Origin of the sequence: Streptomyces sp. B3I8 (assembly GCF_030816915.1) — a bacterium.
Taxonomy (GTDB): Bacteria; Actinomycetota; Actinomycetes; order Streptomycetales; family Streptomycetaceae; genus Streptomyces.
In genome coordinates this window covers 6,922,467-6,979,111 of sequence record NZ_JAUSYN010000002.1, presented here as the reverse complement: position 1 = coordinate 6,979,111, position 56,645 = coordinate 6,922,467, and the positions used below count along the sequence as shown (strand labels likewise).

Sequence of the window (56,645 nt, the reverse complement as noted above, 5' to 3'; positions counted from 1 at the left end):
CGTCTTCTGTACGAGGTAGAGGCCGGTCGGATCGCCCTTCGCCTGCGCGGCCGACTTGACGGCGCCGGTACCGCCGGTGGTGGCACCGCGGCTGCGGGAACTGCCGTAGCGGACGTTGCCGCCGAGCAGCAGCCGCAGGTTGAACTTCCCCTCGCGCAGCCCGAACCACTGGAACGAGGGGCCGACCGCGCCGCCGATCTCGGTGTTCCTCGAGTGCGCCACGTTGCGTTCGTTGCGGACCGTGGTCTGCATGATGTCGCGCAGTTCCGCCGCCTTGGTCTCGCTGATGAGGACGGCGTCGCCCGACTCGACCCGGACGGAGAAGACACCGAGCGGGTCGCGGCCCGAGTCGTCGCGGAACAGCGGGGGCGTGGTGGTCCGGCCCGCGTTGAGGACACCGCCGGCGCGCTGGAAGGAGTCGGAGGAGAAGAAGTCGCCCAGCTGCGTGCCCGCCATGGTGCCCGATTTGACCCCGGCCCGGTGCAGCACCCAGTCGCGTACGTGCGACATCGGACCGTAGGTCTCGGTGGCGACCGAGCGGTAGGCGGGCCGGCCGCCCAGGTCGATCCGTGCGGGCAGCCGTTCGGCGGGCGGAGTGTCGTGGGTGAGGCTGTCGGCCAGCCGCACCAGCAGTCCGTCGCGGACGGCGAATCCGAAGCCGATCCCGCGCGTGCCGCGCCCGGTCACCGGCTTGCCCCTGCCGTCGACGGGGCGGCCCCTGCGGTCGGTGACCGCGACCTCGTACCAGACGTCGTCCAGGTGGGCGTGCGAGCCGTCGGTGGTGCGGGTCTCGACCTGGTTCATGACCTGGTTCTGCTGCCCGTACTGGACCCGCTTGCCCCAGGACTTCCGGAAGAAGACCCGCCCCCAGACGTGGTAGGTGTGCTTGGCGGGGCCGAGCGGCACCGCCGGCAGCAGCGAGGTGGAGGTGCTGTTGACGGCGGTGCGGCCGGTCGTGGTGGTGGTCCGCTGCATGGTGTCCACCTTGACCGGATTGGCGTAGCCGAAGGTGAAGCGTTCCCACTGCCCGTACGGACGCGCGGTCACGGTGGCCACCCGGGTACGGCCGCTCCTGGTGCGGTAGGTGAACTGCTGACCGTCGCCGAAGAAGCCGTGCGGGTTGCGGTCCAACCGCTGCCGCACGTCGTCGAGGAGGGTCCGCGGGGGTGTGCCGCGGCGCTTCGACACCGGAGCCGGGGCCAGGTCCCAGGTGGCGCCGAGACGGTCGCCGATCTCCCGGACCACGCCCTCGCCGCCGCGCAGCACGCGGTCGCCCTGGCCCAGCCGGTAGGAGCGGCTCAGCACACTGCGGGGCAGCCCGGGCAGCAGGGCACCGACCCCGCCCATGTACGCGGGCAGCCGGGAGCGGTCGGTGAACGACACGGGTCCACCGCCGCTGACGGGGGCGGGCGGCAGGTCGCGGTCGAGGCGCGGGGGGCGCCGCTCGTCGATGTCGTCACCGACCCCGGCGAGCCGGGGCACGCCCGGGATCCGTGCGGGGACGGGCGGCACCGGGGGGGCGGGGGCGCCCTCGGGGATGCTGGGCAGCGCGGCCGGGCGGTTCCGGCGCGGTGGCCGGGTGGCCGACGCGCGGGGGCGCCCCGTTTTGCCGACGGTTTCCAGGGAGGTGGGGGTATCGGTTTTCCGGGGGGCGGGGGTGTCGGATGTGGAGGGTACAGGGGCGGGGGTGCCGGATGTGGAGGGGACAGGGGCGGGGGTGTCGGACTCACCGGACCGGGACGAGACGGGCTGGGGCCGGGGCGGGGTCTCCGCCGGGGGCTGCTGGGCCTTCAGGCGCACTTCCAACGGGTGCATTCTGATCCACTCGGCGGCGAACGAGGTGCCGTCCGTGGCGGAGGTGCCGACCAGTGAGACCGGCCCTGTGCCCACGGAGCGGTCGAGCCCGGTGGTGCCCCTGGACTCCCAGACGGCCCGGCCGGTGGCGTGGACGACGGCGAGCCCCAGGGAGGGGGGCGCGGTGGGCTGAGGAGCAGTGGGTTGCGGCGCGGTGGGCTGCGGGACGTTCGGCTGAGCGGCGTCCGGCTGTGGCACGCTCGGCTGCGGCGCGCCGGCGCCGGGCCTGGAGAGAGCCAGTACGACGTCCGTCCCCAACTGGGTGCGGCTGATGAGTTCGGCGTCGCGGGCGAGGAGTTCGGCGGCCTCCGCGTGCGGTACGGCGATCCGTCGCCCGCCGGGCAGCGTGATCCGGACCATGCCCGTCCCCGTGTCCTCGGCCACCACGACGTACGCCGGGTCACTCCACGGGGACGCCCAGCGCGCCGCCTCCTGGCCGGTGCGGAGGTAGGAGCCGTCGGGCTGCTGGGTGAGGATGCCGAGGACGGAGGCGTCCAGGTGCGTGCCCGGTGACATCGGGGACCCCCAGTTGCGGCCGTTGGGCCGGCCGTGAGCGTCGTGGGTCAGTGTCCCGGTGTCGAGAGCTCCCAGTTCCTCCAGGTGGAAGGCGGCGAGTTCGACGATGTCGTTCGGGTCCCGTCCGGCGGCGATCGCCCTGGCGGCCAACTGCCTCAGCTCGGAACGTTGCGACGGATCGGGCGCGGGCAGGTGCAGCGCCGCGACGGCGACCGCGTTCGCGTCGGGCAGCGAGTCGAGCCATTCGGTCGCCTTCACCTCTGCCCAGTAGAACCGGGAGATCTCCGCCGGGCCGACCGTGGCCGAGGCATCCAGCCGCAGCACCTGCGCGGCGGTCGTCCGCGGGTCCTCGATGCGCTGGATCCGGTCGGCGATCTGGGTAAGGAGCGGTACCCGGACGAAGTCGCTGAACCGGGTGCCCGGGGGTGCCCCGGCCGCCCGCCCGAGCAGCTGGCGGTAGGCGTCGGCATCCAGGGGGCGCACGCCGCCGCCGTGGTCCCGCAGGTCGGCGCGGACCGCCTGCCGCAACAGTTCCAGGGTGAACGGGCCCATGGAGTCCAGTTGCGGGTCGTTCTGTCGCATCGCTTCCAGGGCGCCGATGCCGCGCAGGAGATCGTTGTAGGAAGGGTCCTGGCCGATGCCGGGGCCGATGCCGGGGCCGAAGGTCTGCCGCAGGGCGCGCACCAGCCGCAGCGTCCGGTCCAGGGTGTCCCCGGGCACGGGCTCGGGACCGGTGTGCAGGCCGGCGGTGCGAGCCAGGTCCGCCAGTTCCGCTTCGAGCGGTTCGGGCCAGAACTCCAGGAGATGGCCGGGGCGCCCCTTTGGGTCGGAGTACACGGTGAACCAGATGGGCGAGTCGGAAGTCGGCCGGCCAGGCGGGTGGGAGTAGCCGATGGGGCGGTCGCCGGCCCGGACACGCTTTCGGGTGCCGTTGGCGACCACCTGGGCGATGGGGATGTCGGCGAGCGGGTCGGGGGCCGGGGGGAGGGAGGCGGCCTCGTTGGAGAACACGTCCGCGTTCCCGCCGTAGACGCCGCCGGTCCAGCAGGCGTCCAGGTAGATCCAGTCCTGAGCCCGCAGGCGGCGCACGCTCGGCCGCCGGTTGAGCCAGTTGGTCAGTTCCTGGCCGGAGGCGGGATACACGGTGCCGTCCGCCTGCGGCATGGCGACGCGGCTCGGAGAGCCGTGGAGGTTGAGGCGGTGCACCCGCTCGCCGGGCTTGGCGCCCACGGTGATCGGCGCTCCTTCCGCCTCCATCCGGGAACCGGGGAGTATGTACCCGACGGTGGTGGCCCGATGCAGCTGGCGGCCCTGCGCCTCCGAGAGCCCGGCGAACTCGGCCGGGTGGAACGCGGCCCGCCCGATCTGCCGGGTGCCGTCCCCGTCCGCCACGAGGGTGTAACTGACCAGATTGCGCTCCCACTCGGGAGTGTCCGAGGTCTGCGTGGTGGGTGTGGACAGGGTGGCCTGTAGGGCGGCGGGGGTCAGTACCTCGCCGGGTTCACTGCGGATCCAGTCGCCGCGGGGTACACGCCGTTGCTGATCCAGGGAGATCCTGGCCGGTGTCCCGTCGTGAGAGGACCGCACGATGGGATCACCGCTGGTGGACCACACCTGGCGGCCGAGCCGGTCGGCCAGGGCACGCGGCAGCTCCAGTTGCCGGGCCCCTGCCTGGGGAATGGTCAGCAGAACCGGCACGTCCTTCGGCAGCCGGGACAGCACCGGGTCCATGGCGAGCAGTTCGACGAACACGTCACTCGGCACTGTGATGTCCATGCCGTTACTCAGGCTGACGACGACCCTCTCGTGGTCGCCGGCGGCCACGACGACGAACGGCTGCGGCCGCCCCGGGGCCGGGCGCCACGGCGCCGGCCGGGGATCCGTCACCTCGGACATCCCGTACGACTGCTCGGTGGCCTCCCACACGTTGTCCAGATCCATGGCCAGCCGGTGACCTCTTCCGGGAGGATCGGCCCAGTCACGTCCGTACGCGGTGCCGTCGGGGGCGGTCATCGCATACGGGTCGGACAGCGCCCCGCGCAGGGAGAGTCCGAACGCGGTCAGGGTCGCCAGGCCGGGCGCGTGCTCCATGGCCGGATGGAGGGCGAGGCGCAACAGATCCACGTGCCAGGCCTTGTCGACCGGCGTCGCCGGGGGCAGGAACAACATCACCCTGCGCGTGATGGCATCCAGGTCGAACGGCCCGTCACGGAGCGAACCGGAGGGGTCGTTCCTCCGCAGGGTGTCCAACCGGCTCATGGCGTCCCGCAGTTGCGGATACGCCTGGTGCGACGTGATGTCGGCGCCGAAGACATGGACCAGGAGCCCGAGGTACGGGTCCTGAGCCGGGGGCTGTGGTCGGGGACCGGGCGGGCCGGTCTCGGGCGTCGTGGCGTGCACGGTGGAGGCGCCTGTGCCGACCGCGTCCGTGCCGGATGTGACGGGGTCGTCCCCGTCCGACGCCGGGTCCTTCGGGGTGACGCGCGGCGGCACCGCCTCGCCGGCGGACTTCGGGGGCGCGGGGAGGGTGGCGGTGTCGGCGGGGGTGGGCGCGGCCGTGGTGCCGGTCGACGGGGTGGACCGGGTGCCGGTCGCGGTGTCGGTCGCGGAGCTCGAGGGCAAGGGGTCGGGCGAGGACGTGTTGGGCCGGGGCAGGGTCGTCGGGGTCTGCTGCGCGGTCGGGTGCAGGGAGGCCGGGTGCGTGCGGGTCCAGTCGGCCGCGGCCGGGGTGCCGGGCGTGGCGGGAACGCCGGCCAGGGAGACCGGCCCGGTGTTGTGGGAGCCGCCCGAGTGACCGAGCCCGGTCGTGCCCCGGGGCGCCCACACGGTCCGGCCGGTGGCACGGACGACGGCGGTCCGCAGGGACGAGGCCGGAGCGGGCTGCGGGACGCCGGACTGCGGGGCGCCGGACTGCGAGGTGCCGGGCTGCGGCGGGTTCGGCTGTGCCGTGCTGTCGCCGCCGGCTCCGGAGACGGCGAGGACGACGTCCGTGTCCCACACGTCCCGGGCGATGAGTTCGGGGTCGCGTGCGACGAGTTCGGCGACCTCGGCATGTGGCACGGCGACCCGTCGACCGCCGGTCAGCGAGACCCAGGCCCTCCCCGTCCCGTACTCCTCCGTCGCCACGACATACGCCGGCCGCTTGCCCGTGGTCACCCAGGGCGCCGCCTCCTGGCCGGCACGACGGTAGGACCCGTCGGGCCGTTGGGCCAGTGTGCCGACGACGTAGGTGTCCACCTGCGTGCCCGCTGCCACCGGGGTGCCCCAGTTGCGGCCGTTGGGCCGGCCGACCGCGTCGTGCGTCAGTGACTGGGGGTCGAAGGCGCCCTCTTCCTCCAGGTGGTAGGCGGCGAGTTCGACGGAGTTGGACGGGTTGCGGCCGGCTGCGATCGCCCTGGTGGCCAGCCAGCCCAGTGCGGCACGTTTCGACGGATCGGGCGCCGGCAGGTGCAGCGCCACCATGGCGGCGGTTCCCACGTCGGGCAGCGAGGAGAGGTACTCGTACGACTTCACCTGCGCCCAGTAGAGCCGGGAGATCTCCGCCGGGCCGACCGTGGCCGAGGCGTCGAGCCGCAGGACCCGTGCGGCGGTTGCCGCAAGGTCGGTGAAGCCCCGCATCTGTTGGGCGATCCCGGCCAGCAGCGGCACCCGGACGAAGTCGGTGAGCCGGGTGCCCGGGGGCGCGGTGGCCGCCCGCGCGAGCACGGCGCGGTAGGCACCGTGGTCGAGGAGTCGGGCGCCGTCGCCGTGGTCCCGTCGGTCGGCGAAGGCCGCCCGCTGGAACAGCTCCAGGGTGAAGGGCCCCATACCGTTCAGGTGCGGGTCGTTCTGCCGCATCGACTCCAGGGCACCGATGCCGCGCAGCAGGTCGTCGTAGGCCGGGTGTTGGCTCATACCGGAGCCGATGCCGGGGCCGATGCCGGGGCCGAAGGTCTGCCGCAGGGCGCGCACCAGCCGCAGGGTCCGGTCCAGGGTGTCCCCGGACACGGGACCGGGGCCGGTGTGCAGTCCGGCGGTGCGGGCCAGGTCGGCCAGCTCCGCGTCGCGGGGCTCGGGCCAGAACTCCCGCACGTGGCCGAAGCGCCCCTGCGCGTCGGTGTACGAGTCCAGCCAGAAACGCGGGTTGGGACCCCCCGAGGACCCGTAGCCGACGGCGCGGTCGCCGGCCCGGACACGCTTGCGGGTGCCGTTGGCCACGACCTGGGCGATGGGGATGTCGGCGAGCGGGTCCGGGGACGGAGGGAGGGAGGCGGCCACGTTGGAGTAGGCGTCCGTGTCCCCGCCGTAGACGCCGCCGGTCCAGCAGGAGTCGAGGTAGATCCAGTCCTGGTCGCGCAGGCGGCGCACGCTCGGCCGGCGGTTGAGCCATCGGGTGAGTTCCGGGCCGGAGGCGCGGTAGGTGGAGCCGTCCTCCTGCGGCATGTCGACGTGGCGCGGGCTGCCGTGCATGGAGACGTGGTGCACCTGCTCGCCGGGCTTGGCGCCCACGGTCAGCGGCTTGTCGACCGTGGCCCGTCGGGTACCGGAATGCCGGTGCGCGAAGGTGGTCGCCCGGTGCACCTGGCGGTGGGTCGCCTCCCGGCCCCCGGCGAAATCGTCCGGGCGGAACGCGGCCCGTCCGGTCTGCCGGGTGCCGTCCCCGCCCGCGACCAGGGTGAAGCTGACCAGATTGCGCTCCCACTCGGGGATGTCGGCGGTCTGCGTGGTGGCTGTCGTGGCCTGGGAGGGCGTGTCCCTCAGCACCTCGCCGGGGCTGCTGCGGATCCAGTCGCCGCGGGGCACGTCCTGCTGCCGGTCCAGGAGGATCCTGGGCGGTGTCCCGTCGTCCTGGATCTCCACGATGGGGTTGCCGCTGGTGGACCACACCTGCCGGCCGAGCCGGTCGGCCAGGGTTCGGGGCAGCTCCAACTGCCGTCCCCCGGCGTAGGGAACGACCAACAGCACCGGCACGTCGCCCGGGAGTGCGGACAACACCGGGTCGAGGGCGAGCAGTTCGGCGAATTCGTCGATCGACAGCGCGTACTCCGTGCCGTCGCTCGTCGTGACGGCGACCTGGTGGGGGGTGCCGCCGGCCACGACGACGAACGGCCGCGGTCCGCCCGGTGCCGGACGCCACGGCGCCGGACCGGGATCGGTCGACTGGGGCTGCCCGTCCGGCTGCCCGTTGTGCTCCCACGTGTGGTCCAGGTCCAGGTCGAGCCCGTGGCTGTCCCCCGGGACACTGCCCCAGTCACGTCCGTACGCGGTGCCGTCGGGGGCGGTCATGGCATACGGGTGGGACAGCGCCCCGCGCAGGGAGAGCCCGAACGCGGCGAGGGTGGCGAGGCCGGGGGCGTGCTCCATGGCCGGGTCGAGGGCGATACGGAACAGGTCGCCGTACTCGTTGTTGCCGACCGGCGTCGTCGGGTCCAGGAACAGCACCCGGCGGGCGACGGCGTCCAGGTCGAGCGCCCCGTCCCGCACCGAGGGGTCCGTGTCGAGCCCCCGCAGGGTGTCCAGCCGCTGTATGGCGTCGTGGAGTTGCGGGTACAGCCGGTTGCCGGTGATGCCGTCGCCGAAGGCGTGGACGAGGGGCGCGCGGTACGGGTCTCCGGGCGGGGACGGGTGGGAACCGCCCTGGGGTACGGGGCTCCCGGGTGCGGGGCTCCCGGGGCTGGGTGAGTCGATGTCCATGGCCGTCGAACCGAGGGAACCGGTCGGCGACGGCGGGCCGGCCTGGGGGGTGCCCGACAGGGGTGCGAAGTGGGTGTCGGTGTAGAGATCGGAGACGAAGGAGTCGAGGTCAGGGACGGACGAGTGGGAATCGGGCACGACGAAGTCGAGATCGGGGGCGGGGTGGCTCCGCGGCTGGGGCACGGTGGAGGCGTCCGTGTCCGGTGTCGGGACTGGTGAGGCGGACGACGCGGACGACGCGGACGAGGTGGATGTGGTGGTGAACAGGTCGGGGAGATCCGTGCTGCTCGACGTCACGACGGACGGGGCGGTGACCTCCGTGACCACCGTGGGGTCGGACGCGGTGGGAGAGCCGTTCTCGGGCGTCGGGGCGGGGGCGACCGGAATGAAGGGGGGTTCCGTGCGGGGAGTGTCCGAGGTGCGAGTGTCCGTGGTGTCCGTGGTGCGGGTGTCCGTGCCGGGGGTGTGCGTGTCGCGCGCGGTGGGGTCGGCCCCGGTCGGTGCCGGGTCCTCCGTGTCCCCCACGTCCGCCGTGTCCGTCACATCCGCCGTGTTCGTCACATCCGCCGTGTCCGTCGGGTCCGGGAGACTCGACGAGGTGGGGACCTGCCGCGGGTCATCCGTCGTGGCCGTCGCCCCGGGGCCGCCGCCCCGGACGCGGGCCGGTAGTCCCAGGTCGTCGCGGAGGCGGTCGGCCAGTCCGACGGCCGCGGGCCGGCCGCCGCCGTTCACCAGCGTGTCGGCGACCTGCCGCACGGCATCCCGGTACACGTCCACCGCGTGCTGGGGGTCCGCGAGCACGAGGTGCGGTTCCACCGGCAGGACCAGATCCGCCGCCGAGTCCCAGGCCTGCCGTACGGTGCCCGGATCCAGGTCCGGCACCGACTGGGCGAAGTCGTCGTAGGAACCCTGCCACAGCCGCTGCGAGGCATGGGCGGCCACGGTCTCCAGGCCCTCCGGCCACGGACCCGGCCGCATCATCAGCGCCTTGACCTGGTCCACGGGGGGCAGTCCGCTGTCGGCCAGGGACACCCTGCCGTCACCGCCCAGTTCGGCCTGTGCCCGCAGATCGGGGCTCAGGGACACCCCTGCGGCGGCGAGGTCCCGCACGGTCACCGTCGTGTCGGTGTCCGGACCGCCCGGCAGCCCGTCCGCCGGGAGGTCGTCGGCGGTCACCTGCGAGGCGATCCACTGCCGCTGGGCCCCGTCCCGGTGCACGGCGGGGGCGGGGGCGGGGGCCGGGGTGGGGACGGATCCGGTGGTGGGGTGGGCGGAGCCGTCCGGGGCGGTGGAGTCCACGTCGGGGTCGCGCGGCCGGTCCGCGGTCCCCTCGGGCTGCTGCTGCCGGGCCTGCCCCGCCCGCTGGTCGTGGTCGTTCCGGTCCGCCTGGTGGGGAGCGGCGAGGTCCCGGCCGCTTCCCGCTCCGCTCTCCTCCCGGGGCCGAATCCGCCCGACCTCGTTCGTCGGGTCGGTGGGCTTCCGTACAGGGTCGACGTGCTGCGCGTGCGCATCGGTGACGTCGGCGTGATTCCCGGTGTCCGTGCCGGTGTCGGCCTCGTCGTCGGCCGGTGTCGCCCGCCCCTCGCCCTGCCCCCGCCCCTCGCCCTGCCCCCGCCCCTCGCCCTGTCCCTGTCCCTCGCCCTGCCCCCGCCCCTCGCCCTGTCCCTCGCCCTGCCCCCGCCCCTCGCCCTGCCCCTGGCCTTGTCCCTGTCCCTGTCCCTTGCCTGTCGTCGGAGTGGGGACGGGAGTGTCGTGGCGGTCTGCCTCCCCGTCGCTGCCGTAGCCGCTGTCCGCGTCGTCGCCCGTCTGCGTACGGGTGATGCCGTTTCCGTCCACACCGTCGAAGCCGCCGTCGCTGCCGTAGCCGCTGTCCGCGCCGTCGTCCGTCTGCGTACGGGTGACGCCACTCCCCTGGGCGCCACCGAAGCCACCGAAGTCGCCGTCGCCGCCGAAGCCACTGTCGGTGTCACCACTCAGGCCGGTGTCGCCGCTCCCGTGCGTGTCGCCGCTTCCGTCGGCGTCGCCGCCCCGGTTCGTGCCGCCGCCACCGGCCCCTGCCCCTGCCCCGCCCGAGAAGGTCGGCAGGTTCTTCAGCCAGTTCGCCGTGTTGGTGATTCCGGACTCCGCGCCCGCCTCGAACCGTTCGCTCAGGCCCGCTCCGACGAAGGTCTGCCAACTCGGCATCCAGTTGCCGTAGAACGCGCCCATGATGATCGACTCGGCCAGCGTCTCGGAGGCGCCGTCGGCGACGAACTGACCGCCCTGGTGCACGGAATTGACACCGAGCCCGTCACCGCCCTTGGGAGTGGGGGTGGGCGTAGGGGTGTAGTGGGGCGGGTTGAAATCGAGCGACGAGCCGGACGGGTGCGGGTTCGGGTTCGGGGTGGTGGTCTCCGGGCCGAAGTCGCGGTGGTCGTTCCTCGTGGTCGGGTTGGGCCGCGGATCCGGGTGCGGCAGGTCGTCGGCCTTGTTCTTGGCGTTCCGGAAGAGATCGTCGTCGAACTTGCCGACGATGTCGTCGATGTTCTTCTTGAAGGGGTTCACCAGATTGTCGGTGAAGTTCTTCGCGAACTTGGCGAACACCGGCGCGAAGGCGCCGGCGAGCCCGCCGAAGGCGCCGCTCACACCGACGTCCTTCCAGTCGATCGAGCGCGGCCGCTGTCCGTCGGGGGCGAGCGTCATCATCGCCAGCCGGACGGCGAGCGTCATGAACGCCTCTTCCACGGCCTCCGTCAGGCTGGGCAACAGGTGGGTGCGGTGGGAGAGTTCGTACAGTGTCTCCAGGATGAACAGACGGCTGCGCGCCCGGGCGACCGCCGCCTGGGTGGCGCTCGCCCCGCCCGTGAAGAAGGACAGCACGGCGAGGACGGCGAGTTCGATGGCCAGCCGGATCAGTTCGGCGATGATGTTCCACTTCGCCTCCCTGATCTGCATGGAGACGTTGACCTGGCCGGACTCGACCTGGTCCAGGTCCTTCTCGAACTTGTCGAGGTAGGGCAGTACTTCGTTGATGGCGGCGACGAACTGCTGGGCCACGCCCGGCGGGAAGCCCTGGCTCACCGCCGCCACCGCCGCGTGGGCCTGCTCCTTGAGCTGGCCGACGTCCCGCTTGATCGCCCGGTACGACTTGCTCGTGTCGTACGCGGTGTCTTCGTTCGCTTCGAGGAAGGTCTCCCCGATGAGGATGAAGAAGAGCCAGTTGAGCTTGGGCGAGACGGTGATGGCCACGTTACGAACGGCCCCCGCGGGCCTGCTGGACGATGCTCTCCATGGCGCCGCGCTGGGTGCCGAGGATGGTGCCCAGATTGTCGATCGTGCCGTCGCCGATGGCGGTCACGCCCTCCGCGACCGCGTCGAGAGTCCCGAGGACGGACTCCCGGGTCTGGATGTACTTGGCCCGGAGCTGGTGCCCGTAGTCGTCGTTGCCCGTCCAGTTCGTGTCGGCGAGCGCGTAGTGCGCGGAGGTGGCCAGGGCTTTCGTGGCCCTGCCGAGTTCATGGATGGCCCGGCTTCCGGCCATGATGCGGTCGGAGTCGGCGGTGAAGGCGGGTCCGGTCATCGCTGGGGTCCTTCCGTGTCGCTGTCGCTGTCGCCGTCCTCGTGGATCTCGTCCCGCAGCCGGGAGCCAGGGGTCGGCCGGGGAGGGGCGGCGCGTCCCCGGCCGTCGTCGTGGCGGTCGAGGAAGCGCTCCCAGTCGACGTCGAGGCCGGACAGTTCGGGGATCTGCTCGGTGGTACCGGCGAGCGGCTGGAACACCTGTACGGCCTCCCGGGCCGCACGGTCGCGACCCTGTCGTACGGCCTCCACGACGGCCGCGCCGAGTTCGAGGCCGGTCATGTCGCGGTACTTGCCGTCGAGGAAGCGCAGACCGGTGAGTTCACCCTGGGAGCCGACGGTGGCCTCGACGGCGCCGTCCTCGGACCGCGCGACCGCCGAGAAGTCGTGCAGACGCCCCTCGGCGTCCCGCACGGCGGCCTCGACCGCCTCCACCTCGGCCCTGGCCTCGGCGACGCGCCGCCACAGCGCGTCGTCCGGGCCTAACCTCCCTGCCCGTTCCGGTTCCTGACCGCTCATCACCGAGTCTCTCCGCTCCGTCGTCCCCACGCCGACGGAGTGATCGTCGACGGCTTCGGTGACGATCACGCGAACACGACCTTCCCGGTCGGCAAACCGGAAGCACTCTTCATCCCACGTTCACCTGCCGGTACGGCCCTCCCGGCAGGCCGCGGAACACCTGCGGACCGTCACCGGACCGTCTCCCACGCCTCCTTCACCTCCCCCATCTGCGACTTCACATTTTCCGCACCCATCCGTCACTTTGCCTTCATCCGGCGTGTAGGCTCCATCCGCTTCATCCGCATCACCGAGGGGGGAAACCTCATGCGCAAGCGTCATGCCCTGATCGTGGCCGCCACCGCCGGCAGCCTCGCCGCCGTCATAGCCACCCCGGCCCAGGCCGCCGAGTACTCGTCGGCGCTGAAGATCCGCGGTGTCCAGTACGACGCGCCGGGCCGGGACTCCAACAGCTGCACGTCGGGCAACACCGAGCAGGAGTACCTGACGGTCAAGAACTACTCGAGGACCGCGACGATCAACCTGAAGAACTACGTCGTGAAGGACGCGACCGGGAACCGGTTCACGTTCACCGCGAACCACTACCTCCAGCCCGGCGACTACGTGCGACTGCGCGGCGGCCACGGCAACGACTCCGACGCCGGCAACGTCGACTACCGCGACAACTGCAACTTCCTCTGGAACAACGACAAGGACACGATCTACCTGTACAAGCCGTCGGGCAGCCGCTCCGACGTGCACGCGTACACCAAGTCCCACGACGACCGCGACAACAACGGGTACATCTCCTTCCACAGCTGAACCGCACCGGCGACGCGGGTCCGTCCGTGAGGGCAAGATCCCCCGTTCGCCCTGTTTGGACGGGAAAGGGCGGGGCAGTCGGCTCCGGTGCGAGTCCCTCCCTTTTCCGCGCCCGGGGCCTCCCCGGCCGGGTCCTCCGCTCCCGGGCGACACGACGCACGGGCGGCCGCCGTACCGGCCCGAGCCGGGGACGGACGGCGGCTGCTGATCCTGAGCGCGAGCATGGGCGCCGGGCACGACACGGTGGCCGCCGAACTCGCCCGCCGGGCCCGCGACCTGGGCCACGAGGCCGAGATCCTCGACGTCCTCGAACTGCTGCCCTACCGCCTGGGCACCGGACTGCGCGGTTTCTACCAGTCCTCGGTGCGGCACTACCCGTGGGCGTACGCCGGTCTGTACCGGCTGTTCCTGCGCCGCGGGGCAGGCAGCCGGCCCAGCGGGGTGCCGTTGGCCCGGCTGGCCGGGGACCGGCTGGCCGAGCGGGTGGAACGGTTCCGCCCGGACGTGGTGGTGCCGGTCTTCCACCTCGCCGCACAGCTGACCGGCCATCTGCGCGCACGGGGCGCGCTGCGGGTGCCGAGCGCGGTGTACGTCGTCGACTTCGCCGTGCACCGGCAGTGGCTGCACCCGGGCAACGACCTCTACCTGTGTCTCACCGGCCAGGCCACCGCGGAGGTCCGCGAGGACATCCGCCGGCCCGCCCTGACCACCGGCCCGTGCGTGTCCCCCGACTTCACCGCCGACTCCCCCTCCGGCCCACCCGGCGAGTCCTCGTCCGGCTCCCCCGGCGCGGACGCCTGGCGGTCGCTCCTCGCGCGGTACGGTCCCGGCCGGACGCCCGTCGTGCTGTCCTGCGGCGCCTGGGGTGCCGCGACCGGGCTCGCCGCGACGGCCGGGCTGCTCACCGATCGCGGATATCTGCCGGTGGCGGTCTGCGGCCGCAACGACCGGCTCCGCCGGGCCCTGTCCCAGGTCCCCGGGGTCCTCGCACCCGGCTGGGTGCGCGACATGCCCGGCCTGCTGCACGCGGCGCGCGCCCTGGTGGACAACGCGGCCGGGCAGACCGCCGTGCAGTCGCTCGCCGCCGGACTCCCGGTGGTCGGCTACCGGCCGATCCCCGGCCACGGCGAGGAGGGCGTACGGCGGATGGCCGCCCTGGGGCTGACGGAGTCGGCGGGCGACGAACAGGAGTTGTGCGACGCGCTGGACCGTCTCACCGTCGACGGCGAGGCGCGGCGGAGCCGCATCGCACGCGGCCTGACGCTGTTCCGGGACGGCGACCCCCTGTCCCGGCTGCTGGCGCTCACGGAGCGGGCGGAGGCGGGGTGACCGCCGTGCCGGACGGCACGCGGCCGGGATGCGGCCGGGCGCGCGTGCTCAGTCCACCGTGGGCGTGAGTTCCGCGAGCAGCAGTGTGCGGTCGTCCGCGCTGCCGACCTCCGCCGCCTCCCTCAGCAGCCCCTCGCACAGTTCGCGCAACCCGTCCGGCCCCGTGACGTCGGCCGCACCGGCGAGGCCGTCCCCCGTCGCCGTCGTGGACGCGTCCGTGTCCAGGGCCCTGACCAGCCGGGCGATGCCCTGGTCGATGTCGGTGTGGCGCGACTCCACCAGGCCGTCGCTGTACAGCACGAGGAGCGTCGGCCCGGACACCTCCAGCACCGTGGGTTCGTAGGTCCCCGAGCCCAGCCCCAGCGGCAGCCCGGGGCTGGTGAGGGTGAGCGGCCCCGCGGTCCGGTCGGGGCCGCGGATCAGCGGCGGGGGGTGCCCGGCCGCGACGACCGTACAGGTGTGCCGTCGCGCGTCCCACTCCGCGTACATGCAGGTCGCGAAGGACGCCCCCGGTGTGTCGCACGCGAGCGCGTCGAGCCGTTGCATCAGCTCGGCCGGCGCGATGTCGAAACCGGCCAGCGTCCGGACGGCCGTGCGGAGCTGGATCATGGCGACCGCCGACTCCGGTCCGTGCCCCATCGCGTCCCCGACGATGAGGCTGACCCGGTGACCGGGCCGCGGCAGCACGTCGAACCAGTCACCGCCGATGACCGTGTCCTGTCCCGCCGGGAGGTAGCCGTGGGCGATGCGGCAGCCCTCGAACTCCGGTGCGGTCGCGGGCAGCAGGCTGGTGCGGATGGCGAGGGCGGTGCGCCGCTCGTGCTCGTACCGGCGGGCGTTGTCCAGCGCGACGCACGCCCGCCCGGCCAGCGTCTCCACATGCGCGGCGTCCTCGGCGACGAAGGGCGGCCGGCCCGGACCGCGCACGCAGACGATGACCCCGACGGCCGCGTCGCGCAGCCGCAGCGGGACGACGAGGAGGGAGACCGACCGCAGCGCCTCTCGCAGACCTCCCGGGTCGCCGCCCCGGGAGGCGGTGATCCGGTCGGAGGTGTGGTCGTCCATCGCGTCGAGCAGCTGGGGCCGCCCGGTGGCGAGCGCGCGGGCGTACGGGGTCTCGCGGGGGAAGACCACCACCTCGCCGAGCGGCAGCCGGCTCTCCCACTCGGAGGCGCTCCGGAAGCCCGCTCCCAGCGCCAGCCGACGTGCCTCGATCTGCGGCGGGTCGGCGGTGAGGTAGGCGTTCTCCTGCTGCAGCCACCGTTCCAGCAGGTACACCGAGGACGCGTCGCAGAACTCCGGCATCAGGGAGTGCACGACATGGCCGCCGGTGAGCCGGAGGTCGAGTGCCGACCCGATCAGACCGGCCATGTCCGGACCGGTGGCGGGCGGGCCGTCCGTGGGCGGGATGTCCGTGGACGGGCCGGCCGGCCGGTGCTGCGTGGTGGGCGGAGCGGCGGGGGCCGGCTCGGGCTGGGCCCATGCTTCGTTGCGCAGGATCGTGCCTTTCCGGGTGGGGGCCGGGGGCCGGTCGCGCGGCATGAACGGCACCTCCCCGCGCGACGTCGGCAACTATATGATGTTGCGTCAAGGATGCTCGCCGCCAGAGGAGTTGATGTGCCCATCGGCGAAGGTCTCCCTCAGGGAGTAGACACCGAAAAGGCGAGCGTCGCGCGTATGTACGACGCGATGCTCGGCGGCCAGCACAACTTCGCCATCGACCGCGAGGCCGTCGCGGCCTTCACGGCCATCGATCCCCAGGTGCGCACCCTGGCCCGGGCGAACCGTTCCTTCTTGGGCCGTGCCGTGCGTTTCCTGGTCGAGTCGGGGGTGCGGCAGTTCATCGACCTGGGCTCCGGCATCCCCACCCAGGGCAATGTCCACGAGGTGGCGCAGGCGGCCTCCCCGGGCGCCCGGGTCGTGTACGTCGACAACGACCCGGTGGCGGTCGCGCACAGCAGCTCACTGCTCGCCGACAACCCGGACGCGGCCATCGTGAACGCCGACATCCGCCGCCCCGCCGACATACTCGACTCCGCCCCGCTGCGCGAACTGATCGACCTCGACCGGCCCGTGGCCGTGCTGATGATCACGATTCTGCACTTCGTCACCGAGGAGGAGGATCCGGCGGGCATAGTCGCCGCGTTCCGCGACGCGTTACCCGCGGGCAGTTGGCTGGCGATGACCCACGCGACCAACCAGGACCGTCCCGACACGGCCGCCGCCGTGGGGAAGTTGTACCGCTCCCGGGCCAGCTCGCCCGTCACCGCCCGCTCGCGGGCGGAGATCCTCGGCCTCCTCGACGGCTTCGAACTCGTCGAGCCGGGTCTGGTCCACGTACCGCTGTGGCGCCCCGGGCCGGACGACGACGTTCCGGACAACCCGTCGGAATACTGGGTGCTGGCGGGGGTCGGCCGCAGGACCGGGTGAGTGACACCGTTCCCCGACGCACGCCATCGGCCCGGTCCGGAACAAGGGCCGGCCCCGCCGCGAAGGGGGGGTGCGGCGGGGCCGGGAGGCTCGGTCCGCCAGGGGGGGTAGGCATGTTGCCGAGCCTTTCGTAACTGCTGGTGCCCCCTCGGCGCGCATATATGCGCGCCGATCTCAGATCTTTTTCTCGGCCGGTCCGTCCGGCTCGTCCGGCAGCCGGAAGCAGGCGATCACCGTCTTGCCGTCCGGGCAGGGCAGGGTCTGCAGGGTGTCGGCCAGCGCGTCGACCAGGAACATGCCGCGCCCGCCGAGGCGTTCGGCGCTCGGCGGCTGGGCCACGGGGAGTTCCCGTGAGGAGTCGTGCACCGCGACGTGCAGGCACCGGGTGTCCCAGGTGAGCACCAGTTGCGCGCTGCTGCGGGCGTGCACATGGGCGTTGGTGACCAGCTCCGAGACGGTCAGCAGCACCGCGTCGGCCGTGGCCGGCGCTTCGGTGGTCCAGCCGAGCGTGTTCAGGTGCCGTCGGGTCCAGTCGCGGGCGGTCTTCGCCCCGGTACTCATCGGCAGGGAGCGCGCCCAGCCCACCGCTCGCAGTGATTCGTTCACCGTTGTCCTCCCCGGGTGCCGTCCACGGTTCCGGGTACCCGCGCCGGACGCCCGCATGACTGCGGGTGCCCTGCCGGGACGACCGCGGCTTCGTCTCCGGGGTCCGTTCCGGGGGTTTCGAGGCCCGTCGGAGCGCGTACGGCGTATCGGGACCCCCCGGCCCCGGGCGGGCCGCCGCCGGCCGGGACAAGCTGGAAACGCAGGACGACGACGCAGGACATGCCGGGCCGGCCTCGTGGCGGCGGACCGGCGGAAGGAAGCGAGGCACCATGTCCGACCAGCACCGGCCGCCGTCCGGCCGCGACCAGACCCCCTCCGGTCCCGGAGAACCGCCCGACGCTCCCCCCACCCCGGAGCACGCGGGCGCCGGCGATCTCGGGCGCCGACTGGCGCACCGGCGCCGGGAGCTCGGACTGACCCGGGAGGACGCGGCGGCCCGGGCGGGCATGGCACCGGACTACCTCCGCTATCTGGAGGAGAGTCCCGGGGCCTCCCCCGGTACGAACGTGCTGCTGCGCCTGGCGGACGTGCTGCGGACCACGGTCACGGAGTTCACCGGCGCCTCTGCCGGACGGCCGCCCGGACGCGGGGAGGCGGCCGCGCACCCCGCGTTCAGGGAGCTGAGCGTCCGGGAGTGCCGGGCGCTGCTCGCCTCGCACGGGGTGGGGCGGCTGGCGGTGAGCACGGTGTCGGGGCCGGTGGTGGTACCGGTCAACTACAGCGTCGTGGACGGCGCGCTCGTGTTCCGCACCGCGCCCGGGACGACGCCTGCGCTGGCGGTGGGCAACCGGGTCGCGTTCGAGGTCGACCGGGTGGACGAGGCGCTGAGCGAGGGGTGGAGCGTGCTGGTACGAGGGCACGCGCGGGCGGTGACCGACCCGGGGTCGGTACGCAGGCTCGGCGAGCGGGCGCGGAGCGGCCCGTGGGCGGGCGGGGAGCGGGAGATGTGGGTGCGGGTGGATCCGGTGGAGATCACGGGGCGCCGCATCACGGTGTGAGCGCGTCGGGCACCCCCCGCCGGGGGTGGACCGTCGAGGGGACGCCCGGGTGACGAGCCCCGCGACGCCGTCCCGGTTACGTCGGTGGGGCCGCCGCGCCGGTGGGCTCACGGCCGTTCGGTGAGCGACTCGAAGAACTCCTCGATCGCGGGCCGGACCCGGCTGCCGCCGGACAGTCCGCGCCACTCCCGCCGTACGACGGCGACCACGCGGAAGCAGTCGTCGATCGGGGTGATCCAGTGGTGGCTCATGCCCCGGGTTGTGTTGACCAGCAGGGCCTCGACGTCGGGCAGCATCCCGGCCAGCTCGGGATGCCGGTCCACCACGGCCCGCCAGGCGTCGGCGTCGGGCTCCCAGCGGGTGGCGCCGGCCGGGCTCGGGTAGTGGGCGGTCACCGTGTCGTCCGGGCGCCGTACGAAGAACGCGAGGCCGACCGGGACGCCCAGGGCACCGGTGTCCACGGGCGGCAGCCGCAGCCGCCGTTCCGGCACCAGCCGGTAGCGGCCACCGGCCGTCCCGCCCTCGGCGAAGAGCAGGGCGCAGGGGCGGCAGCCGCAGTGCAGTCGCTGCCGCTCGGTGTCGTACAGGTGCTGGTGGTCGGCCGGTACCGGGGCGCCGCACAGGTCGCAGCGTTCGGCGTCCGCGGCCCGCCGGTCGGCGGCGCCGCGGATCACCCGGGCCAGCGCGCCGGCCGTCACGGCGACCCCTGCGGTTCGGCGGGCCGGAGGGTGAGGGTGTCGAGCGGGACGAAGGCGGCGTCCCGCTCGGGGTCGCGCACCCGTTCGACGCCGGACAGTTCCGGTGCGGCGGCGAGCAGGGCCTCGCGCACGGCGGTCTCCAGAACGGCGGTGGTGGAGCCGCAGCCCTTGACGTCGAGCCGGACGCGGGCGACGCCGTCGTCGATGCCGGTCAGTTCGATCTCGCCGCCGCTCTCGCGCACGATGGTGCGCAGTCCGTCGACGGCGCGTTCGGCCCGGCGCTCGACGGGGTCGGGGTGAATGTCGTGCAGCACCATCAGATGGCCGAGGAGCTGGTCCTCGGCGAACCGGGCGACGAGCGCCTCGTCGGCGAGGTCGAGAATCCGGGCGAGCCCTTCGCCGTACACCTCGGTGAGCGCGCCCACGGCCTCGACGGCGGCCTGCGCCATGGGTCCGGGCGCCTCCTCGACCCGGCCGAGGAGATCGTCGATGCGGGTGAGGCGGTCCTCGACGGCCGAGTCGTCGAGCCGGTCTCCGCCGGGGCCGTACGCGGCCGTGGTGTGTTCAGCCATGGTCGGCTCCGCGGGTCCGCGAGGGGTGCCGTTCGGGTTTCCGGGCGGCGGCGGTGCCGACGATGCCGCGCAGCCGCCGGATGACCGCCCCATAGGGCCTGATCAGGGCGGACGGCGGAGTGTCGCCGGTGGAGTCGTCCCTCAGCGGGAGGAACGCGTCGGGGAAGCCGGGCACCGTGCAGCCGATGCAGACGTCGCCGGCCTGGGGGCAGCCGCCGGAACCGTCCGTACCGCCGTGCTCGGGCACGGCGCAGTCGACCACCGGGGCCGAACAGCCGAGCTTCACCTGGCACGTGGGCGAGGGACGGTCGGGTGGTCCGGGGACCGGTTCGAGGTTTTCGGGTGCCCGGCTCACCTCGGTGACGACGGTTGCGGTGGTCATGTGCTCGGCTCCCTCGGAGACGGTCGCGGAGTCGGTCGTGGGCCGCGGTCATCGGGGCGTCCCCTGTCGCCGTCGCCTCCTGCTGCCGCGAGGCGACCGTTCGTCCTGCGCCCACGCCCGCCCTCACGCTGCCACCGGGACCCCGGTCCCGCGCGCTGTCGGGGGCATTGGGGTGAGGGGGTGGAAGGCCGGCGCCGCCGTTGCGGGAGAATGCCGCCAGGGGTGCCCTGACCTGGGGCGTCGTGGGGTGGTCCGGGCGGCGCGGGTGGTGGACGGCGCGGCACGACGGATCGACGGGGAACGACGGGGAACGACGGAATGACGGGGAACGAGGGGAAGGGTCCCATGCCCGGGAGCGAGAGGCCGGACGGCGGTGCCGTGCCGGTGGGCGACGTGGGGTCGGCGGGAGAGGTGGACGACGTGGCGCGTGCGGTGCTGACGGCCTCACGGCTGCTGGTCGCGGTGTCGGCCCGTTCCCTGGACGAGGTGGAGGACCGGATCACGCTGCCGCAGTTCCGGATGCTGGTGGTCCTCTCCACCCGGGGCGAGACCAAGCTGGTGGTCCTCGCGGAGCTGCTCCAGGTCGCCCCGTCGACCGCGATGCGCATGGTGGACCGGCTCATCGCGGCGGGCCTCGCGGACCGGCGGGTCAATCCGGACAACCGCCGCGAGACCCTGCTGACCCTCACCGAGGAGGGCCGTCAGGTGGTGGACCGGGTGATGGCACGGCGCCGACAGGAGGTCACCAAGATCGTACGGCGGCTCGCGCCCGTACAGCGGGCCTCCCTGATCGAGGCGCTCACGGCGTTCGGCGAGGCGGGCGGCGAACCGCCCGCGCTGACGCCAAAGGAGACACCGGTGCGGCCGACGGGGGCGGCGGACCTGCCGGTGTAGGAGCCCGCCGCCGTCCGGGCCGTGGGCGTCCGAGACGCGTCCCGCGGCGGGGGCGGGTCAGACGTCGCGGGTGAGGCCGGGCTCGCCCCAGCCGAGGGCCTGCGCCTGCGCGTCGTCGGGCACCGGGAACGAGGGTTCCCCGCCCGCCTCGTTGAACGCCGCGAGCGCCTCGACGAGCGCGGTCCGGTGCGCGGGGTCCAGCCGTTCGACGATGGACGCGATGGCGGCGCGGCGCCGGGCGACGACGCCTGCGACGGTGCGCCGGCCCTCGTCCGTGAGGGTCAGCAGGGTCTCGCGCCGGCTCTCCGGGTTGACCTCGCGCGCGGCGAGGCCCGCGGCGATCAGCCGGTCGACCATGCGCATCGCCGTGGACGGTGCCACCTGGAGCAGTTCCGCCAGTGTGACCAGCTTGGTGGCGCCCCGGGTGGAGAGCACGACCAGCATGCGGAACTGGGGCAGTGTCACCCCGTCCTCGACGGCGGCGAGCGAGCGGGCGGAGACCGCCATCAGCAACCGGGAGGCGGCGAGAACCGCCCGGGTCACCCCCTCGACGTCGTCCGTGACCTCGACGTCGTCCGTGTCAGTGTCGCGCTGCGCCATGGGCCCTTTCTATCGCGAGGCGGGGCCTGGGCACCGGCCGGGCCGGGGGCTCTGGGACCTGTTCCCGTGATCCGGCGGGGCGCCGGGTCGCGCCCCGCGGACGCGGTTGCCGCCGAGTGGAAAGCCGGTGGGAGGGTTCAAGAGCGCGAGGCGGGATAGTCCGTACGAATGAGTGCGATTTCGACCAGAGAACCCGCGGATGTCGAGCGCCGTCCGGGCCCGATCGGTAGGGTGCCGGGGCCCGGCGCGAAGGAACTGCACGACGTGCCGCTGAGCATGCTGATGATGCTGGCCGGCCTGTGGCTGTTCATCTGCATGTGGGCGCTGGGGTATCCGGACACCCTCGGCAACGATCCCCACCTCGTGGAGATGGGCGCCGGGGTCATCGTCTTCCTCACGGGCCTGGCCCGGATCTCCCGGGCCCGCGGCAGGGCGACCGATCTGCTGGTGCTGGCGGTCGGGGTGGGCCTGATCCTCTCCGGCTTCTTCGGCGGCTTCGGCGCGGACGTCATCCGCTGGAACCAGGTGACGACCGGCTGCGTGCTGGCCCTCCTCGGCCTCGTCGGTGTCATGCTCGCGGAGCGCGCGCACGGGGCGGGCGAACGGGGCGGCCCCGCGACACGTGCCGGCTCCCCGAAGCGGCGAGCGGCCCGGCGCACGTCGTAGCGCAGCACACCCGCCGCATCGGACCCGCTCGGGCCCGGAACCCGCCCGCGCCACCGCGGAACCGCCCGCGCACGCGGGCGCACCCCCCGCACCCGCGCACAGGGGCCGCACCTCGCACGCCCCATACGTGCGGAGATGCGTACGTTTCAGAACTCGGCCGGGCGGATACTCCAACACCGCTCGCTCCGTCGGCACGCCCGCACGCCCGCACGTCGCGGGTCCGCACGTCGCCGTCCGCGTCGTCACCGCCGTCCGCCCGTCCGCGCACCGCTTCCGGCCGCCGGCCGGTTCACCCGGTGCTCGCCGTCCCGCAGAGGTCGCACCATGGCTCATGCCTACTCCCGCGCCCCCTCGTACGCCCGTGACGCCTCATCCGTCGCCGAGGTGCCGGTGGGCGGGCCGGGCGCGGAGCCCCGGATGGTGCGGAGGCCGGCCGCCGGGGAGCGGGTCTGCCCCGGAACGGCCCTGGTCACGGGCGCTTCCTCCGGCATCGGCGCCGCCGTGGCGCGGCGCCTGGCGGCCGACGGCTGGCATCTCGTGCTGAACGGGCGCGATCCCCAGCGGCTCGCGCAGGTGGCCGACGCGACGTCGGCGGCGCTCTTCCCCGCCGACCTCTCCCGCCCCGGCGCCGAAGGCCGGCTCGCCGACTTCGCCCTGGACGCGGCAGGGGGCCGGGTGGACCTCCTGGTCGCCGGGGCGGGCGTCGGCTGGGCGGGCGACTTCGCCACCATGCCCCCGGGCTCCATCGACACGCTGTTCGACGTGGACGTCCTGCCCGCGATGCACCTGGTACGGCGGCTGCTGCCGGGCATGGTGGAGGCCGGCGCGGGGCGCGTCGTCCTGATCGGATCGGTGGCCGGGATGCTCGCCGTACGCCAGGAGGCGGTCTACTCGGCCGCCAAGGCGGCGCTCGCCGCGTTCGCGGACGCGCTGCGCTACGAGCTGTACGGCACCGGCGTCGGCGTCAGCCACGTCGTACCCGCCGTGGTGGACACGCCGTTCTTCGACCGGCGGGGTATGCCCTACGTACGGTCGCACCCGCGGCCGGTGCCGGCGGAGAAGGTGGCCGAAGCGGTCAGCGCCGCGGTCACCCGGGGCCGCGACGAGATCTACGTCCCCGGCTGGCTGCGGCTGCCGGTCCGGATCCGGGGCGCGGCCCCCGCCGTCTACCGACGGCTCGCCGCCCGCTTCGGGTGAGCCGTGGAAGCCGGCGGAGTCGTCGAGGAGTCGCGGGGTGAACGCGCCCACCGTCGTCCTGGCCCTGCTCGCGGCCCTCGCCAACGCCGCGGCCTCGGTGCTGCAACGGCGTGCCGCGGCCGACGAGGCGGATGCCGGCGCCGGTGTGCGGCACGCCGCGCACTGGATGGCTCATGTGCTGCGCCGCCCGTTCTGGCTGGCCGGTTCGGCGCTGCTCGCGGTCTCCACCGTGCTGCAGGCCGCCGCGCTCACCGTGGGCAGCCTCTCGCTCGTCCAGCCCCTGCTCGCCGCCGAGCTGCTGTTCACCCTGGCCGTGGGCAGCCTCGTCTTCCACCACACACCGGACCGGCGCACCTGGCTGGCCTTCGTGGCCCTCGCCCTCGGGCTGGCCTTCTTCCTCGGCGCGGCGGCGCCGACCGAGGGACGCGCCGACGCCACCCCGGGCCGCTGGCTGCTGGCCGGGGCGGCCGCGCTCGCCGCGGTGGTCACCCTCGTCCTCGTCTCCCGGCTGACCAGGGGCTCCCCCCGCGCCGCCCTGCTCGCACTGGCCTCGGCGGTCTCCTTCGCCACCACCGCCGCGCTGATGAAGGAGGTCACCGGGCGGATCGGTGACGTGGGCGCCGGCATCTTCGCGACCTGGCCGCTGTACGCCCTGGCGGTGGCCGGGCTGACCGCTTTCGTCCTTCTCCAGGGCGCCTTCCGGGCCGGCAGCCTGACCGCCTCGCAGCCGGCGCTCACCCTCGGCGACGCGCTGACCAGCGTGGCTCTGGGCTGGGCGCTGTTCGACGAGCACATCGGCCTGGGGCTGCGGCTCGTGCCCGAGATCCTCGGGATCGCGCTCATCGGCGCGGGCACCGTGGGCCTGGCCCACGCGGCCTCGCAGCAGGAGACGTGGGACACGGGGACGGGCGGCACCGGGAACAGCACCGGCACCGGCACCGCGGGCGCCACCGCCTCCCGGGCCGCCGCCCGCGCGCGCTCGCGCCGCGGCTCCTGAACCCACGACAGCGCACCGGACAGAGAGGTAGCCACAAGCATGAGCCGCGAGACCGCCCCCGCACCCGTCCCCGTCTCCACGTCCGCCCCCGTCCCCGTCTCCGTACCCGCACCCGTCCCCGTCTCCGTCCCCGTCTCCACGTCCGCCTCCGCCCCCACGTCCGGTCGGCGCCCGACGATCGCGCCGCCGCCCTTCCGGCGTACGGCGGCGCCGGCCGCCGCGGCTCTCGCGGTCACCGCCGTGGCCGGCGCGCACATCGTTCCGGCCGCCACCTGGCTACCGGGGCTGCGGCGCCGCTTCTTCCCGCGGCTGGCGGGCACCGGGCACCCCGGCCATGTCGCCCTCACCTTCGACGACGGCCCCGACCCGGTCTCCACCCCGCTCTTCCTGGACGCGCTGGACGCGCTGAGGGTGCGCGCCACGTTCTTCGTCCTCGGCGAGAGCGTCCTACGCCATCCCGAGGTGGCCCGCGAGACGGCCCGCCGGGGGCACGAGCTGGCCGTGCACGGCTGGACGCACGACAGGCCGTGGCTGCCCGCGCCCGCGCGGGACGCGCGCGAGGTGGCGCGGGCGGCCGAGGCGGTGGCCGGCGTGAGCGGACTACGGCCGCGCTGGTACCGGCCGCCGTACGGCATCCTCACCTCCGGGCGCTGGGCGGCGGCCCGGCGGGCGGGGCTGCGCCCGGTGCTGTGGTCGGCGTGGGGCAGGGACTGGACGCCGGACGCCACCCCCGGTTCGGTGCGCGGGACGGTCGGGGCGGATCTGCGCGGCGGCGGCACGGTGCTGCTGCACGACACGGACCGGGTCGCCGCCCCGGACTGCTGGAAGGCCACTCTGGACGCGCTCCCGGCTCTGGTCGCCGACTGCCGGCGGGCGGGCCTGAGGGTGGGCCCGCTCGCGGACCACGGCCTGGGCGCACCCGCCTCCGACGGTTTCCGCCGGCGCACCGAGGGGAGCTCCCGGACGTCTCTCACTGCTCTGCCGTCACTGCACTCACACGGGCAACACCCGAGGTCAGCGGGGTGAGGACGGGCCTCCCCGAGTTCCCGGAAAACGCCCCACGGCCCGGATCGCGGCGGCTAGCGTGCGAAAACCCACTCCGCCGTTTCCCTCCCACTCCGCCGCTTCCCTCCCCCCACGGTCCGCACCCGCCGGACCTCCGCGCCGCAAGGAGAACCGGGATGTCCCACGATCCGCACGCGCCGTACCCCTCGTATCCGGTGCCGCCGCCGCACATACCGAGCTGGTCGGTCTCCGCCCCGCCCCACCCGTGGCCGATGGACGACGACCTGGACGAGGAGCCGGCGGCGCACGCGCGGGACGGCGACGCCCCGGGCCGCCGCGACAAGGACTTACCGACCCGGCCGTTACGCCGGGCGTCACCGCACTCGGCGCGCGGGCACCACGGTGACCTGAGGATGCTGCGTCGCGCCTACCGCAGGCAGCGCCGGGTCGCCACCCTCGCCGCCCTCGGCTACTTCGTGGTCTTCCTCCTCCTCTCCGCGTACGAGCCCTCCGTACTGACCCGCCCCGTCACCGGCGGCCTGTCCACGGGGCTGCTGCTCGGCCTGGTGCAGGTCCCGGTCACCTGGCTCGCCGTCGTGCTGTACGAGTGCACCGCCCGCCGCTACGTCGACCCACTCGCCGCCCGCGTACGTCGCCACGCCCCGCCCGATCCCCCGCCCCGGGCCCCCGACCACGACGGCCTCGTGGAGCCGGGGCGATGACCGAGTTCGACGGCTCCGCCCAGTCCTGGTCGCTGGTCGCCTTCTGTGCCGTCGTCACCGTCACCCTGCTGCTGTGCGTGATGACCGGCCCCGACCGCGACGACCTCGCCGAGTTCTACACCGGCTACCGCACGATGTCCCCGCTGCGCAACGGGCTCGCCATCGCCGGCGACTACATCTCCGCCGCCACCGTGCTCACCATCGGCGGGGTGATCGCGTTGTGCGGCTACGACGGTGTCGTCCTCGCCCTGAGCATGACGCTGTCCCTGATGCTGCTGATGTTCCTGCTGGCCGAACCGCTGCGCAACACCGGCCAATTCACCCTGGGCGACGCGCTGTCGCGGCGGATGCCGGGCCGGTCGGTGCGGATCACCACGTGTGCGGTGACCCTGATCGCCCTGCTGCCGATGATGTTGGTGCAGCTCGCCAGCACCGGCCAACTGCTGGCGTACATGCTGGGGTTCACCGGCAGCGCCATGCGGACCGGGTGTGTCGTCGGGGTGGGCGCGCTGATGATCAGCTATGCGGCCATCGGCGGCATGAAGGGCACCGCCCTCATCCAGTTGCTGAAGATGGTGATGCTGCTCGGCTCGGGCGCCGTCGTCGCCGTCCTCGTCCTGCGTGCCTTCCACTGGGACCCCGGGGCGCTGTTCACCGCCGCCGCCGGCCGCAGCGGGGCGGGCCAGGCGTATCTGCGGCCCGGCCTGCAGTTCGCCGGGGGCGACCACCCCCGGCTGGACATGGTCAGCACCCAGCTCACCATCGTGCTGGGCGGAGCGTGTCTGCCGCATGTGACGATGCGGATGTACACCGCGGGCAGCGCCCGGCAGGTGCGGCGGTCGATGTCGTGGGCCGTGACCTCGGTCGCGCTGTTCGCCGTCGTGATCACCGTGGTGGGCGTGGGGGCCACCGCGTTGGTCGGCCGGGAAGGGCTCGCCGCGGCCGATCCGCGCGGCAACACGGCGTATCTGCTGGGTTCGCGGGCCGCCTTCGGGGCGCATCTGTCGCGTCCGGAGACGCTGTTGTTCACCGCGGTGACGACGGCGATCTTCCTGACGCTGCTCGCGTCGGTGGCCGGCATGATCCTCGCCTGCGCCAACTCCCTCGCCCACGACGTGTTCGCGACGCGGGCGCGGCGGCTCAGTCCGCAGCGGGAGACGGCGCTCGCGCGGGTCTGCGCGCTGGTCGTGGGCGTGCCCGCGATCCTGCTCGCCTCGCTGGTGCAGGACCGCAGCCTGCAGCCACTGGCGACGGCGTCCTTCTGCGTGGGCGCGTCCGCGCTCGCGCCGGCGCTGGTGTACGCCCTGTTCTGGCGGCGGTGCACGCGGGCGGGGCTGCTGTGCGCGTTGATCGGGGGGACGGTGGCGGTGCTGGTGCTGATGCCGGGGACGAGTCTGGTGTCCGGGTCGCCGACGGCGGCGTTCCCGGGGCTGGACTTCCACTGGTTCCCGTTCACGACGACGGGGGTGGTGTCGATTCCGGCGGGGTTCGTGTGCGGGTGGCTGGGGACGGTGCTGTCGGGGCGGTCCCGCAGGGATCGCCAACGGCGCGCGTACGACCGCGTCGAGCCCCACATCCTCGCCGGCACGGCGTTTCCCCGCCCCCGCCACCCCTACCCTTCCCGTCCCCGACCCTGAGGGGCTCCGCTCCTCGGACCCCGGACGCGCGGGTGAGCGGGTGGTTGCTCGCGCAGTCCTGGCAGGGGCGCGGGGAGCCGCGCAATCTCTTCGCGGGTCCGGGGGGCCCTCCGGGGTCGGGACGGGAAAGGGCGGCGGGGGCGAGGAGAAGTACCCGCACCCTCGCCCTCCCGCACCCTCGCCCTAACCCTCCCGCACCCTAACCCTCCGGCGCCGCCACCCGGTTCGGACGGCGGTGGTGCGGCTGGGCCGGGGCCGGGACCGCCTTCAGCGGCGGGATGTCACGTCGGCTGACCTTGTCCCTCTCCACCGTCAGCGACTCGCCATGATGGTGGATGACCAGCGGCTCCCCGCTCAGCAGCGTGTACCCCGCCGCCCCCCGCTCGATCTCCACCCGCACCCTGCGCCCCAGCAGCTCCAGCGTGAACGCCAGCCGCCGGAACGTCTCCGGCAGCCGGGGGGCGAACTGCAGCGTCCCCCCGTGGTGCCGCATGCCGCCGAAGCCCGCCACGAGCACCATCCACGTACCGGCGAGCGAGGCGATGTGCAGCCCGTCGCGGGTGTTGTGCTCCAGGTCGTGGAGGTCCATCAGCGCGGCCTCGTGGAGGTAGTCGTAGGCGAGCGACATGTGGCCCGCCTCCGCCGCGATGACCGCCTGGGTGCACGCCGACAGGGACGAGTCGCGCACGGTGAGCGGCTCGTAGTAGGCGAAGTTGCGCGCCTTGTGCTCGGCGTCGAAGAAAGCGCTGCACGTGTACATCGCCAGCACCAGGTCGGCCTGTTTGACGACCTGTTTGCGGTAGAGGTCGAAGTAGGGGAAGTGCAGCATCAGGGGGAACTGGTCGGGGCGGGTGGCCGCGAAGTCCCAGCGCTGGTAGCGGGTGAACCCGGCGTGCTGCTCGTGCACGCCCAGTTCGTGGTTGTAGGGGATGTGCATGGCCTCGGCGGCGTCCCGCCAGGCGGCGCTCTCCTCGTCGTCCACGCCGAGCGCGGCGGCCTGCCGCGGATGCCGTTCGGCCGCGTCGGCGGCGGCGAGCAGGTTCATCCGGGCCATGAGGTTGGTGTACGTGTTGTCGTCGGCGACGGCGCTGTACTCGTCGGGGCCGGTGACCCCGTCGATGTGGTACGCGCCCCGGTGGTCGTGGTGGCCGAGCGAGCGCCACAACCGGGCGGTCTCCACGAGGAGTTCGACGCCGGTGTCACGTTCGAACCGCTTGTCGCCGGTGGCGGCGGTGTAGCGGACGACGGCGTCGGCGATGTCGGCGTTGACGTGGAAGGCGGCGGTGCCGGCCGGCCAGTACGCCGACCCCTCCTGGCCCGCGATGGTGCGCCAGGGGAACGCGGCGCCGCCGAGGCCGAGTTGGGCGGCGCGCTCGCGCGCGGCGGGCAGGGTGTTCTGCCGCCAGCGCAGCGCCTCGGCGACCGCCTCCGGCGAGGTGTAGGTGAGCAGCGGCAGGACGAAGGTCTCGGTGTCCCAGAAGGCGTGGCCGTCGTAGCCGGAGCCGGTCAGGCCCTTGGCGGGGATGGCCCGCTGCTCGGCCCGTGCCCCGGCCTGCAGCACGTGGAACAGGGCGAATCGCACGGCCTGCTGTATCTGTTCGTCGCCGTCCACCTCGACGTCCGAGCGGGCCCAGAAGTCGTCGAGGTACTCCCGCTGTTCCTCGACCAGGCCCGCCCAGCCGCAGGTCGCGGCGGCGGCGAGCGCGGCGTCGACCTGGTCGCTGACGGCGGGCAGTGAGCGGGTGCTGGACCAGCCGTGGGAGACGAGTTTGTCCACCCGCAGGGTCTCGCCGGGGGCGAGCACGGAGGCGACGGTGAGCCGGGCGAGGTCCTCGGTGGACTCGCTCTCGGTGGTGGTCTCCTCGGGGCCGGTGATCCGGTGGTCGGCCGCGGCGGCGACCCGGAGCCGGCTGCGCCGGGTGCGGTGCACGAGCCGCAGCCGGGTGTCCCTGGCGAAGTGGGTCTCCGCTTGAAGCGGTGACTCCAGGGCGACGGCCGCGCGCGGGTCCCCGTTGTGGCCGGGGAGCTGCTCGTTGGTGACCAGCTCCGACTGCACGACGATCCGGGTGCGGCTGTCGACGGCGGACACCTCGTAGGAGATCGCGGCGATGGCCCGCTGGGTGAACGACACCAGGCGGCGGGAGCGGATGCGGACGGTGGTGCCGGCCGGGGAGGTCCACTCGCAGGTGCGGGTGAGCAGGCCGGTGCGCAGATCGAGGACGCGTTCGTGGGAGCGCAGCCGTCCGTAGCGCACGTCGAAGGGTTCGTCGTCCACCAGCAGGCGCAGTATCTTGCCGTTGGTGACGTTGATGACGGTCTGCCCGGACTCCGGGTAGCCGTAGCCGGCCTCGGCGTACGGCAGCGGGTGGGACTCGTGGACGCCGTTGAGGTAGGAGCCGGGCAGTCCGTGCGGTTCGCCCTCGTCGAGGTTGCCGCGCCAGCCGACGTGTCCGTTGGACAGCGCGAACACCGACTCGCTCTGCGGGAGGACGTCCGTGTGCAGTCCGCGTTCGCGCAGGTGCCAGGGCTCGACGCCGTAGGAGGAGTGTGTGATCACGCCCGGCTCCGCAGGTCGGCGAGGTCCGCCACGACGATGTCGGCGCCGTGGGCGCGCAGCGCGTCGGCCTGGCCGACCCGGTCGATGCCGACGACATGACCGAAGTGTCCGGAGCGGCCCGCGTCCATGCCGGCCAGGGCGTCCTCGAAGACGGCGGCGGCCTTCGGCTCGACGCCCAGGTCCTTCGCGGCGGCGAGGAAGGTGTCCGGGTGCGGCTTGCCGGGCAGACCGCGCTCGGCGGCGACGACACCGTCGATACGGACGTCGAAGAGGTGTTCGGCGTCGATGGAGCGCAGCACGTCACGGCAGTTGGCGCTGGAGGAGACCACGGCGGTGCGCAGGCCGGCGGCACGGGCCCGCTCGATGTAGCGCAGGGTGCTGTCGTACGCCTCGACGCCCTGGGTGCGGATGAGCTCCAGGAGGAGTTCGTTCTTGCGGTTGCCCAGACCGTGCACGGTCTCCCGGTCCGGCGGGTCGTCGGGGGTGCCCTCGGGGAGGCGGATGTCGCGGGAGGCGAGGAAGGTGCGGACGCCGTCGGCGCGGGGGCGGCCGTCGACGTAACTGTCGTAGTCCGCGCCCTTGTCGAAAGGCCGGAAGTCCGTGCCGTCGCGTTGCCGCAGATATGCGTCGAACGTCCGTTTCCACGCGGCGGCGTGGACGACGGCGGTCCTGGTGATGACCCCGTCGAGGTCGAAGAGGCAGGCCTGGATTCCGTCCGGGAGGCCGAGGTCCGTCACGCGTGCAGTCATACGGGACAGCTTCCCCCCGCCGCGCGGAAACAGGGGGCGGCACCGGGGTCTGTGTCGAGCGCCACATTCCCCGGCGTGGCGGGGGTACCCGGAACGCATGAGCGATGTCGTGGACTCGGACGAGTTGCTGCGGAGAATTCAGCGGGCGCGGAGATGGGCGCAGGAGCAGGAGCGGGCGTGGCGGGGACGCGGGGAGGAAGGGGCGGTACGGGCCGTCGTCTACGAGACGGTGGGCAAGGTGCTGGACGAGATCCTGACGCCGGGAGCCCGGTGAAACCCGGTGGAGGCCGCCGGTGAGGCCGGTGAGGCCCTGGGGGAACGGTGAGGTGAGGCCCGAGGAGGACGGGACGGGTGAAGGCGGCCCGGGATGAGAGGAATCCGGGGTGAGGAGAATAGGGGGCGTGACCTTCGACGACCTCCTGCGGCGGGCCTCGGCCCTGCTCCGTCCGGGCTCCCGGGCGATCCTCGGGCTCACCGGCGCCCCCGCCTCCGGCAAGACCACCCTCGCCGAGCACCTCGTCCACGCCCTCAACGCCGCTCCCGGTCCACCGCCGGCCGCCCATGTCCCCATGGACGGTTTCCACCTCGCCGACGTCGAACTCGACCGGCTCGGCCGCCTCGAACGCAAGGGCGCGCCCGACACCTTCGACGCCGCCGGCTACGCGGCACTGTTGCGCCGGCTGAAGGACCCCGAGGAGGACGGCACGGTCTACGCGCCCGGTTTCGAACGTGACCTCGAACAGCCGATCGCCGGCACCATCCCGGTACCGCCCACCGCCCGGCTGGTGGTCACCGAGGGCAACTACCTCCTCCTCACCACCGGCGCCTGGGCCCGCGTACGTCCTTCGCTGGACGAGGTCTGGTACTGCGAGCCCCGTGACGAGGAGGCGCGCGTCGAGCGGTTGATCGCCCGGCACGAGCAGTTCGGCAAGGACCACGAGGCGGCGGTCGCCTGGACCCTGGGCACCGACCGGCGCAACGCCGAGTTGATCGCCACGACCCGCGACCGGGCGGACCTGATCGTCCCGGAACCGGTCCTGCCGCCCCGGCCGGTCCCGTCGGCTCTGCCGGTCCCGTCGGCCCTCGCGCGCTCGCGCACGGAAACGGAGTAGGCAACGGGCGTGCCGCGTGCGGGAGATGCGCGGCACGCCCGTTGCGGTGGGCGGGCCCGGGCGGCGTACGGCGTGGAGGTGAGCGGCCTCCGCACGCCGGCCCGTGTCCGCCGTCGGGGGTCACCGCACGGTGCGGGACTCCAGGTCGCGGCGCGTGTCGTTGCCGTAGACACCGCTCTCGTCGCCTCTGATGCCGTACCAGAGCTGGAACCGTGCGACGGCCGCGCGCAGCACGGCGTCGTAGCGACCGCGGTGGCGCCGTCCCGGTACACGTCGGGGATGCGCCGCAGCCGCTGCTGCAGTTCGCTCACGGCGGGCCCGCTGTCCCCCTCGCGCAGCGTGCCGGCGCCGTCCGGGTCGGTGCCGGAGGTGTCCGCGGGCGAGGCGGCGACGCCGGTGGCGGGCGGCGCGGACGGCGCCCCGGCCCGCTGGGCGGCGTCGGGACCGCCGACGCCGGGTACGACGAGCGCGGCGCCGAACCCGACGAGGGCGGCGGCCACTCCGATGACGACGGCGGCGGCTCGCCGCCCCGTGAACCCGGCCCCTTCCGCCGGACCCTCGGCCCTTCGCACCGCGCGGGCACGACGCGACGCGCGGGCACGACGCGACGCGCGCGGACCCACGCCCGGGCCCGGACCCACGCCCGGGCCCGGGTTCGCGCCCGGTGGCCGCAGGGGCGCCGTGACCGGGGGCATCTCCTCGGTGGCGAGGTCGGTGACGGGAGCCTCGCCGCGCCGGGGGTCATCGAGGAGGACCGCCTCGTACTCCGGCTCGGGCTCCGTACCCCGGCCGGCGCTCCGGTCGCCCCAGCCCTCCCGGCTGTCCTTGCTCTCCCGACTGTCGCGGCTCTCCCGGTACTCCCGTACCAGGTCCGCCAGCGCCTCCGTACGGCGGCGGCGCATGACGTACGTCGGTTCCACCACCCGGCGCCGCGCGGGCTGTCCGCCGGTTTCGGGGGGGTCGGTCGGTGTCGGCACGCCGTTCTCCTTCCGTGCGCCTTCCCTGGGCCGTGCGCCATGTCCGGTGAGGGATACGTGCGCGCACGCCTCGCGGTTCATCCGCCGGCGCCTCGCGGCGCATACGGGCGCGCAACGCGGGTGCGCGCCCCGCGCTCCCGCGTACGCCCCGGGCGGGCGGGTACTCAGCAGGCTCGCAGGCTGCGAGGCGGTGGGCCCCGCGGCGCTCCCGCCGTGAAGCCCCCACACGGAACACGACAGACGGGCCGCTCCCCCGGTCCCGTCGGACAGGGACCGCCATGGCCCGGACCACGGACGACGAGCCGCTCGACCTCCACTTCGTCGGCAATGCGACCGTCCTGCTGCGCTACGGCGCGCTGACCCTGCTCACCGACCCCAACTTCCTGCACCGCGGCGAGTACGCGCACCTCGGCTACGGGCTGGTCAGCCGGCGCCTCACCGAACCTGCCCTCGGCATCGAGGAACTGCCGCCCCTGGACGGCGTCGTCCTGTCCCATCTGCACGGCGACCACTGGGACCGCAGGGTCCGGCGGGGCCTGGACCCCTCGCTGCGCATCGTGACCACCCCGCACGCGGCCCGCCGGCTGCACGTCCTGCACGGTTTCCGGCAGGCGGCGGGGCTGCGGACCTGGCAGGACTGCGTGCTGCGGCGGGGCGGCGTCCAGGTGCGGATCACCTCGCTGCCCGGCCGGCACGCGGGGCAGGCGGTGCTGCGGGGGCTGCTGCCCCCGGTGATGGGCAGCATGCTGGAGTTCGGCCCCGAGGGCGGTCCCGTACGGCTGCGGCTGTACCTCTCCGGCGACACGCTCCCGTACGACGGTCTGGACGAGATCGCCCGCCGCTTCCCCGCCGCCGACCTGGCCGTACTGCATCTCGGCGGCACCACGCTGCCCGGCGGCTTCGTGGTGACCATGGACGGCGCGCAGGGCGCGGAGCTGGCCCGCCGTCTGGCCCCCCGGCTGATCCTGCCGGTGCACTACGGCGACTACACGGTGATGCGTTCCCCGCTGGAGGCGTTCCTCGCCGAGGTCGACCGGGTGGGCCTCGGCGAACGTCTGGTGCACTGCCGGCACGGGCAGCGGGCGCGGGTGACGGCCGGGTCGGCGGCTCCGGTGGTGCGGTGACCGGAGGCCCTGCGGCGTCCGGGAGGCTCGCGGGGGCCCGGGGCGCGGAGGCCGTCGCGTTCCTCGCCTCCCCCGCGAGCAGCTACGTCCACGGGGCGATCCTCACCGCCGACGGCGGCGAACGCAGCCTCCTGCCCCGCTGAGCCCTCCCGCCGCGTGCTGCGGGAAGCGGCCGGCGGGAAGCGGCGGGGTCCCCGCCGCACCGCGCTGAACGCGGGCGTACGGGCGCACGTATGGAGGGACGGCGTCCGACGATCGGGACGCTCCGTGCGGTGGTGGCCCGCCGGCGGTGTTCAGTGGTTCGGGAGCCCTGCATGAGGCACGCACGACGACGGATCGTCCGACGCGGGATACGGCTGTCGGCCGTCGGAGGAATTCTTCTGGGCGGCCTGATGGTCACCCAGGCCATGGCCACGGAACCGGCCGGCGGCACGCCGTCGTCCGGCGCGCACGCCACGGGTTCCGTCGAGTCCGCCGCCGCGCGGGGCGCCGGGCTCGTCTCCCGGCTCGGCACCGGCCGTACCGCCGGCACCTGGATCGGAGCCGACGGCCGCCCGGTGGTGGCCGTGACCGACCGGGACGCGGCCGGGACGGTGCAGGCGGCCGGGGCCCGCGCCAAGGTGGTGCGGCACAGCATGGACGAACTGCGGTCCGCCACGAAGAGCCTGCGCGCCGCGCCCCGGGTCGCGGGCACCGCCTGGTCCGTGGACTACCTGACCAACGAGGTCGTCGTGCGGGCGGACCCCACGGTCTCGGCCGGCGACTGGTCACGGCTGACGCGGCTCGCCGACGGCATGGGCGGCAGGGTACGGATGGAGCGGACGAAGACGAGGTTCACCACCCGGTTGAACGGGGCGCAGCCCATGTTCTCGACGGGCGGCCGCTGTTCGGCCGGCTACAACGTGACCGACGGGCAGAGCAGGTTCATCCTCACCGCCGGCCACTGCGGCCCGAAGGGCGCGGTGTGGTTCGGCGACGACGGGGGTGCGACCGAGTTCGGCCAGACGGTGTCCTCCCGCTTTCCCGGCAACGACTTCTCCCTCATCCGGTACGACAACGGGCAGTCGGCCGGCGCGGACGCCAACGTGGTCGCCATCGGCGACGGGAAGGGCGTCCGCATCGCCTCGGCGGGTGACGCGGCCGTGGGCCAGCGGGTGTTCCGCAGCGGCAGCACGAGCGGGCTGCACGACGGCACGGTGACCGGGCTGGACGCGACGGTCAACTATCCCGAGGGGACGGTGACCGGGCTCATCGAGACGGACGTGTGCGCGGAACCGGGCGACAGCGGGGGGCCGTTGTTCTCCGACGGGCTGGCGCTGGGTGTCACGTCGGGGGGCAGCGGGGACTGCACGAGCGGGGGGACGACGTTCTTCCAGCCGCTGCGGGCGGCGATGAGCGCGTTGGGTGTGCGGCTGGCGGGGGACGGTTCCGGCGGGACGCCGTCGTCGGCCGCGGCCGGTGCGGCACAGCCGTCCGCGTCCGCTTCCCGGGGGGCGATGGTCGCGCCCGGGTCGGCGAAGCCCGGCGCGGTCGAGCAGGTCGGCTCGGAGGCGGCCCGCTCGTTCACCGCCCGGCTCACCGATCCGGGGACGGTGGGCCCGGGGCTGCTGGTCGTCGCGGGGAGCATGGTGTTGTGGGTGGCGGCGCGGTACATCCGCTCGGAGCGGGACCGTGAGGCGTACCGCAGACAGTACGCCCGCACCTGGAGCTGAGCCCCGGGGCAGAGCCGGGGGCGAGCCGCACGCCGACGGGGGCGGGCCGGGGGCCGGGAGTCAGGCCGCGCGACGCGGCTGCGGCACCGCGGTCGCCCATTCCATGACGAGCCGCTGGTACTCCTCGCGCTGCTCTCCGGTCAGCGTGCCGCCCGACCGGCGCCAGAGCGCGCGAATCTCGTCGTTTACCTCGTCGGGCGACCTTTCGACGGCCGGTTCAGGAGTGATGGACATGCCGTGAAGCATACGAGTCCGCCCGTGAAGCCGTTGTGAGCAAAGCGACGCAATCCGGCAATTGGGTGCGTGAAGCTCATCACCCCAGCTCAGCACCGGTGCGGAGGTGGCGCACGTCACTCCTCGCGCCTCCTGCGCACCGCACCCACGCCGCACGTGCTGCGCACACCTCACGTGCCCGGCTTGCGCCCGTACACGTAGACGTCGTCACCGTTCCTCAGCAGCGACCAGTACTTCTTCGCGGCCTTCGTCGTCATGTTGACGCAGCCGTGGGATCCCGGCGGGTTCCACATGCTGACGCCGACCGAGTGGAAGGCCTCGCCGCCGTCGAAGAACTGGCTGTACGGCATCGCCACGTGGTAGATCGAGGACACGTGGTCGATGTGCCGCCAGTAGATCTTCTTCGCGCCGGTGCGGGTCTCGTACCCGTTGCGTCCGGTCCGCACCGGGACCGGACCGTACACGAGCCTGCTGCCGTCCTGGATCCAGCTGAGCTGGAGTGTGAGGTTGACGCAGGCGATGCGCCCCTTGTTGACGGGGCACCGGCCGGCGCTGTTGGGGTGGTGGCCGACGGCCTTCTGCTTGTTCATGAGGTCCATGACGCCCCAGGTCACGGGCCCCGCGTACCCGATGGTGGGGGTGATGCCGTGCTTGGACTGGAAGGCCCGGATCGCTTGGCAGTCGGCGGCGGACTGCCTGCCGTCGGCCGGCCGGCCCAGGAACTTCTCCACCTTCTTCTGGTACGGCCCAGCCGACGTGGTGCAGCTCGCGGCGGTCGCGGGCGCGGCCCCGAGCGTGAGCGCGAGCGGTGTCACCAGCCCGGTGATGCCGAGCGCGACGGCGGTCCGTCTGCCGATGCCGCTGCGGATGCCGCTCCGGAAGTCCCCCATGGCACGTTTCCCCCTGCCCCGTCCTCCCGCTCCCGGTACCTCCGGTTCGGTACGGACTCGCCCTGGTAGACACGCGAGGGCGCCCGGCGGTTGCACGCCTTCGCACACCGGGTGCGAACGGGGTGCGCACCGGCCGGGAACGTGCTCAGGACAGCCGGTGCCGGATCCCCTTGAAGCCCGTGCTGACCGCCGTCACGCCGCCGTCCACACACAGCGTCGTACCGGTGATCCAGGCCGCGTCGCGGGAGGCGAGGAAGGCGACGGCGGCCGCGATGTCCTCGGGCTCGCCGACCCGGCCCAGCGGGTACACCTCCGCGGCGGCGGCCAGGGCGGCGGGGCGGTCCGCCCAGGCGGGGGTGCGGACGGTGCCGGGCGCGACCAGGTTGACGCGGACCCCGCGCGGTCCGGCGTGCCCGGCGAGCGTACGGGTCAGGGAGACGAGGCCCGCTTTGGCGGCGCTGTAGGCGTGGTTGCCGAAGTCCTGCAACCCGTTGACCGAGCCGATGGTGACGACGGCACCGCGCCCGGAGGCCACCAGGTGCGGCAGCGCGGCCCGGGCGCACCGGTAGGCGCCGGTGAGGGTGACGTCGAGGTCGAGAGCCCAGCTCCCGTCGGACTCGTCCTCGAACAGCGGGGCGTCCGGGCTGCAGTGGTAGGCGTTGTTGACCAGCACGTCGAGCGAACCGAACGCCTCGACGGCACGGGCGACGGCGGCCTCCACCGACGCCCGGTCCGCCACGTCGCAGCCGTGCGCCTCGGCCGCCAGCCCCTCGGCGCGCAGCCCGGCGGCCGTCTCCCCGGCCGCCGCCGCGTCCACGTCGGTGACGAGGACGCGGGCGCCCTCCTCCGCGAGCCGGCGGGCGACGGCCGCCCCGATGCCCCGTGCCGCGCCCGTGACCAGCGCGCCGTACCCCTCGAACCGTTCCGCGAGCCTCGCAGTCATGGTCCCGAACGTACCCCGTGCCGATCATCGGGCACAGTGTCCGGCACGGATCATCGGGCAGCGTGCCCGGCGTGGATCGCCGGCCACGCTGCCCGGTGCGGATCAGTGGCCGCGGGCGATCCACTCCTGGAGGTGCGGGGCCTCGGCGCCGATCGTGGTGGTGTCGCCGTGGCCGGTGCGGACCACCGTCTCGGGCGGCAGGGTGAGCAGCCGGTCCCGGATCGAGTCAACGATGGTCGGGAAGTGCGAGTACGAGCGGCCGGTGGCGCCCGGGCCGCCCTGGAAGAGGGTGTCGCCGGTGAAGACCGTGCCGAGCGCGGGGTCGTACAGGCAGACCGCACCCGGCGCGTGTCCGGGCGTGTGCAGCACGGTGAGGTCGGCGCCGGCGGCCTCCAGGACCTGGCCGTCGTCCAGCCACCGGTCGGGCAGCCGGTCGGGGTGGGTCTGCTTCCACAACGGCAGGTCGTCGGGGTGCAGCCAGATCACGGCGCCGGTGCGCTCGGCGAGGGCGGGCGCGGCGTCGATGTGGTCGTTGTGGGCGTGAGTGCAGACGATGGCCCGCAGCCGCCGGCCGCCGAGGGCCTCGACGATCGCGTCGGCGTCGTGCGCGGCGTCGATGACGACGGCCTCGTGGTCGTCGCCGACGATCCACACGTTGTTGTCGACGTCCCAGGTGCCGCCGTCGAGGCTGAACTGCCCGGAGGTGACGAGGTGGTCGATGCGCGCGGCCATCAGAGCGTCACCACCGAGCGCAGCACGTCGCCGTGGTGCATCCGCTCGAAGGCCTCCTCGACGCCGTCGAGCGCGATCGTCTCGGTGACGAACGCGCCGAGGTCCAGGCGGCCTTGCAGATGCAGGTCGATGAGCATGGGGAAGTCGCGGGAGGGCAGGCAGTCGCCGTACCAGGAGGACTTCAGAGCGCCGCCGCGGCCGAACACGTCGAGCAGTGGCAGTTCGAGCTTCATCTCGGGGGTGGGCACGCCGACGAGGACGACGGTGCCGGCCAGGTCGCGGGCGTAGAAGGCCTGCCGGTACGTCTCCGGGCGGCCGACCGCCTCGATGACGACATCGGCGCCGAAGCCGCCGGTCAGCTCCCTGATCGCCTCGACGGGGTCGCTCTCACGGGAGTCGACGACGTGGGTGGCGCCCAGCGTCCGCGCCTTCTCCAGTTTGCGGGGGTCGATGTCGACGGCGATGATCTTCGCGGCGCCCGCCAGGCGGGACCCGGCGATCGCCGCGTCGCCGACGCCGCCGCAGCCGATCACGGCGACGGTGTCGCCGCGGCCGACGTTGCCGGTGTTGATCGCGGCGCCGATGCCCGCCATGACCCCGCAGCCGAGCAGTCCTGCCACCTCGGGGGCGACCGCCGGGTCGACCTTGGTGCACTGGCCGGCGGCGACGAGGGTCTTGTCGGCGAAGGCGCCGATGCCCAGGGCCGGGGAGAGCTCCTGGCCGGTCGAGGCGAGGGTCATCCTCTGCTTGGCGTTGTGGGTGTCGAAGCAGTACCAGGGGCGGCCGCGCAGACACGCGCGGCACTGGCCGCACACCGCGCGCCAGTTGAGGATCACGAAGTCGCCGGGCGCCACGTCGGTGACGCCCTGGCCGACGGACTCGACGACGCCGGAGGCTTCATGGCCGAGGAGGAAGGGGTAGTCGTCGCTGATGCCGCCCTGCTTGTAGTGCAGGTCGGTGTGGCAGACGCCGCAGGCCCGGATGTCCACCACCACCTCGCCCGGACCGGGGTCCGGCACGACGATCGTCTCGATGCGGACGGGTTCGTCCTTGCCGGGTGCGATCACGCCGCGTACTTCCTGCGCCATGGTGCTGCTGCCTTCCGTCGCTGCCGAGCTTGTGCGGGCGGCGGCGGGGTCCGCCGCGGGGCCCCGCCGGCCCACCCCATGATGACGGAAACGGGGGTGCGTGCGGCCGCGGGGATGCGGGGTGTCTCCGGCGGGACCATGCTGGAGACATGTCCGGGCGTGCACCTGTGATAGTTCACCCCCCGCTGGGTTCGGGGGGCCGGCGCGTGACCGCGCGTGGGGAGAGTCTGGGGGTGGCGTTCTCCGACGAGGACCTGCTGGAGTTCCTGGGGCGGGCGGGGCTGCCGGACGCGGAGGATCTGCTGGACGACCCGGCGTGGGTCAAGTGGCGCGGCGCGGACGCGCACCACTACGTGACGGCGTGAGTTTCCTTCACCTTCCGCCCCTGCCCTTCCCGTCCCTCGAGGGGTGCCGCCCCTTGGACCCCGGACGTGCGGGCGGGCGGGTGGTTGCTCGCGGGGAACCGCGCGATCCTTCGGGGGATCCGGGGGCGGAGCCCCCGGAGACGGGAAGGGCAGGGGCGGCGGGGGCGAAAACCCCACACCGGGGTACTCGACACAAAGAACCGAAGCGAAACAATCGAAGCGAACCCGACATACCACCCGTTTCGAGGGGATGACCCGCATGCTGGTCCTCGGACTGCTCCTGCTCGCGGCCACGGCGGCCTTCACCGGCCTCGCCATCGCCGACAACCTCGGGGGCGGCCCCGAGTACTCCGTCTCCGTGCTGGGCAACCACATCGCCACGATGAACGCCCTGGCCCTCTTCTGCGCCGGCCTCGCCCTCGCCCTGCTGTTCAGCATCGGCATGGCCACCGCGCTGAACGGCGCCCACCGCGGCCGCCGCCGTCACCGCCGCAGCCGCGGTTACGGCAGGGGCGGCGACACCCACGCGTTCGACGAACCGATGGGCCCGGGCGGCCGCCACGCCTGACCGGCCGACCCGGCCCACGGCCCCGCTCACGCCCTCACGCCCCGCAGGACCGCAGGAACCTCCGCGTCCGCACCGCGATCGGCAGCGGTTTGTCGGGCGCGCAGGGATACATGTCCTGCTCGACGATGGCGAACAGGTCCACGTCGAGCTTCTGCGCGGCCGCGAGCACCGGCCCCAGCTCCGGCACGCCCCCCGGCGGCTCGCACATCACCCCGCGGGCCACCGCCGGCCCGAACGGCACCCCGCCCGCGACCACGTCCGCGAGGATGTCCGGGTCGACCTGCTTGAGGTGCAGATAGCCGATGCGCTCGCCGTACGTCTCGATCAGCTTGACGCTGTCGCCGCCGCAGTAGGCGTAGTGCCCGGTGTCCAGGCACAGGCTGACCAGCGCGGGGTCGGTGGCGTCGAGGAAGCGTGCGACGTGCTCCTCGGTGTCCAGGTGGGTGTCGGCGTGCGGGTGGATGACGATGTCGAGGCCGTAGGTCTCCCTGACCTCCCGGCCGAGGCGTTCCATGCCCCGGGTGAGGTGGGCCCACTGCTCGGCGGTGAGTTCGGCGGGTTCCAGGATCTCGGCGGTCTTGTCGTCGCGCCAGAAGGACGGGATGACGACGAGGTGCCCGGCGCCCATGTCCCGGGTGAGAGCGGCGACCCGGCTCACCTGCTCCCAGGTGGCGTCCCACTCGGCGGGACCCCGGTGCAGTCCGCAGAAGATGGTGCCGGCGGAGACCTTCAGGTTCCGCCGGTCCACCTCCTCGGTGAGGCGGGCCGGGTCGGTGGGCAGATAGCCGTAGGGGCCCAGCTCGATCCAGGAGTAGCCGGCCTCGGCGACCTCGTCGAGAAAGCGCTGCCACGGCACCTGCCGGGGATCGTCCGGGAACCAGACGCCCCAGGAGTCGGGGGCGGAGCCGACCCTGATGCGATCCAGGGCGGGTGCGGGGGAAGCGCTTCCTGTCATGTCACGCGGTCCCTTCGGGAGATGCCTTCGCCGGTGTCTGTACGTCCTCGGTCGCGGGGAGTTCCTCGGCCGTCCCGGAAGGTTCCTCGGCCGTCCTCGTCCCGGGGTCCTCCTCCTCGCCCCCGGGGAGTTGCTCGACGTCCACGCCGCCGACCTGTGCCAGTTCGTGCTTGAGCGCGGCCAGTTCCGCGCCGCCCGCCATGTGGTTGGTCAGCTCCTCCAGGCTCACCTCGCTGCGGGCGGCGGACAGCTCCAGGGTGCCGAGGCGCAGCACGCTGAAGTGGTCGCCGACCAGGTAGGCGTGGTGGGGGTTGTGCGTGATGAAGATGACGCCGAGGCCGCGGTCGCGCGCGGCGGCGATGTACTTCAGCACCACGCCCGACTGCTTGACGCCGAGGGCGGCGGTGGGCTCGTCGAGGATGAGGACGCGGGCGCCGAAGTAGACGGCGCGGGCGATCGCCACGGACTGGCGCTGGCCGCCGGAGAGGGTGCCCAGCGGCTGTTCCAGGTCGTCAAGGACGATGCCCATGTGGCGCAGTTCCTCGTCGGCGGTCCGCTTCATGCGGGCGATGTCGAGGCGGCGTACGGGCCAGGGGCCCTTGGTCATCTCGGAGCCGAGGAAGAAGTTCCGCCATACCGGCATCAGCGGCACGGTGGCGAGGTCCTGGTAGACCGTGGCGATGCCCTTGGCGAGAGCCTCGCGCGGGGTGGCGAACCGTACCGGGGCGCCGTCGACGAGGAACTCGCCCTCGGTGTGCTGGTGCAGCCCGGAGATGATCTTGATGAGGGTGGACTTGCCGGCGCCGTTGTCGCCGAGTACGCAGGTCACCCGGCCGGAGTGGACGGTGAGGTCGACGCCGTGCAGGGCGCGGATGTTCCCGTACGACTTCCCGGCACCGCGCAGCTCGACGAGCGGGGCGGTACCGGCGGGGGCCGGGCCGGGGCCGTCCTGCTCCGCGACGGCGGTCGTCTTCTTGGGGTCAGCGGTGGTCATGGGTGTCACCTCCGGGTCGCCGACTGGCGGACCCACAGATTGATGAGGGTGGCCCCGAGGAGCATCACACCGAGGAAGGCCTTGAACCAGTCGGGGTTCCAGCCGGCGAAGACGATGCCCTGGCTCACCATGCCGAACATGAAGGCGCCGAAGACCGGGCCGATCGCGGAGCCGTAGCCGCCGGTGAGCAGACAGCCGCCGATCACGGCGGCGGCGATGTAGATGAGCTCCTGGCCGACGCCCTCGCCGGACTGCACGGTGTTGAACGCGAACAACTCGTGCATGCCGACGAACCACGCGCCGAAGCCGACCAGCATGAACAGCGAGATCTTGGTGAACGTCACCGGGACGCCGACCGCGCGGGCGCTGTCCTTGTTGCCGCCGACGGCGAAGATCCAGTTGCCGTACTTGGTGCGCAGCAGCACCCAAGTGGCCAGCGCCGCGAACACCAGCCACCACACCACGGTGATCTTCACCTGGACGTCGCCGAGGTGGAAGGAGGAGGAGAAGACGCTCTTGGCCTGGTCGAAGCCGTCCATGTCGCTGATGTCGTCGGTGGCGACGTTGCCGGTGACCAGCTTGGTGACGGCGAGGTTGATGCCCTGCAGGCCGAGGAAGGTCCCGAGGGTGACCAGGAAGCTGGGCAGTCCGGTGCGGACCATCATCCAGCCGTTGAACGCCCCGACGGCGAGGGAGAGCACCAGCGCCACGAGCACGCCCACCCACACGTTCATGGTGAGCTGGAAGCTGATCATGGCCGCGGTCAGCGCCGAGCTGATCACGGCGACGCCGGCCGACAGGTCGAACTCGCCGCCGATCATCAGCAGCGCCACCGGCAGCGCCATGATGCCGATGGTGGACGCCTGGTAGAGGACGGTGGCCATCGAGCTGCCCTGGCGGACCGTCGGCGCCATCACGAGGAAGAACACGAACACCGCGACGGCGCCGAGGAAGACGCCGACCTCGGGCCGGGCGAGCAGCCGCAGCCCCAGGGAGCGCTGCCGGGTGCGGCCGTCCCGCTGCCCCGGGCCGGAGGCCGGCGACGGGGCCGCCGCCGGCGCTGCCTGCTGGGTCATGTCCCTCACCGGGTGCCCTTCGCGGCGAACTCGGCGATCCGGTCCACGTTGGACTTGTCGACGAAGGCCGGGCCGGTCAGCACCGGCTGCTCACCGCCGCCGCTGTAGTTGCCGTTGTTCTTGTACAGCCACAGGGAGTCCACGGCGAGGTAGCCCTGGAGGTAGGGCTGCTGGTCGACGGCGAACTCGATGGTGCCCTTCTTGATGGCGTCGGTGAGGCTCTTGTTGAGGTCGAAGGTGGCGACCTCGGCCTTGCTCCCGGCGTCGCCGACGGCCTGCGTGGCGGTCATGGCGAACGGGGCGCCGAGCGTGACGACGTGGTCGATGGCGCTGTCCTGCTTGAGCTTGGCGGTGATCGTCGACTTCACGGACGGCATGTCGGTGCCGTTGACGTAGAGGGTCTCGACGTGGCCGTCGAAGGTCTTCTTCACGCCGTCGCAGCGCTGGGTGAGGCCCACGTTGCCCTGCTCGTGGATGACACAGACGGCCTTCTTGGCGCCGACCTCGTTCAGCTTCTTGCCGAACGCCTCGCCCGCCACGCTCTCGTCCTGCCCGAAGAACTGCAGCAGGCCGAGCTTCTTCCAGTCGGCGAGACCGGAGTTCAGGCCGACGACGGGGATGTTCGCCTGGCCGGCCTTGCCGATGACGTCCTTCATGGCGTCGGGCTTGGCGAGGGTGACGGCGATGCCGTCGACCTTCTGGTCGACGGCGTTCTGCACCAGGTTGGCCTGGTTGCCGGCGCTGGGGTCGGCGGAGTAGATCAGCTTGATGTTGTCCTTGGCGGCGGCGGCCTCGGCACCCTTGCGGACGATGTCCCAGAAAGTGTCGCCGGGCGCCTGGTGGGTGACGAGCGCGACCGTCATGCGCGGGGTGTCGGCCTTGCCCGCGGAGGCGCCCTTGGCGTCGTCCTCCGCCTTCTTCCCGCCCGAGCTGCTGGAGCAGCCGGCTATCAGCAGGGCCGATATCGCGGCCGTGGCGACGAGCGCGGCTCTGCGGGAGCGGGGGTGTTTCGTGCGGTCCATCTTTCCAGCACCTCACTGTGCGGCCGGGGGAGGGTAACAGGACGGCGGCGGGCGTCGGTGCCCGCTCACAGGTCCGGGGCAGAGTACCCGGGCCGTGGCAGGTGGTCGTGGAGGGGTGTCGGGAGGGGATACAAACGCCTGTGATACCCCACTGTCAATACTTTGTTAAGACATCAGCTCAGACACAGGTCCGTATGTCAGTACAAAGTCTTGACAGGTGCCCCGGCGACGCCTAGACCTGTGTGACATCGGCACGGCCCTGACGAACCCGGTTCCTTTCCCCTTTCTCCTTCCGCCTTCCGCCTTCCGCCTTCCAGTCGACGAGGAGCTACGCGCATGTCCCTGCCCTCCGGGTCCTCCGAGCCTGCTGAGTCCTACGCGGATTCGGGTTCCTCGCCCGCTGTCTCCTTCGACCTCCTCACCATGGGGCGCATCGGGGTCGATCTCTACCCGCTTCAGACCGGTGTGCCACTGGCCGAGGTGGAATCGTTCGGCAAGTTCCTCGGCGGCTCCGCCGCCAATGTCGCGGTGGCCGCCGCACGTCTGGGCCGGTCCAGCGCCGTGATCACCCGCACCGGCGACGACCCCTTCGGCTGCTATCTGCACACCGAGCTGCGCGCGTTCGGCGTCGACGACCGGTACGTCACCCCGGTCGCGGGCGAGCAGACGCCCCTGACGTTCTGCGAGATCTTCCCGCCGGACGACTTCCCGCTGTACTTCTATCGTCGCCCCAAGGCCCCCGATCTGTACCTCACCGCCGCCGAGCTGGATCTTCCCGCGATCCGGGCGGCCCGCGTCTTCTGGGTCACCGGCACCGGGCTGAGCGAGGAACCCAGCCGCTCGGCCACCCTCGCCGCCCTCCGGGCCCGTGCCAGGGCCGGCACCACCGTCTTCGACCTGGACTGGCGGCCGATGTTCTGGCAGGACCCGGAGACCGCCCGCCCCTACTACACCGAGGCCCTGCGGTACGCCACCGTCGCCGTCGGCAACCTCGACGAGTGCGAGATCGCCACCGGGGTGCGCGAACCGCGCGCCTGCGCCGAGGCGCTGCTGGCCGCCGGCGTGGAGCTCGCCGTGGTCAAGCAGGGCCCCAAGGGTGTCCTCGCCGTCCACCGCGACGGCGACGAGGCCGAGGTCCCGCCGGTGCCGGTGGAGGTCGTCAACGGCCTCGGCGCGGGCGACGCCTTCGGCGGGGCGCTCTGTCACGGCCTGCTGTCCGGCTGGACCCTGGAGAAGACCATGCGGTACGCCAACGCGGCCGGGGCGCTCGTCGCCTCCCGCCTCGCCTGTTCCACCGCGATGCCCACGACCGCCGAGGTCGAGAATGTCCTCACCGGCGTCCAGGGCCTCCGCAACGGTGACCGACCCGTGCGGTGAGGACCTCCTCCTCGGCAGCCGAGTCGTACGGGCGAGAATCGTCTCACCGGCGGCCGGCCCGCGCGGGCGAGGACGTTCTTCTCCCCCGCGACCGGCCGACGCCGCCCCTCCCCCGTCCGCGGCCCGTGCCGCGCCCCCACACCCCGGCCCACCGGCGCCGCCCCCGAACGGAGCACCCCTTGAGCATCAGCATCCCCGACCTGGTCGCGGTGCGCGTCCGCCGTCCCGAGGCGATAGCCGAGGCGGCGGCCCGGCGCGCCCGGCGGCGGCTGATCGGCGACAGCGGCCGACTGATGATCGTCGCCGCAGACCACCCGGCCCGCGGTGCCCTCGGCGTCGGCGGCGACCCGTCGGCCATGGCCAACCGCGCCGACCTGCTGCGGCGGCTGTGCACCGCGCTGTCCCGGCCGGGGGTGGACGGCGTGCTGGCCACCGCCGACATCCTGGAGGACCTGCTGCTGCTCGGCGCCCTGGAGAACAAGGTCGTCATGGGCTCCATGAACCGCGGCGGCCTGGCGGGCGCCGCGTTCGAGATGGACGACCGCTTCACCGGCTACCGCGCCGAGGACATCGAACGGTCCGGCCTCGACGCGGGCAAGCTGCTGCTGCGCATCGACTACGACGACCCCGGCTCGCTGCGCACCCTGGAGTCCGCCGCCCGAGCGGTCGACGACATGGCCGCCCGGCGGCTGCCGGTGTTCGTCGAACCGTTCGTCTCCCGCCGGGTGGACGGCCGCGTCCGCAACGACCTGAGCGCAGACGCCGTGACCCGCTCCCTCGCCATCGCCTCCGGGCTCGGCGGCACCTCCGCCTACACCTGGCTCAAACTGCCCGTCACCGAGAACCCCGACGACATGGCCGGCGTCCTGGAGGCCTCCACGCTGCCCGCGGTGCTGCTGGGCGGGGAGGTCGGCCCGGACCAGGACGTCGCCTACGAGAGATGGCGCAAGGCGCTGCGACTGCCCACCGTGCAGGGCCTGGTCGTCGGCCGCTCGCTGCTCTACCCGGCGTCGGGCAGTGTGGAGGCGGCGGTGGACACGGCGGTGGGACTGCTGTGAACGCGCCGTCGCCCACGCCCCTCGCACCCCTTCCGCCTCTTGTGTCGCACACGTCGTTTCCGTCAACTCTCCGGTGAGGTTTCGATGAGCCCTTCCCCGCCCGTCCGGCTGACCGTCGCCCAGGCGCTGGTGCGGTTCCTGTCCGCGCAGTACACCGAGCGCGACGGCACCCGCCGACGGCTGATCGCCGGCACCTGGGGCATCTTCGGCCACGGCAACGTCGCGGGCGTCGGCCAGGCGCTGGTGGAGTACGCGGACGTGATGCCGTACCACCAGGGCCGCAACGAACAGGCGATGGTGCACGCGGCGGTCGGGTACGCCCGGCAGCTCAACCGGCTCTCCGCGCGGGCAGTCACCACCTCCATCGGGCCCGGCGCCACCAATCTGGTCACCGGCGCCGCCCTCGCCACCGTGAACCGGCTGCCCGTGCTCCTGCTGCCCGGCGACCACTTCGCCACCCGCCCCGCGGACCCGCTGCTCCAGCAATTGGAGCACCCGGCCGGGGCGGACATCACCGTCAACGACGCCCTGCGCCCGGTCTCCCGCTTCTTCGACCGGATCACCCGCCCCGAGGCGCTGATCGCCTCCGCCCTGCAGGCGATGCGCGTGCTCACCGACCCGGCGGAGACCGGCGCCGTCACCCTCGCCCTCCCCCAGGACGTGCAGGCCGAGGCGTACGACTGGCCCGCGGAGTTCTTCGCCGAGCGCGTGTGGCACGTACGGCGTCCCGAGCCCGACCCGGCCGAACTGGCGGAGGCGGTACGGCTGGTCCGAGCCGCCCGGCGGCCGCTGCTCGTCGCGGGCGGTGGGGTCCACCACAGCGAGGCCGAGGACGCGCTGAAGGCGCTCGTGGAGGCCACCGGGATCCCGGTGGCCTCCACTCAGGCGGGCAAGGGGTCGCTGCGCCACGACCACCCGGCCGACCTCGGCGGCATCGGCCACACCGGCACCGCGGTGTCCGACGCGCTCGCCCGCGAGGCCGATCTGGTCCTCGGCGTCGGCACCCGCTACTCGGACTTCACCACCGCCTCCGGGACCCTCTTCCAGCACCCGGACGTGCAGTTCGTCAACCTCAACATCACCGCCTTCGACGCCCACAAGCTCGCCGGCCGACCGCTCGTCGCCGACGCCCGCAGCGGCCTGACGGCGCTCGCCGTGGCGCTGGCCGACCACCGCGTCGAGGCCGCGTACGAGGCGGAGTACCAAGCCGGCAAGGAGCGCTGGGAGCGGGTCGTGGCCGCCGCGTTCGCGGGCGACGACGACGCGGTGCCCACCCAGACGCAGGTGCTCGGCGCCCTCGACACGGTCGTCGGCGACACCGACGTGGTGATCAACGCGGCCGGTTCGCTCCCCGGTGACCTGCACAAACTGTGGCGGGCACGGTCGCCGCGCCAGTACCACCTGGAGTACGGCTACTCGTGCATGGGGTACGAGATCCCGGCCTCCATCGGCGTCCAGCAGGCCGCCCCGGACGCGGTGGTGTGGGCACTGGTCGGCGACGGCACCTATCTGATGATGCCGACCGAGATCGTCACCGCCGTCCAGGAGGGACTGCCGGTCAACCTGGTGCTGCTGCAGAACCACGGCTACGCCTCCATCGGCGGCCTGTCCGAGGAGACCGGCGGCGAGCGCTTCGGCACCGCGTACCGCTACCGGGCCGCCGACGGCACCTTCACCGGCGACCCGCTGCCGGTGGACCTCGCCGCCAACGCCGCCAGCCTCGGCATGGACGTCATACGCGCCAGGACCGTACGGGAGCTGCGTGACGCCCTCGCGGCGGCCCGCGCCTCCGACCGGCCCACCTGCGTGTACGTCGAAACCGATCCCGCGGCGACGGCTCCCCCTGCCGAGGCGTGGTGGGACGTGCCGGTCGCCGAGACCGCGGGGCGCCCGGCCGCCGTCGCCGCCCGCCGGCGCTACGACCGCCAGGCCGCCGCCCGCCGTCGTCACCTCTGACCGCCGCCCCCGACCCCTGCCGCCCCGCTCCCTCCCCGCACCGGAAGAAGGTCCCGCCCGTGAACGCCCCCGACACCTCCGCGCACGCCACCCCCGACACCGGCACCGTGAACCACTGGATCGACGGCCGACCCGCCGCGTCCGCCTCCGGCCGCTCCGGTCCCGTCTACAACCCGGCCACCGGCGCCGAGGCCCGCCGGGTCGCCTTCGCCTCCGTGGAGGAGGTGGACACCGCCGTCGCCGCCGCGAAGGCCGCCTACGCCGGCTGGAGCCGGACCTCGCTGGCCCGGCGCACCGCGGTTCTGTTCCGGTTCCGCGAGCTGCTGGACGCCCACCGCGACGAGATCGCCGCGCTGATCACCGCCGAGCACGGCAAGGTGCACTCCGACGCGCTCGGCGAGATCGCGCGCGGCATGGAGATCGTCGAGCTGGCCTGCGGCATCCCCGCCCACCTCAAGGGCGAGCTGTCCACCGAGGTCTCCACCCGCGTCGACGTGGCCACGCTGCGCCAGCCGCTGGGCGTGGTCGCCGGCATCACCCCGTTCAACTTCCCGGCGATGGTGCCGATGTGGATGTTCCCGGTCGCCATCGCCTGCGGGAACACCTTCGTGCTGAAGCCGAGCGAGAAGGACCCGTCGGCCTCGCTGCGACTGGCCGAGCTGCTGTCCGAGGCGGGGCTGCCGGACGGCGTGTTCAACGTGGTGCAGGGCGACAAGGCCGCCGTCGACCGGCTCCTCGAACACCCGGGCATCGCCGCCGTCTCCTTCGTCGGCTCCACCCCGATCGCCAAGTACGTGCAGCTCAAGGCGGTCGAGCACGGCAAGCGGGTGCAGGCGCTCGGCGGTGCCAAGAACCACATGCTGGTGCTGCCCGACGCCGACCTCGACCTCGCCGCCGACCAGGCGATCAACGCGGCGTACGGCTCGGCGGGAGAGCGGTGCATGGCGGTGTCGGTGGTCGTCGCCGTCGGGAGCGTCGGCGACGAACTGGTGGGCAGGATCGCCGAGCGCGCCAAGGCGCTGCGCATCGGCCCCGGCGACGACCCGGCCAGCGAGATGGGCCCGCTGATCACCCGCGAGCACCGCGACAGGGTGGCCGCGTACGTGGCGGGCGCGGCGGAGCAGGGCGCCGAGGTCGTCGTCGACGGCACCGGGTACACCGTTCCCGGCCACGAGGAGGGCTTCTTCACCGGCGTCTCGCTGCTGGACCGGGTGCCGGTGACGGCGGACGTGTACCGCGAGGAGATCTTCGGCCCCGTGCTGTGCGTGGTCCGCGCGGAGACGTACGACGAGGCCATCGAGCTGATCAACGGCTCGCGCTGGGGCAACGGCACCGCGATCTTCACCCGGGACGGCGGCGCCGCCCGCCGCTTCCAGATGGAGGTCGAGGCGGGCATGGTCGGCGTCAACGTGCCGATCCCGGTGCCGGTCGGTCACCACTCCTTCGGCGGCTGGAAGGACTCCCTCTTCGGCGACCTGCACATCTACGGCAACGACGGCGTCGCCTTCTACACCCGGGGCAAGACCGTCACCACCCGCTGGCCGGACCCGGCCGACGGCGGCATCAACCTCGGTTTCCCGAGCCACTCATGACCCGCACGGGGGCCGGGAAGGGGGCGCAGTCGCCCGGGGCGGGGCCGCCGGTGCGCCGCGGCGACCCGGGTCTCGCCCTCACCCTCGACCGCGGCAGCCCCGTCCCGCTCTACCACCAGCTCGCCGAGCAGCTCACGGCGGCGATCGAGCGCGGCTCGCTCGCCCCGGGCAGCCTGCTCGGCAACGAGGTGGACCTGGCCGGGCGCCTCGGGCTGTCCCGGCCGACGGTCCGCCAGGCCCTGCGGTCGCTGGTGGACAAGGGGCTGCTGGTGCGTCGGCGGGGCGTGGGCACGCAGGTGGTGCACTCCAGGGTGCGGCGCCCGCTGGAGCTGAGCAGCCTGTACGACGACCTGGAGACCGCCGGGCAGTCCCCCACCACCCGGGTGCTGCGCAACGAGGCCGGCCCGGCCTCCGCGGAGGTGGCCGCGGCGCTGGGCGTCGCCGAGGGGGCCGGGGTGCACCACCTGGAGCGGCTGCGGTTCACCCACGGCCGGCCGGTGGCGTACCTGACCAACTACGTGCCCGAGGGGCTGCTTGAGCTGGACACGGGGCGGCTGGAGGCGACCGGCCTGTACCGGCTGCTGCGGGCCGCCGGCCTCACCCTGCACAGCGCACGCCAGTCCGTCGGCGCGACCGCGGCCACCGCCGCCGAGGCGGCCCGCCTCGGCGAGCCCGAAGGGGCCGCACTCCTGACCATGCGCCGCACGGCCTACGACCACACCGGCCGGGTGCTGGAGTACGGCGCGCACCAGTACCGCGCGTCGTGCTACACGCTGGACTTCCACCTGCTGGCGCGTTCCTGAGCGGGCTCCCGGCCGGTGGAGGTGGCGCGGTCGCGGCCCGTACGCCTGACCGAGCCGGCGCTCGCGGTCGGCATCGCGCAGGAGACCGCCTCGACCCTGGTCGACGCACTCGTCCGGGACGGCCTGATCGAACGGCGGACCAGCGCGAACGACCGCCGGTCCGGGCATCCGCGGACGACACCGCAAGGGGCCGCGCCGGCCCAGGACTGCACGAGCGGCTACGAGGCGGCGGAGGAACTGTTCGGGCCGCTCAGCTCCGGGCAGATGTCGACGCCGGTCGACATCCCGCGCATTCTCGCGGCCGAGGAGCCGCCGGGAACGGGCGGCCGACACCCCCCGGCGGCGGCGACCCCCGGCGGCGGCGACCCCCGGCGGCAGCGACCCCCGGCGGCAGCGGCCCCCGGCGGCAGCGGCCCATATCGGGCGGGGCAGCTCAGAAGCTCCTCAAGTGACTTGATCTGCAAGGCGGTTGGCGACGAGCATGGGATCACCCCCGCACGGGTGGCACCGGACCGTCGAGGTGCGGTGCCACCCCACCGGGCGCGCTCACGGGGCCACCCAGCCTCCCCGCTCCGCGGATCGTGCCATCGCGTCCAGCGCCTCCCCGCTGCGTACGGCGTCCGCAAGGGTCGGCCCGTGAGCGCGCCCCTCCACCACCGAACGCAGGAACCCGTACGCCTCGATCACCTTGAGGTCGTCGTATCCCATGGCGTTCGCCGCGCCCGGCTGGAACGCCGCGAACTCCCCGCGCCCCGGGCCGACGTGCACCGTGCTCACCGGCTGGTCCTGGTACGCCGTCCCGGTGCTCACCCCCAGCTCCCCCATCCTGCGGAAGTCCCAGAACAGCGCGCCCGTGGTGCCGTGCACCTCGAAGCCGTAGGCGTTCTGCTCCCCCACCGAAACGCGGCATGCCTCCAGGACGCCGCGCGCACCGGAGGCGAAGCGCAGCAGGCAGTTGACGTAGTCCTCGTTCTCCACCGGACCCCGTTCTCCGCCCGTCGCCCGCTGGTGACCGGCGGTGGCCCCGGCCGGCCGGGGCCGCTCGGTCAGGAAGACGGCGGTGTCGGCGACGAGCGCCTCGATCTCGCCGAGCAGGTACCGAGCCAGGTCCACTCCGTGCGAGGCCAGGTCGCCCAGCACCCCGCTGCCGCCGCGCTCCCGTTCGTAGCGCCAGGTCAACGCCCCGTCGGGGTGAGCGGCGTAGTCGCTGAAAAGCCGGATGCGGACATGGGTCACCTTCCCGAGGGCGCCCTCGGCGATCAGTTCATGGGCGTACTGGACCGCCGGGGCGTTGCGGTAGTTGAAGCCGACGGTGCCCTGGACACCGGCGTCCGCGACGGCGTCCGCGACGGCGCGGGCGTCGGCGGCGGTGAGCCCGACCGGCTTCTCGATCCACAGGTGCTTGCCCGCCCCGGCCACCGCGGTGCCGATCTCGCGGTGCAGGAAGTTGGGCGCGGTGACGCTCACGGCCTGCACGCGGGGGTCGGCGACGACCTCGCGCCAGTCGCGGGTCGCGGTGGCGAACCCGTACTGCTCGGCGGCCTGTTCGGCCCGCCCCGGCACGTCGTCGGCGACGGCGACCAGCCGTGGCCGCAGGGGCAGGTCAGGGAAGTGGTGCGGCAGACGGGCGTAGGCCTGGCTGTGCACCCGCCCCATCCACCCGAACCCGACGACTGCCACCCCGAGCGACTCCAGCATTGCGTGCCCCTTCTGGTTCTCGATCAACACCGCCCGCCCAGGCTGAAGCGGACGGCTGCACGTGTCAATTGCCCGCACCCCTGACAGGTGTGCGGGGAACTGCGCGATCTTTTCGGGGGTCCGGGGGGGCGGAGCCCCCGGGGGCGGGAAGGGAAGGGGCGGCGGGGGCGAAAAACTGACCGTGCACACACCCTTGTGCCACACCCCCTCCTCTCCTTACTTTCCAGTAAGTCCGTAGTCCGTTGCTCATGCGTTGTCATGCCCGCACCAACGACCGACGGGACCCCCCATGCTCAGACCTCGCCTCCTCCTCACTCTCGCCGCCGCCCTCGCCCTGACCACGATCACCCCGGCGGCGGCCACGGCCACCGCCGCCGACACGGCCGGCACCGCGCTCCAGGAAGTCATGTTCGTCGGCAACAACTGGGACGGCACCGCCGACGTCATCCACTCCTCCGGCACCTACGCCAAGATCGGCAGCGTCAATGTCGTCCCCGACAAGACCGAGCGCATGGCCGAGATCAACGCCGACCCGATCAAGTGGATCTACTTCCAGGCGATCCGCAACAGCGTCGGCGAGGGCCACGACCAGTTCGTCGACGACATGTACGCCACCCCCGACGGGAAGTCGATGGTGGTCTCCCGCCCCAGCTTCGCCGACGTCGTCTCGATCGACCTGACCACCGGCCGGATCAACTGGCGCTTCGCCGTGGAGGGTTACCGCGCCGACCACATGGCCGTCTCCGCCGACGGCACCCGGGTCGCGGTCTCCGCCTCCACCGCCAACAAGGTGCACGTCCTGGACATCACCACCGGCCGGCAGCTCGGCCAGTTCGCCACCGGCGACAAGCCCCACGAGAACGTCTTCACCAAGGACGGCAAGTACATCTGGAACATGTCGATCGGTGACGTCAACACCTCGCTGGACGACCCCGTCTGGGACTGGACGAAGGGCGACCGCCACATCACGGTGGTCGACGCCACCACGTTCAAACAGGTCAAGGTCATCGACATGCGGCAGCGGCTGGACGCGTTCGGCCTCAAGGACTACTCCGACGCGGTCCGCCCGGCGGTGTTCTCCCCGGACGAGTCGAAGTTCTACTTCCAGGTGTCCTTCTTCAACGGCTTCTTCGAGTACGACGTCGGCACCGACCGGATCACCCGGATGAAGACCCTGCCGAAGAACCCTGCGACCAGCGACGACCGTACGACCATGGTCAACGACTCGCGCCACCACGGGCTGTCGATGAACCCCTCGGGCAGCAAGCTGTGCGTCGCGGGGACCATGGACGACTACGCCACGGTCGTCGACCGCGCCACGCTCCAGGAGGGACCGCTGGTGGCGGCGTCGAAGCCGTACTGGGCGACGGTCAGCGGGGACGGCAAGGACTGCGTCATCTCCGAGAGCGGCGCGGACCGGGTCACGGCGATCGACTTCGCCACGGGCGAGAAGCGGCTGTCGGTCGCGGTCGGGGACCACCCGCAGCGGGTACGACTGGCCCGGGTGCCGGTGGGCTGGACGGGGGTGTCCGGCGGCTGACGCGCACCAGTGGGGTGCGCCGGCGTTCAGCCGCCGGTGCCGCCTGTGCCCGTCCGCGGCGGGAGACGGTGGAGTTCCACCTCCGTCAGCCCGCCGCGGGCGGTGACCGTCGCCGTCATGTACGTGCGGTACGGCTGACGGCGGCGGTCGGTGGGCGAGCCGGGGTTGAGCAGGCGCAGCCCGCCGGGTGCCGTGGTGTCCCAGGGGATGTGGCTGTGCCCGAAGACCAGGACGTCCAGGTCGGGGAAGCGCTCGGCGCACCGGCGCTCCCGCCCCTGGGCGGCGCCTGTCTCGTGCACGACGCCGAACCGCAGCCCCGCCAGCCCGGCCCGGGCCACCTCGGGCAGCCGGGCGCGCAGCTCGGGCCCGTCGTTGTTGCCGTACACCGCGAGGAGCCGGGCGCTGCGGCTCTCCAGCAGGTCGAGCGTGGCAGCGTCGACCCAGTCGCCGGCGTGGATCACGACGTCGGCGCGGGGCAGCTCGGCGAGCAGGGGCGCCGGGAGTTCCCGGGCCCGCTTGGGGAGGTGGGTGTCGGACATCAGCAACAGGCGCACGCTCCCAGCGTCGCACGGGGGCGGGGAGCGGAAGGCGGAAGGCGGGAGGCGGAAGGCGGGAGGCGGAGCAGGACCGCACGGGCCCGTCAGTGTCCGGCTCCGTCAGAGCTCCGGATCCGGCGTCAGTTCCGCCCACACCTGTTTGCCACCACTCGCCGGCACCGACCCCCACGCCGCCGACATCGCCTCGACCAGGAGGATGCCGCGGCCGCCCGTCGCCTCCCAGCCCAGCCCGGTCGGCTTGATCGGGGTGCGGGGCGAGGAATCGGCGACGGCGATCCGCAGCCGGTGGTTGACCAGCGTGAGGTCGAGGCGGACCGGGCCGTCGGTGTGCACCAGCGCGTTGGTGACCAGCTCCGACACCACCAGCAGCGCGGTGTCCGCCTCCTCCGTCAGTCCCCAGGTGCGCAGCACGCGCCGGGTGTAACGGCGGGCGTGCCGCACCGCCTCGGGCACCCGCCACACCGACCAGCTCTCGCGCAGCGGCCGCTGCGCCATGCCGTCGTAGCGCAGCAGGAGCAGGGCGACGTCGTCACCGCGGTTGGCGTCGGTCAGCAGGGCGTCGGCGACCGCGCCGAGCCGGGCGGGGTCCCCGGCGGCGAGCCGCGCGGCCAGCCGCTCCAGTCCGGTGTCGAGGTCGACCTCGGCGGACTCGACCAGGCCGTCCGTGGTCAGCGCGAGCACCGTGCCGGGCTGGAACCGCAGCGGTGACATGGGATAGTCCGCCTGGGCGACCACGCCGAGCGGCGGGCCGCCCTCGAACTCCACGGTTTCGGTCCGTCCGTCCGGGAGGCGCAGAACCGGCGGCAGATGGCCTGCCCGTACGCACCAGGCGAAACCTTCCTCCATGTCTATGTCGACGTAGCAGCATGTCGCGAACAGGTCGCTCTCCAGGCCCACCAGCAGCCGGTTGGCGTGCGAGACGACGACGTCCGGGGGATGGCCCTCGACGGCGTAGGCGCGCAGCGCGGTGCGCATCTGGCCCATGAGGGTCGCGGCGGAGGCGTTGTGGCCCTGGACGTCGCCGATGACGAGGGCCACGTGGTTGTCGGGCAGCGGGATCACGTCGTACCAGTCGCCTCCCACCTCCAGGCCGGCGGTCGTCGGGAGGTAGCGGGCGACGGCCTCCGCACCGGGCAGCCGGGGCAGCCGGCGCGGCAGCAGGGTGCGCTGGAGCATGCCGATCAGCTCGTGCTCGGCGTCGAAGGCATGGGCGCGCAGCAGTGCCTGTCCGGCGAGGCCCGCGGCGGCGGTCAGCAGGGCGCGTTCGTCGGGGGCGAAGTCGTGCGGGGCGTCCCAGCCGAGAAGACAGGCGCCG

The 56,645-nt window shown here is 73.3% G+C and carries 47 protein-coding genes and 1 pseudogene (2 of these 48 cut by a window edge); 25 read left to right on the top strand and 23 right to left on the bottom strand.

The annotated features are described in order from the left end of the window. The 3 genes in view from QFZ64_RS32840 to QFZ64_RS32830 are tightly spaced (at most 1 nt apart) and all read right to left on the bottom strand, a layout consistent with a single transcriptional unit that may run on beyond the window. Positions 1 to 11,271, bottom strand: the 5' portion of a protein-coding gene (locus QFZ64_RS32840; protein ID WP_307071110.1) for a lonely Cys domain-containing protein. Its footprint begins 8,226 nt before the window's first position; only the first 11,271 of its 19,497 coding nucleotides appear in the window; it begins with the start codon at positions 11,269 to 11,271; its stop codon lies off the left edge, out of view. Position 11,272: 1 nt separating this feature from the next. Continuing rightward, positions 11,273 to 11,602, bottom strand: a complete 330-nt coding sequence (locus QFZ64_RS32835; protein WP_307071109.1) for a hypothetical protein — start codon at positions 11,600 to 11,602, stop codon at positions 11,273 to 11,275. Then, positions 11,599 to 12,186 (bottom strand): YbaB/EbfC family nucleoid-associated protein, encoded by a 588-nt coding sequence (locus QFZ64_RS32830; protein WP_307071108.1) that lies wholly within the window; start codon positions 12,184 to 12,186, stop codon positions 11,599 to 11,601. Before QFZ64_RS32830 ends, QFZ64_RS32835 begins: the two co-directional genes overlap by 4 nt. Before the next feature lie 237 nt (positions 12,187 to 12,423). On the opposite strand from QFZ64_RS32830, the gene QFZ64_RS32825 reads away from it, so the two are divergent. Together QFZ64_RS32825 and QFZ64_RS32820 are read left to right on the top strand one after the other, a co-directional pair. Further along, the gene (locus QFZ64_RS32825) at positions 12,424 to 12,918 is read left to right on the top strand and encodes a lamin tail domain-containing protein (RefSeq protein WP_307071107.1); all 495 of its coding nucleotides are present in this window, start codon (positions 12,424 to 12,426) and stop codon (positions 12,916 to 12,918) included. A gap of 222 nt (positions 12,919 to 13,140) precedes the next feature. Next, positions 13,141 to 14,247 carry a galactosyldiacylglycerol synthase gene (locus QFZ64_RS32820; RefSeq protein WP_307071106.1) on the top strand — a complete coding sequence of 369 codons (1,107 nt, stop codon included), beginning with the start codon at positions 13,141 to 13,143 and terminating at the stop codon, positions 14,245 to 14,247. 48 nt (positions 14,248 to 14,295) lie between these two features. Here QFZ64_RS32820 and QFZ64_RS32815 read toward each other — a convergent pair whose 3' ends face one another. After that, on the bottom strand, positions 14,296 to 15,618 hold the full coding sequence (locus QFZ64_RS32815) for a PP2C family protein-serine/threonine phosphatase (protein ID WP_307071950.1): 1,323 nt from the start codon (positions 15,616 to 15,618) through the stop codon (positions 14,296 to 14,298). A 222-nt stretch (positions 15,619 to 15,840) separates the two neighbouring features. Between QFZ64_RS32815 and QFZ64_RS32810 the strand changes: the two genes are divergently transcribed. Continuing rightward, positions 15,841 to 16,677: an SAM-dependent methyltransferase gene (locus QFZ64_RS32810; protein WP_373430706.1), complete on the top strand. Its 837-nt coding sequence runs from the start codon at positions 15,841 to 15,843 to the stop codon at positions 16,675 to 16,677. A 174-nt stretch (positions 16,678 to 16,851) separates the two neighbouring features. Here QFZ64_RS32810 and QFZ64_RS32805 read toward each other — a convergent pair whose 3' ends face one another. Next, positions 16,852 to 17,283, bottom strand: a complete 432-nt coding sequence (locus QFZ64_RS32805; protein ID WP_307071104.1) for an ATP-binding protein — start codon at positions 17,281 to 17,283, stop codon at positions 16,852 to 16,854. Between the two features lie 269 nt (positions 17,284 to 17,552). Here QFZ64_RS32805 and QFZ64_RS32800 point away from each other — a divergent pair, with 269 nt between their 5' ends. After that, positions 17,553 to 18,281 (top strand): pyridoxamine 5'-phosphate oxidase family protein, encoded by a 729-nt coding sequence (locus QFZ64_RS32800; RefSeq protein WP_307071103.1) that lies wholly within the window; start codon positions 17,553 to 17,555, stop codon positions 18,279 to 18,281. Between the two features lie 107 nt (positions 18,282 to 18,388). On the opposite strand, the gene QFZ64_RS32795 is transcribed toward QFZ64_RS32800, so the two are convergent. Genes QFZ64_RS32795 through QFZ64_RS32785 form a run of 3 tightly spaced genes read right to left on the bottom strand, consistent with a single transcriptional unit; the run spans position 18,389 to position 19,933 of the window. Beyond that, a complete protein-coding gene (locus tag QFZ64_RS32795) occupies positions 18,389 to 18,979 on the bottom strand; it encodes a DUF5947 family protein (RefSeq protein ID WP_307071102.1) in 591 nt (196 codons plus the stop codon). Further along, positions 18,976 to 19,551 carry a NifU family protein gene (locus QFZ64_RS32790; protein ID WP_307071101.1) on the bottom strand — a complete coding sequence of 192 codons (576 nt, stop codon included), beginning with the start codon at positions 19,549 to 19,551 and terminating at the stop codon, positions 18,976 to 18,978. Before QFZ64_RS32790 ends, QFZ64_RS32795 begins: the two co-directional genes overlap by 4 nt. Then, entirely contained in the window at positions 19,544 to 19,933 is a 390-nt protein-coding gene (locus QFZ64_RS32785; RefSeq protein ID WP_307071100.1) for a hypothetical protein, read from the bottom strand. The genes QFZ64_RS32790 and QFZ64_RS32785 overlap by 8 nt, the downstream gene beginning before the upstream one ends. A gap of 345 nt (positions 19,934 to 20,278) precedes the next feature. On the opposite strand from QFZ64_RS32785, the gene QFZ64_RS32780 reads away from it, so the two are divergent. After that, positions 20,279 to 20,827: a MarR family winged helix-turn-helix transcriptional regulator gene (locus tag QFZ64_RS32780; RefSeq protein WP_307071099.1), complete on the top strand. Its 549-nt coding sequence runs from the start codon at positions 20,279 to 20,281 to the stop codon at positions 20,825 to 20,827. Positions 20,828 to 20,884: 57 nt separating this feature from the next. Here QFZ64_RS32780 and QFZ64_RS32775 read toward each other — a convergent pair whose 3' ends face one another. Then, positions 20,885 to 21,427, bottom strand: a complete 543-nt coding sequence (locus tag QFZ64_RS32775) for a MarR family winged helix-turn-helix transcriptional regulator (RefSeq protein ID WP_307071098.1) — start codon at positions 21,425 to 21,427, stop codon at positions 20,885 to 20,887. 168 nt (positions 21,428 to 21,595) lie between these two features. Between QFZ64_RS32775 and QFZ64_RS32770 the strand changes: the two genes are divergently transcribed. The 6 genes from QFZ64_RS32770 to QFZ64_RS32745 all read left to right on the top strand — a co-directional run bounded on the left by QFZ64_RS32770 (position 21,596) and on the right by QFZ64_RS32745 (position 27,651). Further along, entirely contained in the window at positions 21,596 to 22,093 is a 498-nt protein-coding gene (locus QFZ64_RS32770) for a hypothetical protein (RefSeq protein ID WP_307071097.1), read from the top strand. A gap of 324 nt (positions 22,094 to 22,417) precedes the next feature. Next, the gene (locus tag QFZ64_RS32765) at positions 22,418 to 23,290 is read left to right on the top strand and encodes an SDR family NAD(P)-dependent oxidoreductase (RefSeq protein WP_373430705.1); all 873 of its coding nucleotides are present in this window, start codon (positions 22,418 to 22,420) and stop codon (positions 23,288 to 23,290) included. Positions 23,291 to 23,327: 37 nt separating this feature from the next. Further along, positions 23,328 to 24,287, top strand: a complete 960-nt coding sequence (locus QFZ64_RS32760; protein ID WP_307071096.1) for a DMT family transporter — start codon at positions 23,328 to 23,330, stop codon at positions 24,285 to 24,287. 39 nt (positions 24,288 to 24,326) lie between these two features. Beyond that, positions 24,327 to 25,313 (top strand): polysaccharide deacetylase family protein, encoded by a 987-nt coding sequence (locus tag QFZ64_RS32755; protein ID WP_307071095.1) that lies wholly within the window; start codon positions 24,327 to 24,329, stop codon positions 25,311 to 25,313. A 155-nt stretch (positions 25,314 to 25,468) separates the two neighbouring features. Further along, positions 25,469 to 26,014 carry a DUF485 domain-containing protein gene (locus QFZ64_RS32750; protein WP_307071094.1) on the top strand — a complete coding sequence of 182 codons (546 nt, stop codon included), beginning with the start codon at positions 25,469 to 25,471 and terminating at the stop codon, positions 26,012 to 26,014. Next, positions 26,011 to 27,651: a cation acetate symporter gene (locus QFZ64_RS32745; RefSeq protein WP_307071093.1), complete on the top strand. Its 1,641-nt coding sequence runs from the start codon at positions 26,011 to 26,013 to the stop codon at positions 27,649 to 27,651. Before QFZ64_RS32750 ends, QFZ64_RS32745 begins: the two co-directional genes overlap by 4 nt. 199 nt (positions 27,652 to 27,850) lie before the next feature. Here the strand turns inward: QFZ64_RS32745 and QFZ64_RS32740 are convergent, their stop codons facing one another. Both QFZ64_RS32740 and QFZ64_RS32735 read right to left on the bottom strand, forming a co-directional pair. Then, positions 27,851 to 30,208 (bottom strand): glycoside hydrolase family 65 protein, encoded by a 2,358-nt coding sequence (locus QFZ64_RS32740; protein ID WP_307071092.1) that lies wholly within the window; start codon positions 30,206 to 30,208, stop codon positions 27,851 to 27,853. Continuing rightward, positions 30,205 to 30,957, bottom strand: a complete 753-nt coding sequence (locus QFZ64_RS32735) for a beta-phosphoglucomutase family hydrolase (protein ID WP_307071091.1) — start codon at positions 30,955 to 30,957, stop codon at positions 30,205 to 30,207. Before QFZ64_RS32735 ends, QFZ64_RS32740 begins: the two co-directional genes overlap by 4 nt. Before the next feature lie 97 nt (positions 30,958 to 31,054). On the opposite strand from QFZ64_RS32735, the gene QFZ64_RS32730 reads away from it, so the two are divergent. The 5 genes from QFZ64_RS32730 (at position 31,055) to QFZ64_RS32710 (ending at position 35,882) form a co-directional block, all read left to right on the top strand. Next, the gene (locus QFZ64_RS32730; protein WP_307071090.1) at positions 31,055 to 31,231 is read left to right on the top strand and encodes a hypothetical protein; all 177 of its coding nucleotides are present in this window, start codon (positions 31,055 to 31,057) and stop codon (positions 31,229 to 31,231) included. A 127-nt stretch (positions 31,232 to 31,358) separates the two neighbouring features. Further along, entirely contained in the window at positions 31,359 to 32,069 is a 711-nt protein-coding gene (locus QFZ64_RS32725) for a nucleoside/nucleotide kinase family protein (RefSeq protein WP_307071089.1), read from the top strand. 1,255 nt (positions 32,070 to 33,324) lie between these two features. After that, the gene (locus tag QFZ64_RS32720; protein ID WP_307071088.1) at positions 33,325 to 34,170 is read left to right on the top strand and encodes an MBL fold metallo-hydrolase; all 846 of its coding nucleotides are present in this window, start codon (positions 33,325 to 33,327) and stop codon (positions 34,168 to 34,170) included. Then, a complete protein-coding gene (locus QFZ64_RS32715) occupies positions 34,167 to 34,313 on the top strand; it encodes a hypothetical protein (RefSeq protein WP_307071087.1) in 147 nt (48 codons plus the stop codon). The genes QFZ64_RS32720 and QFZ64_RS32715 overlap by 4 nt, the downstream gene beginning before the upstream one ends. Positions 34,314 to 34,484: 171 nt before the next feature. Next, positions 34,485 to 35,882 carry a S1 family peptidase gene (locus tag QFZ64_RS32710; RefSeq protein ID WP_307071086.1) on the top strand — a complete coding sequence of 466 codons (1,398 nt, stop codon included), beginning with the start codon at positions 34,485 to 34,487 and terminating at the stop codon, positions 35,880 to 35,882. 60 nt (positions 35,883 to 35,942) lie between these two features. Here the strand turns inward: QFZ64_RS32710 and QFZ64_RS32705 are convergent, their stop codons facing one another. From QFZ64_RS32705 to QFZ64_RS32685, 5 genes are all read right to left on the bottom strand, one after another. Next, positions 35,943 to 36,128, bottom strand: a complete 186-nt coding sequence (locus QFZ64_RS32705; RefSeq protein WP_307071085.1) for a hypothetical protein — start codon at positions 36,126 to 36,128, stop codon at positions 35,943 to 35,945. Positions 36,129 to 36,286: 158 nt separating this feature from the next. Beyond that, complete coding sequence (locus tag QFZ64_RS32700; protein ID WP_307071084.1) at positions 36,287 to 37,006, bottom strand: L,D-transpeptidase family protein; 720 nt, start codon at positions 37,004 to 37,006, stop codon at positions 36,287 to 36,289. A 145-nt stretch (positions 37,007 to 37,151) separates the two neighbouring features. Next, positions 37,152 to 37,949, bottom strand: a complete 798-nt coding sequence (locus QFZ64_RS32695) for an SDR family NAD(P)-dependent oxidoreductase (protein WP_307071083.1) — start codon at positions 37,947 to 37,949, stop codon at positions 37,152 to 37,154. A 102-nt stretch (positions 37,950 to 38,051) separates the two neighbouring features. Next, entirely contained in the window at positions 38,052 to 38,681 is a 630-nt protein-coding gene (locus QFZ64_RS32690) for an MBL fold metallo-hydrolase (RefSeq protein WP_307071082.1), read from the bottom strand. Next, complete coding sequence (locus QFZ64_RS32685; protein ID WP_307071081.1) at positions 38,681 to 39,769, bottom strand: S-(hydroxymethyl)mycothiol dehydrogenase; 1,089 nt, start codon at positions 39,767 to 39,769, stop codon at positions 38,681 to 38,683. The genes QFZ64_RS32690 and QFZ64_RS32685 overlap by 1 nt, the downstream gene beginning before the upstream one ends. A gap of 206 nt (positions 39,770 to 39,975) precedes the next feature. On the opposite strand from QFZ64_RS32685, the gene QFZ64_RS32680 reads away from it, so the two are divergent. Continuing rightward, positions 39,976 to 40,134 (top strand): hypothetical protein, encoded by a 159-nt coding sequence (locus QFZ64_RS32680; protein ID WP_373430704.1) that lies wholly within the window; start codon positions 39,976 to 39,978, stop codon positions 40,132 to 40,134. A 259-nt stretch (positions 40,135 to 40,393) separates the two neighbouring features. After that, positions 40,394 to 40,702, top strand: a complete 309-nt coding sequence (locus QFZ64_RS32675; RefSeq protein ID WP_307071079.1) for a hypothetical protein — start codon at positions 40,394 to 40,396, stop codon at positions 40,700 to 40,702. A 34-nt stretch (positions 40,703 to 40,736) separates the two neighbouring features. On the opposite strand, the gene QFZ64_RS32670 is transcribed toward QFZ64_RS32675, so the two are convergent. From QFZ64_RS32670 to QFZ64_RS32655, 4 genes are read right to left on the bottom strand one after another with little or no spacing between them, the layout of a single operon-like run. Then, a complete protein-coding gene (locus tag QFZ64_RS32670) occupies positions 40,737 to 41,657 on the bottom strand; it encodes a sugar phosphate isomerase/epimerase (RefSeq protein ID WP_307071078.1) in 921 nt (306 codons plus the stop codon). Position 41,658: 1 nt separating this feature from the next. Further along, positions 41,659 to 42,651 (bottom strand): ATP-binding cassette domain-containing protein, encoded by a 993-nt coding sequence (locus QFZ64_RS32665; protein ID WP_307071076.1) that lies wholly within the window; start codon positions 42,649 to 42,651, stop codon positions 41,659 to 41,661. Positions 42,652 to 42,656: 5 nt separating this feature from the next. After that, positions 42,657 to 43,727: an ABC transporter permease gene (locus tag QFZ64_RS32660; RefSeq protein WP_307071075.1), complete on the bottom strand. Its 1,071-nt coding sequence runs from the start codon at positions 43,725 to 43,727 to the stop codon at positions 42,657 to 42,659. Positions 43,728 to 43,732: 5 nt separating this feature from the next. Next, entirely contained in the window at positions 43,733 to 44,749 is a 1,017-nt protein-coding gene (locus QFZ64_RS32655) for a sugar ABC transporter substrate-binding protein (protein ID WP_307071074.1), read from the bottom strand. Between the two features lie 423 nt (positions 44,750 to 45,172). On the opposite strand from QFZ64_RS32655, the gene iolC reads away from it, so the two are divergent. The 6 genes and pseudogenes from iolC to QFZ64_RS32625 form a co-directional block, all read left to right on the top strand. Further along, positions 45,173 to 46,126, top strand: a complete 954-nt coding sequence (iolC, locus tag QFZ64_RS32650) for a 5-dehydro-2-deoxygluconokinase (protein ID WP_373430783.1) — start codon at positions 45,173 to 45,175, stop codon at positions 46,124 to 46,126. 179 nt (positions 46,127 to 46,305) lie between these two features. Continuing rightward, positions 46,306 to 47,184 (top strand): deoxyribose-phosphate aldolase, encoded by an 879-nt coding sequence (locus tag QFZ64_RS32645; protein WP_307071072.1) that lies wholly within the window; start codon positions 46,306 to 46,308, stop codon positions 47,182 to 47,184. An 84-nt stretch (positions 47,185 to 47,268) separates the two neighbouring features. Beyond that, positions 47,269 to 49,140 carry a 3D-(3,5/4)-trihydroxycyclohexane-1,2-dione acylhydrolase (decyclizing) gene (gene iolD / locus QFZ64_RS32640; RefSeq protein ID WP_307071071.1) on the top strand — a complete coding sequence of 624 codons (1,872 nt, stop codon included), beginning with the start codon at positions 47,269 to 47,271 and terminating at the stop codon, positions 49,138 to 49,140. A 59-nt stretch (positions 49,141 to 49,199) separates the two neighbouring features. Further along, positions 49,200 to 50,732 carry a CoA-acylating methylmalonate-semialdehyde dehydrogenase gene (locus tag QFZ64_RS32635; protein ID WP_307071070.1) on the top strand — a complete coding sequence of 511 codons (1,533 nt, stop codon included), beginning with the start codon at positions 49,200 to 49,202 and terminating at the stop codon, positions 50,730 to 50,732. Further along, positions 50,729 to 51,535 (top strand): GntR family transcriptional regulator, encoded by an 807-nt coding sequence (locus tag QFZ64_RS32630; RefSeq protein WP_307071069.1) that lies wholly within the window; start codon positions 50,729 to 50,731, stop codon positions 51,533 to 51,535. The genes QFZ64_RS32635 and QFZ64_RS32630 overlap by 4 nt, the downstream gene beginning before the upstream one ends. 15 nt (positions 51,536 to 51,550) lie before the next feature. Continuing rightward, a pseudogene (locus QFZ64_RS32625) lies at positions 51,551 to 51,685 on the top strand (MarR family transcriptional regulator); the annotation flags it as partial. Positions 51,686 to 52,081: 396 nt separating this feature from the next. Here the strand turns inward: QFZ64_RS32625 and QFZ64_RS32620 are convergent. Further along, entirely contained in the window at positions 52,082 to 53,233 is a 1,152-nt protein-coding gene (locus QFZ64_RS32620; RefSeq protein WP_307071068.1) for a Gfo/Idh/MocA family protein, read from the bottom strand. 289 nt (positions 53,234 to 53,522) lie between these two features. On the opposite strand from QFZ64_RS32620, the gene QFZ64_RS32615 reads away from it, so the two are divergent. Beyond that, on the top strand, positions 53,523 to 54,773 hold the full coding sequence (locus tag QFZ64_RS32615) for a YncE family protein (RefSeq protein WP_307071067.1): 1,251 nt from the start codon (positions 53,523 to 53,525) through the stop codon (positions 54,771 to 54,773). Positions 54,774 to 54,799: 26 nt separating this feature from the next. On the opposite strand, the gene QFZ64_RS32610 is transcribed toward QFZ64_RS32615, so the two are convergent. Next, the gene (locus tag QFZ64_RS32610; protein ID WP_307071066.1) at positions 54,800 to 55,327 is read right to left on the bottom strand and encodes a metallophosphoesterase; all 528 of its coding nucleotides are present in this window, start codon (positions 55,325 to 55,327) and stop codon (positions 54,800 to 54,802) included. A 102-nt stretch (positions 55,328 to 55,429) separates the two neighbouring features. After that, positions 55,430 to 56,645: the end of a SpoIIE family protein phosphatase gene (locus QFZ64_RS32605; RefSeq protein WP_307071065.1), read on the bottom strand. It continues 1,349 nt past the right edge of the window; the window shows 1,216 of its 2,565 coding nt (coding positions 1,350–2,565); the start codon falls outside the window, past its right edge — the gene reads right to left on this strand; its stop codon occupies positions 55,430 to 55,432.

Coding starts and splice junctions, on each gene's coding strand:
- QFZ64_RS32835 (WP_307071109.1), bottom strand. CDS start 11,602: ATGACCGGACCCGCCTTCACCGCCGACTCCGACCGCATCATGGCCGGA.
- QFZ64_RS32825 (WP_307071107.1), top strand. CDS start 12,424: ATGCGCAAGCGTCATGCCCTGATCGTGGCCGCCACCGCCGGCAGCCTC.
- QFZ64_RS32820 (WP_307071106.1), top strand. CDS start 13,141: ATGGGCGCCGGGCACGACACGGTGGCCGCCGAACTCGCCCGCCGGGCC.
- QFZ64_RS32815 (WP_307071950.1), bottom strand. CDS start 15,618: ATGGCCGGTCTGATCGGGTCGGCACTCGACCTCCGGCTCACCGGCGGC.
- QFZ64_RS32810 (WP_373430706.1), top strand. CDS start 15,841: ATGCTCGCCGCCAGAGGAGTTGATGTGCCCATCGGCGAAGGTCTCCCT.
- QFZ64_RS32800 (WP_307071103.1), top strand. CDS start 17,553: ATGTCCGACCAGCACCGGCCGCCGTCCGGCCGCGACCAGACCCCCTCC.
- QFZ64_RS32790 (WP_307071101.1), bottom strand. CDS start 19,551: ATGGCTGAACACACCACGGCCGCGTACGGCCCCGGCGGAGACCGGCTC.
- QFZ64_RS32785 (WP_307071100.1), bottom strand. CDS start 19,933: ATGACCACCGCAACCGTCGTCACCGAGGTGAGCCGGGCACCCGAAAAC.
- QFZ64_RS32780 (WP_307071099.1), top strand. CDS start 20,279: ATGCCCGGGAGCGAGAGGCCGGACGGCGGTGCCGTGCCGGTGGGCGAC.
- QFZ64_RS32775 (WP_307071098.1), bottom strand. CDS start 21,427: ATGGCGCAGCGCGACACTGACACGGACGACGTCGAGGTCACGGACGAC.
- QFZ64_RS32770 (WP_307071097.1), top strand. CDS start 21,596: ATGAGTGCGATTTCGACCAGAGAACCCGCGGATGTCGAGCGCCGTCCG.
- QFZ64_RS32765 (WP_373430705.1), top strand. CDS start 22,418: ATGGCTCATGCCTACTCCCGCGCCCCCTCGTACGCCCGTGACGCCTCA.
- QFZ64_RS32755 (WP_307071095.1), top strand. CDS start 24,327: ATGAGCCGCGAGACCGCCCCCGCACCCGTCCCCGTCTCCACGTCCGCC.
- QFZ64_RS32750 (WP_307071094.1), top strand. CDS start 25,469: ATGTCCCACGATCCGCACGCGCCGTACCCCTCGTATCCGGTGCCGCCG.
- QFZ64_RS32745 (WP_307071093.1), top strand. CDS start 26,011: ATGACCGAGTTCGACGGCTCCGCCCAGTCCTGGTCGCTGGTCGCCTTC.
- QFZ64_RS32735 (WP_307071091.1), bottom strand. CDS start 30,957: ATGACTGCACGCGTGACGGACCTCGGCCTCCCGGACGGAATCCAGGCC.
- QFZ64_RS32730 (WP_307071090.1), top strand. CDS start 31,055: ATGAGCGATGTCGTGGACTCGGACGAGTTGCTGCGGAGAATTCAGCGG.
- QFZ64_RS32720 (WP_307071088.1), top strand. CDS start 33,325: ATGGCCCGGACCACGGACGACGAGCCGCTCGACCTCCACTTCGTCGGC.
- QFZ64_RS32710 (WP_307071086.1), top strand. CDS start 34,485: ATGAGGCACGCACGACGACGGATCGTCCGACGCGGGATACGGCTGTCG.
- QFZ64_RS32705 (WP_307071085.1), bottom strand. CDS start 36,128: ATGCTTCACGGCATGTCCATCACTCCTGAACCGGCCGTCGAAAGGTCG.
- QFZ64_RS32700 (WP_307071084.1), bottom strand. CDS start 37,006: ATGGGGGACTTCCGGAGCGGCATCCGCAGCGGCATCGGCAGACGGACC.
- QFZ64_RS32695 (WP_307071083.1), bottom strand. CDS start 37,949: ATGACTGCGAGGCTCGCGGAACGGTTCGAGGGGTACGGCGCGCTGGTC.
- QFZ64_RS32690 (WP_307071082.1), bottom strand. CDS start 38,681: ATGGCCGCGCGCATCGACCACCTCGTCACCTCCGGGCAGTTCAGCCTC.
- QFZ64_RS32685 (WP_307071081.1), bottom strand. CDS start 39,769: ATGGCGCAGGAAGTACGCGGCGTGATCGCACCCGGCAAGGACGAACCC.
- QFZ64_RS32675 (WP_307071079.1), top strand. CDS start 40,394: ATGCTGGTCCTCGGACTGCTCCTGCTCGCGGCCACGGCGGCCTTCACC.
- QFZ64_RS32670 (WP_307071078.1), bottom strand. CDS start 41,657: ATGACAGGAAGCGCTTCCCCCGCACCCGCCCTGGATCGCATCAGGGTC.
- QFZ64_RS32665 (WP_307071076.1), bottom strand. CDS start 42,651: ATGACCACCGCTGACCCCAAGAAGACGACCGCCGTCGCGGAGCAGGAC.
- QFZ64_RS32660 (WP_307071075.1), bottom strand. CDS start 43,727: ATGACCCAGCAGGCAGCGCCGGCGGCGGCCCCGTCGCCGGCCTCCGGC.
- QFZ64_RS32655 (WP_307071074.1), bottom strand. CDS start 44,749: ATGGACCGCACGAAACACCCCCGCTCCCGCAGAGCCGCGCTCGTCGCC.
- iolC (WP_373430783.1), top strand. CDS start 45,173: ATGGGGCGCATCGGGGTCGATCTCTACCCGCTTCAGACCGGTGTGCCA.
- iolD (WP_307071071.1), top strand. CDS start 47,269: ATGAGCCCTTCCCCGCCCGTCCGGCTGACCGTCGCCCAGGCGCTGGTG.
- QFZ64_RS32630 (WP_307071069.1), top strand. CDS start 50,729: ATGACCCGCACGGGGGCCGGGAAGGGGGCGCAGTCGCCCGGGGCGGGG.
- QFZ64_RS32620 (WP_307071068.1), bottom strand. CDS start 53,233: ATGCTGGAGTCGCTCGGGGTGGCAGTCGTCGGGTTCGGGTGGATGGGG.
- QFZ64_RS32615 (WP_307071067.1), top strand. CDS start 53,523: ATGCTCAGACCTCGCCTCCTCCTCACTCTCGCCGCCGCCCTCGCCCTG.